Source organism: Desulfobaculum xiamenense (assembly GCF_011927665.1).
Lineage (GTDB): Bacteria > Desulfobacterota > Desulfovibrionia > Desulfovibrionales > Desulfovibrionaceae > Desulfobaculum > Desulfobaculum xiamenense.
In genome coordinates this window covers 1-57671 of sequence record NZ_JAATJA010000004.1, presented here as the reverse complement: position 1 = coordinate 57671, position 57671 = coordinate 1, and the positions used below count along the sequence as shown (strand labels likewise).

General features: G+C 64.4%; 41 protein-coding genes, 3 tRNA genes and 2 rRNA genes (1 of these 46 running past the window's edge). 23 read left to right on the top strand and 23 right to left on the bottom strand.

All coding sequences use genetic code 11. The annotated features are described in order from the left end of the window. The 5 genes in view from GGQ74_RS14280 to asnB are tightly spaced (at most 3 nt apart) and all read left to right on the top strand, a layout consistent with a single transcriptional unit that may run on beyond the window. Window positions 1-715, top strand: the 3' portion of a protein-coding gene (locus GGQ74_RS14280; RefSeq protein ID WP_167942272.1) for a glycosyltransferase family protein. Its footprint begins 539 nt before the window's first position; the window shows 715 of its 1254 coding nt (coding positions 540-1254); the start codon falls outside the window, past its left edge; its stop codon occupies window positions 713-715. Then, window positions 712-1476, top strand: a complete 765-nt coding sequence (locus GGQ74_RS14275; protein WP_167942271.1) for a TylF/MycF/NovP-related O-methyltransferase — start codon at window positions 712-714, stop codon at window positions 1474-1476. The genes GGQ74_RS14280 and GGQ74_RS14275 overlap by 4 nt, the downstream gene beginning before the upstream one ends. Next, window positions 1473-2465: a class I SAM-dependent methyltransferase gene (locus tag GGQ74_RS14270; protein WP_167942270.1), complete on the top strand. Its 993-nt coding sequence runs from the start codon at window positions 1473-1475 to the stop codon at window positions 2463-2465. The genes GGQ74_RS14275 and GGQ74_RS14270 overlap by 4 nt, the downstream gene beginning before the upstream one ends. Beyond that, window positions 2462-3532, top strand: a complete 1071-nt coding sequence (locus tag GGQ74_RS14265; RefSeq protein WP_167942269.1) for a glycosyltransferase family 2 protein — start codon at window positions 2462-2464, stop codon at window positions 3530-3532. Before GGQ74_RS14270 ends, GGQ74_RS14265 begins: the two co-directional genes overlap by 4 nt. Before the next feature lie 3 nt (window positions 3533-3535). Continuing rightward, window positions 3536-5461 (top strand): asparagine synthase (glutamine-hydrolyzing), encoded by a 1926-nt coding sequence (asnB, locus tag GGQ74_RS14260; RefSeq protein WP_167942268.1) that lies wholly within the window; start codon window positions 3536-3538, stop codon window positions 5459-5461. Between the two features lie 67 nt (window positions 5462-5528). Here asnB and GGQ74_RS14255 read toward each other — a convergent pair whose 3' ends face one another. Beyond that, window positions 5529-5786, bottom strand: coding sequence for a hypothetical protein (locus GGQ74_RS14255; protein WP_167942267.1), 258 nt, complete (start codon window positions 5784-5786; stop codon window positions 5529-5531). Window positions 5787-5914: 128 nt separating this feature from the next. Next, window positions 5915-7210 carry a M48 family metallopeptidase gene (locus GGQ74_RS14250; protein ID WP_167942266.1) on the bottom strand — a complete coding sequence of 432 codons (1296 nt, stop codon included), beginning with the start codon at window positions 7208-7210 and terminating at the stop codon, window positions 5915-5917. A 42-nt stretch (window positions 7211-7252) separates the two neighbouring features. Here GGQ74_RS14250 and GGQ74_RS14245 point away from each other — a divergent pair, with 42 nt between their 5' ends. Next, window positions 7253-8056 (top strand): Mut7-C RNAse domain-containing protein, encoded by an 804-nt coding sequence (locus GGQ74_RS14245; protein ID WP_167942265.1) that lies wholly within the window; start codon window positions 7253-7255, stop codon window positions 8054-8056. On the opposite strand, the gene GGQ74_RS14240 is transcribed toward GGQ74_RS14245, so the two are convergent. From GGQ74_RS14240 to GGQ74_RS14225, 4 genes are all read right to left on the bottom strand, one after another. Continuing rightward, window positions 8053-10194 carry a Tex family protein gene (locus tag GGQ74_RS14240; RefSeq protein ID WP_167942264.1) on the bottom strand — a complete coding sequence of 714 codons (2142 nt, stop codon included), beginning with the start codon at window positions 10192-10194 and terminating at the stop codon, window positions 8053-8055. The genes GGQ74_RS14245 and GGQ74_RS14240 overlap by 4 nt on opposite strands. A 115-nt stretch (window positions 10195-10309) precedes the next feature. Beyond that, entirely contained in the window at window positions 10310-11116 is an 807-nt protein-coding gene (locus GGQ74_RS14235) for a ZIP family metal transporter (RefSeq protein ID WP_167942263.1), read from the bottom strand. A 226-nt stretch (window positions 11117-11342) separates the two neighbouring features. Then, window positions 11343-11418: transfer RNA gene (locus GGQ74_RS14230), tRNA-Glu, on the bottom strand. A gap of 217 nt (window positions 11419-11635) precedes the next feature. Next, window positions 11636-12634 carry a hypothetical protein gene (locus GGQ74_RS14225; protein ID WP_167942262.1) on the bottom strand — a complete coding sequence of 333 codons (999 nt, stop codon included), beginning with the start codon at window positions 12632-12634 and terminating at the stop codon, window positions 11636-11638. A 604-nt stretch (window positions 12635-13238) separates the two neighbouring features. Here GGQ74_RS14225 and GGQ74_RS14220 point away from each other — a divergent pair. Beyond that, window positions 13239-14072, top strand: coding sequence for a cytidylate kinase-like family protein (locus GGQ74_RS14220; RefSeq protein ID WP_167942261.1), 834 nt, complete (start codon window positions 13239-13241; stop codon window positions 14070-14072). A gap of 97 nt (window positions 14073-14169) precedes the next feature. On the opposite strand, the gene GGQ74_RS14215 is transcribed toward GGQ74_RS14220, so the two are convergent. The 3 genes from GGQ74_RS14215 to serS all read right to left on the bottom strand — a co-directional run bounded on the left by GGQ74_RS14215 (window position 14170) and on the right by serS (window position 15726). Continuing rightward, window positions 14170-14245: transfer RNA gene (locus GGQ74_RS14215), tRNA-Glu, on the bottom strand. A gap of 6 nt (window positions 14246-14251) precedes the next feature. Next, window positions 14252-14327 (bottom strand) — tRNA-Lys (locus tag GGQ74_RS14210). 118 nt (window positions 14328-14445) lie between these two features. Further along, window positions 14446-15726: a serine--tRNA ligase gene (serS, locus tag GGQ74_RS14205; protein ID WP_167942260.1), complete on the bottom strand. Its 1281-nt coding sequence runs from the start codon at window positions 15724-15726 to the stop codon at window positions 14446-14448. 268 nt (window positions 15727-15994) lie between these two features. Here serS and glf point away from each other — a divergent pair, with 268 nt between their 5' ends. Continuing rightward, window positions 15995-17191 carry a UDP-galactopyranose mutase gene (gene glf / locus GGQ74_RS14200; protein WP_167942259.1) on the top strand — a complete coding sequence of 399 codons (1197 nt, stop codon included), beginning with the start codon at window positions 15995-15997 and terminating at the stop codon, window positions 17189-17191. A gap of 75 nt (window positions 17192-17266) precedes the next feature. On the opposite strand, the gene GGQ74_RS14195 is transcribed toward glf, so the two are convergent. After that, complete coding sequence (locus tag GGQ74_RS14195; RefSeq protein WP_167942258.1) at window positions 17267-18547, bottom strand: adenylosuccinate synthase; 1281 nt, start codon at window positions 18545-18547, stop codon at window positions 17267-17269. A gap of 162 nt (window positions 18548-18709) precedes the next feature. On the opposite strand from GGQ74_RS14195, the gene GGQ74_RS14190 reads away from it, so the two are divergent. Then, entirely contained in the window at window positions 18710-20131 is a 1422-nt protein-coding gene (locus tag GGQ74_RS14190) for an MltF family protein (RefSeq protein ID WP_167942257.1), read from the top strand. Here GGQ74_RS14190 and GGQ74_RS14185 read toward each other — a convergent pair. Beyond that, a complete protein-coding gene (locus GGQ74_RS14185) occupies window positions 20057-20398 on the bottom strand; it encodes a hypothetical protein (protein ID WP_167942256.1) in 342 nt (113 codons plus the stop codon). The genes GGQ74_RS14190 and GGQ74_RS14185 overlap by 75 nt on opposite strands. A 125-nt stretch (window positions 20399-20523) precedes the next feature. Between GGQ74_RS14185 and GGQ74_RS14180 the strand changes: the two genes are divergently transcribed. Together GGQ74_RS14180 and GGQ74_RS14175 are read left to right on the top strand one after the other, a co-directional pair. After that, window positions 20524-21798, top strand: coding sequence for an IMP cyclohydrolase (locus tag GGQ74_RS14180; protein ID WP_167942255.1), 1275 nt, complete (start codon window positions 20524-20526; stop codon window positions 21796-21798). A 201-nt stretch (window positions 21799-21999) separates the two neighbouring features. Continuing rightward, window positions 22000-24048, top strand: a complete 2049-nt coding sequence (locus GGQ74_RS14175; protein ID WP_167942254.1) for a ribonuclease catalytic domain-containing protein — start codon at window positions 22000-22002, stop codon at window positions 24046-24048. Window positions 24049-24359: 311 nt separating this feature from the next. Here the strand turns inward: GGQ74_RS14175 and sfsA are convergent, their stop codons facing one another. Next, window positions 24360-25079, bottom strand: a complete 720-nt coding sequence (gene sfsA / locus GGQ74_RS14170) for a DNA/RNA nuclease SfsA (protein ID WP_209280223.1) — start codon at window positions 25077-25079, stop codon at window positions 24360-24362. Window positions 25080-25290: 211 nt separating this feature from the next. Between sfsA and GGQ74_RS14165 the strand changes: the two genes are divergently transcribed. The 3 genes from GGQ74_RS14165 to GGQ74_RS14155 are packed head-to-tail and all read left to right on the top strand — an operon-like array spanning window position 25291 to window position 29311. Further along, the gene (locus tag GGQ74_RS14165) at window positions 25291-26466 is read left to right on the top strand and encodes a pyridoxal phosphate-dependent aminotransferase (RefSeq protein ID WP_167942253.1); all 1176 of its coding nucleotides are present in this window, start codon (window positions 25291-25293) and stop codon (window positions 26464-26466) included. Between the two features lie 19 nt (window positions 26467-26485). Then, window positions 26486-27922: an ATP-binding protein gene (locus tag GGQ74_RS14160; RefSeq protein WP_342448630.1), complete on the top strand. Its 1437-nt coding sequence runs from the start codon at window positions 26486-26488 to the stop codon at window positions 27920-27922. A gap of 18 nt (window positions 27923-27940) precedes the next feature. Further along, window positions 27941-29311, top strand: coding sequence for a sigma-54-dependent transcriptional regulator (locus GGQ74_RS14155; protein ID WP_167942252.1), 1371 nt, complete (start codon window positions 27941-27943; stop codon window positions 29309-29311). Window positions 29312-29611: 300 nt separating this feature from the next. Here GGQ74_RS14155 and GGQ74_RS14150 read toward each other — a convergent pair whose 3' ends face one another. Together GGQ74_RS14150 and GGQ74_RS14145 are read right to left on the bottom strand one after the other, a co-directional pair. Then, window positions 29612-33862, bottom strand: coding sequence for an acyl-CoA dehydratase activase (locus GGQ74_RS14150; protein ID WP_167942251.1), 4251 nt, complete (start codon window positions 33860-33862; stop codon window positions 29612-29614). A gap of 43 nt (window positions 33863-33905) precedes the next feature. Next, complete coding sequence (locus GGQ74_RS14145; protein WP_167942250.1) at window positions 33906-34865, bottom strand: helix-turn-helix domain-containing protein; 960 nt, start codon at window positions 34863-34865, stop codon at window positions 33906-33908. Between the two features lie 140 nt (window positions 34866-35005). On the opposite strand from GGQ74_RS14145, the gene GGQ74_RS14140 reads away from it, so the two are divergent. The 3 genes from GGQ74_RS14140 to GGQ74_RS14130 all read left to right on the top strand — a co-directional run bounded on the left by GGQ74_RS14140 (window position 35006) and on the right by GGQ74_RS14130 (window position 37861). Further along, window positions 35006-35896: an AraC family transcriptional regulator gene (locus GGQ74_RS14140; protein WP_167942249.1), complete on the top strand. Its 891-nt coding sequence runs from the start codon at window positions 35006-35008 to the stop codon at window positions 35894-35896. A 134-nt stretch (window positions 35897-36030) separates the two neighbouring features. Further along, window positions 36031-36522 carry an AraC family transcriptional regulator gene (locus GGQ74_RS14135; RefSeq protein WP_167942248.1) on the top strand — a complete coding sequence of 164 codons (492 nt, stop codon included), beginning with the start codon at window positions 36031-36033 and terminating at the stop codon, window positions 36520-36522. A gap of 325 nt (window positions 36523-36847) precedes the next feature. Next, entirely contained in the window at window positions 36848-37861 is a 1014-nt protein-coding gene (locus GGQ74_RS14130; RefSeq protein ID WP_167942247.1) for a methyltransferase, read from the top strand. Window positions 37862-38023: 162 nt separating this feature from the next. On the opposite strand, the gene GGQ74_RS14125 is transcribed toward GGQ74_RS14130, so the two are convergent. From GGQ74_RS14125 to GGQ74_RS14110, 4 genes are all read right to left on the bottom strand, one after another. After that, the gene (locus tag GGQ74_RS14125) at window positions 38024-38317 is read right to left on the bottom strand and encodes an ErpA-related iron-sulfur cluster insertion protein (protein WP_167942246.1); all 294 of its coding nucleotides are present in this window, start codon (window positions 38315-38317) and stop codon (window positions 38024-38026) included. A gap of 246 nt (window positions 38318-38563) precedes the next feature. Next, window positions 38564-38716 (bottom strand): hypothetical protein, encoded by a 153-nt coding sequence (locus tag GGQ74_RS16595; RefSeq protein WP_245168316.1) that lies wholly within the window; start codon window positions 38714-38716, stop codon window positions 38564-38566. Between the two features lie 166 nt (window positions 38717-38882). After that, complete coding sequence (locus GGQ74_RS14115; RefSeq protein ID WP_167942244.1) at window positions 38883-39776, bottom strand: glycyl-radical enzyme activating protein; 894 nt, start codon at window positions 39774-39776, stop codon at window positions 38883-38885. Window positions 39777-39915: 139 nt separating this feature from the next. Continuing rightward, window positions 39916-42375: a glycyl radical protein gene (locus GGQ74_RS14110; protein ID WP_167942243.1), complete on the bottom strand. Its 2460-nt coding sequence runs from the start codon at window positions 42373-42375 to the stop codon at window positions 39916-39918. Window positions 42376-42721: 346 nt separating this feature from the next. Here GGQ74_RS14110 and GGQ74_RS14105 point away from each other — a divergent pair, with 346 nt between their 5' ends. Then, window positions 42722-44182, top strand: a complete 1461-nt coding sequence (locus GGQ74_RS14105; protein WP_342448629.1) for a sigma-54 interaction domain-containing protein — start codon at window positions 42722-42724, stop codon at window positions 44180-44182. Between the two features lie 72 nt (window positions 44183-44254). Here GGQ74_RS14105 and GGQ74_RS14100 read toward each other — a convergent pair whose 3' ends face one another. Both GGQ74_RS14100 and GGQ74_RS14095 read right to left on the bottom strand, forming a co-directional pair. Further along, a complete protein-coding gene (locus GGQ74_RS14100) occupies window positions 44255-44989 on the bottom strand; it encodes a sulfite exporter TauE/SafE family protein (RefSeq protein ID WP_167942242.1) in 735 nt (244 codons plus the stop codon). A 24-nt stretch (window positions 44990-45013) separates the two neighbouring features. Beyond that, window positions 45014-45568 carry a DUF4125 family protein gene (locus tag GGQ74_RS14095; RefSeq protein ID WP_167942241.1) on the bottom strand — a complete coding sequence of 185 codons (555 nt, stop codon included), beginning with the start codon at window positions 45566-45568 and terminating at the stop codon, window positions 45014-45016. 739 nt (window positions 45569-46307) lie between these two features. On the opposite strand from GGQ74_RS14095, the gene GGQ74_RS14090 reads away from it, so the two are divergent. From GGQ74_RS14090 to GGQ74_RS14070, 5 genes are all read left to right on the top strand, one after another. Continuing rightward, window positions 46308-47822: an APC family permease gene (locus GGQ74_RS14090; protein WP_167942240.1), complete on the top strand. Its 1515-nt coding sequence runs from the start codon at window positions 46308-46310 to the stop codon at window positions 47820-47822. 105 nt (window positions 47823-47927) lie between these two features. Continuing rightward, window positions 47928-48833 carry a DMT family transporter gene (locus GGQ74_RS14085; protein ID WP_167942239.1) on the top strand — a complete coding sequence of 302 codons (906 nt, stop codon included), beginning with the start codon at window positions 47928-47930 and terminating at the stop codon, window positions 48831-48833. A gap of 153 nt (window positions 48834-48986) precedes the next feature. Beyond that, window positions 48987-51077 carry a methyl-accepting chemotaxis protein gene (locus tag GGQ74_RS14080; protein ID WP_167942238.1) on the top strand — a complete coding sequence of 697 codons (2091 nt, stop codon included), beginning with the start codon at window positions 48987-48989 and terminating at the stop codon, window positions 51075-51077. Window positions 51078-51245: 168 nt separating this feature from the next. Next, complete coding sequence (locus GGQ74_RS14075; protein WP_167942237.1) at window positions 51246-52493, top strand: NYN domain-containing protein; 1248 nt, start codon at window positions 51246-51248, stop codon at window positions 52491-52493. Window positions 52494-52770: 277 nt separating this feature from the next. Next, the gene (locus GGQ74_RS14070; protein WP_167942236.1) at window positions 52771-54852 is read left to right on the top strand and encodes an autotransporter family protein; all 2082 of its coding nucleotides are present in this window, start codon (window positions 52771-52773) and stop codon (window positions 54850-54852) included. A gap of 165 nt (window positions 54853-55017) precedes the next feature. Here GGQ74_RS14070 and GGQ74_RS14065 read toward each other — a convergent pair whose 3' ends face one another. From GGQ74_RS14065 to rrf (GGQ74_RS16590), 3 genes are all read right to left on the bottom strand, one after another. Further along, window positions 55018-56634, bottom strand: a complete 1617-nt coding sequence (locus tag GGQ74_RS14065) for an aldehyde dehydrogenase family protein (protein ID WP_245168315.1) — start codon at window positions 56632-56634, stop codon at window positions 55018-55020. 511 nt (window positions 56635-57145) lie between these two features. Then, window positions 57146-57260 (bottom strand): 5S ribosomal RNA (gene rrf / locus GGQ74_RS14060). Between the two features lie 330 nt (window positions 57261-57590). Next, window positions 57591-57671: ribosomal RNA gene (gene rrf / locus GGQ74_RS16590) — 5S ribosomal RNA — on the bottom strand; the annotation flags it as partial.

The window sequence follows — 57671 nt, the reverse complement described above, 5'->3', positions numbered from 1 at the left end:
CGACGCGCCGCTCGCCGCGCGCATCGAACGCGCCAAACGCATCGGCGCAAGTTTCCTCTACGCATGGCACGCGCCGCAGGCGCTGGAACAGCCGCAATACGACGCTCTACGCGAAACGGGCCTGCCGCTCGTCTCCGTGGAATTCGGCGCCAACGTCCTCGCCTACCATCCCGAGCCCGGCATCGCGCGGGACATCGACTTCGCGCTTCTGGCCTCGTCCAACCGCTCCAAGTGGGAGCGCTACGTGACGTGGCTCGCGCCCATCCTGCGCGGGCACGTCGGTTTCGTGGACGGCCCCGGCTGGCGGCATGCCCGGCGCTGCCTCATGACCGACGCGCCGCAGGCCGCGCAACGCCACGTCTACGCCCGCGCCCGCGTGGGCCTGAATTTGCACATTGAATCGCAACTGGCCGCACCCACAGAACTCAACGAGCGCACCTACATCCTCGCAGCCTGCGGCGTGCCGCAACTCGTGGACGCTCCAGCGCTCCTGCACAGCCGATTCGACCCGAACACCCTCTACGTGGCCACCTCCCCCGCCGAATACGAGGCCATGTTCAATCGCATCCTCAAACGGCCAGAGGAGGCCCGCGAACGTGCGCTAAACGCCATGCGCAACGTCTTCGCCCGCCACACCACACTGCACCGCGCCCTCGATTTCGCCCGCGCCCTCGAATCGCTCCGCGCCGTGGGGCCGAACGGAGGTCGAAAATGAGAGCGCTGCGACGTCTACGAAACGCCCTGCGCAAGCGCGCGGTCACAGCGCTCTTCACCGCCGTCAACCGCCCGGGCGGATTGAATCACCTCGTCAGCCGCCCAACCCGGCACTGGCTCATGCGCAACTTCGACGACCTGCACGGCACGATCCGACTGGACGATCCACGCGGCGCGGACCTCATGCGCCTGTATATGCTCGCCTTCAACGTGGAGCGTCTGCTTGCCGAGGCCATCCCCGGAGCCTTCGCGGAACTCGGCGTCTACAGGGGCGTCACGGCGCGGCTGCTGCGCCAGTTGGCCCCGCAGCGCACCCTGTATCTCTTCGACACCTTCGAAGGACTCCCCGCGCAGGACGCGCAGGGCGACCCTACAGGGCTCGGGGCCGGGGAATGCGCCAACACGTCCATGGACCTCGTGCTCGCGCGCGTTGGGCGCGAGGGGGTGGTCTGCTGCCCCGGCCACTTTCCCGAAACCGCAGCGGCCGTGCCGGACGGCGAGCGCTTCGCCCTCGTCCATCTGGATTGCGACCTGCTGCCGCCCACCCGTGCTGGCCTCGAATTCTTTTATCCGCGCATGTCGCCGGGGGGCCTGATCATCGTGCACGACTACGCGGGCACCCGCTGGCCCGGCGTCCGACAGGCGGTTGACGAATTCCTCGCCACCCGCCCCGAATCGCCCGTACTCATGCCGGATTCGTCCTGCTCCGCCATCATCGCCATCTGCGGGACGACGCGCGAGATTACGGAGGACCGGCCATGACCGCCCCGCTGGAAGAGGTCCGCACATGCGAGCTGTGCGGCGACACCCGCCAGCGCATCTTCGAGGTCTACGAGCGCTTCGGGGAGCACTTCCCCCTCGTGGAATGCGAGGGTTGCGGGCTGGGCTACCTGAACCGCCGACCGACCGAGGCGGCCATGCCCGAGTGGTACGACCGCGCCTACGGCACCCGCCACCGCGACTGGTGCCCAAACCCGCTTCGCGAGGTAAAATTCCGCATGGTCCGCGCCCTGTTGCGTCTGCGCCAGCGCGGCGGACCGGGGCGGCTCGCGGCCCTGCCGCTGGAGCGCAGATGGCAGCGCATGCTGGCGCGAAACCACATGCAGGGCACCGCACCATTCGCCCGCATCCTCGACGTGGGTTGCGGCCATGGGGCATGGCTGGCGGGCATGCGCCGCTTCGGCTTCGACTGCCACGGCGTGGACACCGCCGCCGAAAGCGCCGAGGCCGCCCGCACCGCCGGACTCGCCGCACACCATGGCAGCCTCGAATCCGCCGCCTATCCGGACGGGCACTTCGCCGTGGTGCGCTTCCATCATGTGCTGGAGCACCTGCACCACCCCGTGCGCGCGCTGACCGAGGCGGCCCGCATCCTCGCCCCCGGCGGGCGCTGCGTGGTCACGGTGCCCAACCACGCGGGCGTGGCGCGGCAGGTCTTCCGCCATAGCGAGGACGTGCCCTACCACCTCTACGCCTTCACGCCAGATACGCTCGGACAGGCCATGGACCGCGCAGGGTTGCGCAGGCTCACGCTGCACACCGAAACGCCGCATCCGCACAGCATCTATTCCTATCTCGCGCTGCGGGCGGTAGAGTGGCTCAACGACGCACCAGAGGCGACCAGACGCGCCGCCGAGGAGTTCTGGTCCGTCGCCAACGAGGATCGCGTCCGGGAATTTCGCGCCACCATGGAATTCTTCGACGCCATCGGCCGGGGAACGCAAATCGTGGCCGTGGGAGAACGCCCATGACGAAACGCCGAGACGACGACATCCGCCCCGCCCCGCAGGACCTGCACGACCGCATCGGGAGCATCGAACCCATGCGCATGGTCGGCGACCTCGACGAGACGACCGATGCCGCGCCGCCCACGCTGTCGGTCATCGTGCCCATCCTGAACGAGGCGGAAAACATCCCCATCCTGCATGCGGAACTGCGCGAGGTCCTCTCGGGCATCGACCAGTCCCACGAGATCATCTTTGTGGACGACGGCAGCACCGACGGCAGCGACCGCGCCCTCGCCGCCGCCGTGGATGCGGACCCACACGTGCGCGTCATCGAATTTCGCCGCAACTACGGGCAGACCGCCGCACTGAGCGCGGGCTTCAAGCTGTGCCGGGGCGAGATCGTCGTCACCCTCGATGGCGACCTCCAGAACGATCCGCGCGACATCCCGCGCCTGCTCGACACAATGGCCGAGGGGCACGACCTCGTGAACGGTTGGCGCGTCAACCGCTGCGATGCGGCCCTCTCCCGCCGCCTGCCCTCGTGGTTGGCCAACCGCATCATCAACAAGCTCATCGAGGGCACCGGTGTGCAGCTCCACGACTTTGGCTGCACGCTCAAGGCCTACAAGCGCGGCATCGTCAAAAACATCCGCCTCTATGGCGAGATGCACCGCTTCATCCCGGTGTTCGCGGCGTGGCTTGGGGTGTCCGTGGCCGAAATACCCGTCAACCACCGCCCCCGCACGCACGGCGAGGCGAAATACGGCCTCTCGCGCGTGATGCGCGTCATCCTCGACCTCATCGTGGTGCGTTTCTTCGCGGACTATTCCACGCGGCCCATCCAGTTCTTCGGGCGCATCGCCGCGCTGACCACCGGGGCGGGGCTTGCGGGAGTGGCCGGTCTATGGCTCCTTCGGGTCTTCGCAGGGCTTCCCGTCTCCCTCGGGGCGCTGTTCATCCTCGCCGCGCTGGCGTGCATCTCCGGGCTTCAGATCGTGTTCATGGGACTCACGGGCGAACTGCTCGTGCGCTCGTACTTCGAGGGCCAGCACAAGGACCAGTTCGTGGTCCGGCGGGTGATGGGGGGCTAGGGGATGTGCGGCATCGCCGGAATCATCCACGCCGACGGCCGACCGCCCGACACGGCGGCGCTGGACGCCATGACCGACGCACTGGCCCATCGCGGACCGGACGGACGCGGCGTGCGCGTCATGAACGGAAACGGACGCGGCGATGGCACCCGCGCCTCGGCGGGCCTAGGGCACCGTCGGCTGGCCATCGTGGACCTCTCCGAACGCGGGGCGCAGCCCATGCGTAACGAGGACGGCACGCTGTGGCTGGTCATGAACGGAGAAATCTACAACTTCCGCTCCCTTCGCGCCCAACTGGAGGACCAGGGGCACGCCTTCTCGTCGGACTCGGACTCCGAAGTCGCCCTGCATGCCTACGAGGAATGGGGACCGGCCTGCGCCGAGCGCCTCGACGGCATGTTCGCCTTCGCCCTCTTCGACACGCGCGACGGCACGGCCATGCTCTGCCGGGACCGCTTCGGCAAGAAGCCCCTGCACTACGCCCTCGTGGGGGACTCGCTCTATTTCGCCTCGGAACTCGGCTCGCTCCTGCGCCATCCGGAGGTTCCCCGCGCTGTGGACCCGCGCGGCCTCTCGCGCTTCCTGCTCCACGAATACGTTCCCGCGCCCCACTCCATCGTGGCCGGAGCAGCCAAGCTCCCGGCGGCGCACCGCCTCGTCTGGCAAGACGGTACGGCCAGCGTGGAACGCTACTGGGACATCCCGTTCCCTGAACACGGCGGCGCGGACATGCCGGAAGCCGAGGCGCTGGCCCGGCTGGAGGACCTGCTGCGCCGCGCGGTGGAAAAGCGCCTGATGAGCGACGTGCCCCTTGGCGTGTTTCTCTCCGGCGGGCTGGACTCCAGCGCCATCACCGCCATCATGGCCGACATCGTGCCCGCCGCCGACATCCGCACCTTCTCCATCGGCTTCCGCGAACGCAGCTTCGACGAAACGGACCACGCCCGCGCCGTGGCACGCCACCTCGGCACCACGCACCGCGAACGCGTCCTGACCCCGCAGGCCATGCTCGACATTCTGCCCGACGCGCTGGACGCCCTCTCGGAACCCATGGCCGATTCGAGCATCCTGCCCACCTTCCTGCTCTCGCGCTTCACGCGGGAACACGTGACCGTGGCGCTCGGCGGCGACGGCGGGGACGAACTGCTCCTCGGCTACGACCCCTTCCTCGCTCTCGGCCCGGCCCGTCTGGCGGACATGCTGCCGCCCACCCTCGTGCGGCTCGCCACCCGCGCGGCGTTCGCCATTCCGGCCTCGGAGCGCAACATGGGCCTCGTCTTCCGCGTCCAGCGCTTCCTAAAGGGACTGGCGCACTCGGGCTGCGCCCGTCAGCAGGCATGGCTCGCCGCGTTCACCCCGGCGGAGCAGCGCCCGCTCCTGCATCCGGACATCCTCGCCACCACGCGCGATCTCGACCCGCTGGCCGACGTGGACGCCGACTGCATGGCGCGACGTTTCGCCAACGACTACGACCGCGCCTCGTATTTCTACCTGCGCTACTACATGGCCGGGCACATCCTCGCCAAGGTCGATCAGGCCTCCATGTCCAACGCCCTCGAAGTGCGCGCGCCCTTTCTCGACACGGAACTGGCGACGTTCCTGTGCGCCCTGCCGCTACGTCTGCGCCTGCGCCGGGGGGTGCGCAAGTACCTGCTGCGGCGGCTCGTGGCCAAGCACCTGCCCGCCGCCATCGCCGGACGCGGCAAGAAGGGCTTCGGCATCCCGCTGGCCGCGTGGCTGCGCGGACCGCTACGCCCGCTGGTGGAGGACTGCCTCGACGCCTCGCGCATCCGAAGCGACGGATTCTTCGACGCCACAGAGGTCCGCCGCCTCGTCGACGCGCACATGAGTGGACGAAGCGACCACCGCAAGGAGCTGTGGACGCTGGTCTGCTTCCAATGGTGGCTGTCGCGCCACTTCAGGCCCTGAAACGCGAAACGGCCCCCGTTCCAAAGAACGGGGGCCGTTTCGCGTACAGCACGCAGGAGTGACGGGGCTATTCGTCCTCGCCGCGCCCGGAGCGGGTCTTGCCATAGGCCACGCGGGCCTCCCAGACCTTGAGGCCGATGCGGCGGCCGAGGTCGGCCTGCCGGGAACGGATGAGCGCCTCGGCGGCCTCGCGATTGCCCTCTATCTTGAGCATGGTCGCGGATTCGAGGTCGCGAAGATACTTCTCGCACTCGCGGACAAGACCGGAAAGATCGAGCGAGCCAAGCTCCTCGGGAACACGTACGGATCGAACCTTGCGCGTCATGACGACTTCCTCCACCTCCCATGAAATACGAAATGTATACGCCTTGTCAACGTCGCGATGCGCGGCAGGCGCGGGCACTTCGCGCCACACACCAAAAATGCGCCGCGATCATGGGGTGTTGGGGCAGATCAACCGGCCCGATGTTCCACCGCGGAGGCGAGGTCCGCGTCCCGCGCCGTGGCGTCGGCCGCGCCGAGGGCGCGCAAGGCGCGGATGCGGGCCAACACCGGCGGATGCGAATGGTTCAGGAACACATGGGCCGGATGGGGGGTCAGATTCGAAAGATTATCCACGGACAGGCAACGCAGGGCGCTCACCAACGCCTCGGGCCGTCCGGTGGTCTGCGCGGCGAAGCGGTCGGCCTCGTACTCGTGGCGGCGCGAGATGACATTTTGTCCCACGGAGAGGACCATGCTCACCGGCGCAAACAGCAGCAGGAAGAACACCAGCCCCGCATACGCGCTCACCCCGTCCATGCCGAAGGCGGCGTGCAGTCCCGGACTGGTCAGGAAGAAGGACATGACGAGGAACACCGCGCCCATGCGCGCCACGCCAAGCGCGAGGTGCCGCAGTACGTGGCCCTTGCGGTAGTGCCCCACCTCGTGCGCCACCACGGCCACGATCTCCTCCGGCGAATGCGCGGCCACCAGCGTGTCAAACAGCGCGATGCGCCTGCGCTTGCCAAAGCCGGTGAAAAAGGCGTTGGACCGCGCGGAGCGCCGCGAGCCGTCCATCACGTACAGCCCGGACAGCGCGAAGCCCACGCGCCTTGCGTAGTCCTCGATGGCGTCGCGCAGGGGGCCGGGTTCGAGAGGCGTGAACGTGTTGAACAGAGGCAGGATGAGCGACGGCGCGAGGTAGTGCATGACGGCCATGACCGTCACCGTGGCCAGCCACGCCCACACCCATGCCAGCGGCCCGGCGGCGTTGAAGAACCACAGTAGCGCCGCCAGAAGCGGCCCGCCGATGACCCCGGTCAGAAGCCACCCGCGCAACCGGTCCAGCACGAAAGTCCGCGCCGTGGTGCGGTTGAAGCCGTAGCGCTCCTCGATGACGAAGGTCCTATGGACCGAGAAAGGCAGATTCAGGACGTCGTTGATCAACAGCAGAATGGCCGCGAAGACGACGCCCGTGCCCACCGGACCGAAGCCCACGCTGCGGGCGAGGCCATCCACGAAGGGAAATCCTCCGCAGAGGATGAAGGCCACGCCCACGGCCAGCCCCACGGTTTCGGCCACCACGTCGAAACGCGCCACATCGCGCGTGTAGCGCTGCGACGCGGCGTAGGCCTGCGCGTCATACACGCCCGCGAACTCCTGCGGCAGGCGCGGATCGAGAGCCTTCACGTTGAGGACCGCGACCACGGTGTTCACCGCCCACGCGGCGATCATGGACCCGAGAACGATAGCGAGGTAGATATTCATAACATGCCCTGATCGGTTGAATGCTCAACAGGTGGAAATCCGGTGACCGACCACTGTGCGCTGCTGCGCTTCCACGGCGACATCCGCCGCCTGCTCGACCCCGGCTCGCGCCACGGTGTGCGCACGCCGCGCGCCGAACGTCTACGCGCGCGCGAGACCGGCCTTGTGCGCTATCCGGCCCTGCGCAGCGCGTCCCTCAAGGACGCCATCGAGGCCCTTGGCATCCCGCACACCGAGATAGGTTCCCTGCGCATCGACGGCGTCGAGGTGGACTTTCGCCACCCCCTGACCGCCGGGACGACCTGCGACGTCTTCGCGCAGCCCATGCCCGAGGACGTGACCGCGCCAAGCCTCTTGCGGCCCGAGCCGTTCTCAGGCGTGCTCTTCGTGGTGGACGTCAACGTCGCGCGACTTGGCACCCTGCTGCGGCTCCTCGGTCTCGACGCAGCTCCACCGCCAGACGGCGACGACGCGGCCATCGCCGCACTGGCCGCACGGGAGCGGCGCATCGTCCTCACGCGGGACACGGCACTCCTCAAGCGCAAGGCCGTCATCCGGGGCCGCCTGCTGCGCGCAGCCGCGCCAGAGGACCAGCTTGCGGAGGTGCTCGACCACTTCGGCATCCATGGTCCCTTCGCGCCCTTCTCGCGCTGCCTGCGCTGCAACGTGCCCCTCGCGCCCGTGCCCAAGGCCGACGTGCTCCACCGTCTGGAACCGCTCACGCGCATCCACTACGACAGCTTCCACATCTGCCCGCGCTGCGAACGCGTATACTGGCCCGGCTCGCACCACGAGGCCATGCTCGCCCGGCTTTCGCGCCTCGGGCTGCTCCGCTCCGAGGACTAGTTGGGCTGGGGCACACCCTTCATGCTCAAGGCGATGCGTTCGCGCTCGCGATCGACCTCGGTCACGCGCACGCGCACCCGCTGGCGCACGCGCACCACCTCGGCAGGGTCGCGCACAAAGCGGTCCGCCAACTGGCTCACGTGGACCAGACCATCGCGATGCACCCCCACGTCCACGAACGCGCCGAACTTGGTCACGTTGGTCACGATGCCGGGAAGCTCCATGCCCAACTCCAAATCGGCCACGCTATGCACGTCCGCGAAGGCAAAGGCCTCGAAGGTTCGCCGGGGGTCGCGTCCCGGCTTTTCCAGCTCGGCCATGATGTCCGTCAGCGTGGGCATGCCCACCTCGTCGGTCACGTAGGCCGAAAGATTCACCCGCGCCCGCGCGTTAGCCCCGTGGAGCAGGTCCGCCACGGCGCATCCGGCGTCCGTGGCCATGCGCCGCACCAGCGTATAGCGCTCGGGATGCACGGCGCTGGCGTCCAGCGGCTCCCTGCCGTCGGCGATACGCAGAAAGCCCGCGCACTGCTCGAAGGCCTTGGGGCCGAGGCGCGGCACCTTCTTCAGTTCCGCACGCGAGGCGAAGGGGCCGTTCTGCGCGCGCCAGTCCACGATATTGCGGGCCAGCGTGGGGCCGAGGCCAGACACGAAGGCCAGCAGTTCAGCGCTCGCCGTGTTGACCTCCACGCCCACCGCGTTCACGCAGTGCTCCACCACGTCGTCCAGCGCGGCGCGAAGGCGCTTCTGGTCCACGTCATGCTGATACTGCCCCACGCCGATGGCCTTGGGGTCGATCTTGACCAATTCGGCCAGCGGGTCCATGAGCCTTCGCCCGATGGACACCGCGCCGCGCACGGTGACGTCATGATCGGGAAATTCCGCCCGCGCCGTCTCGGACGCGGAGTAGACCGACGCCCCGGCCTCATCCACCATCACCACCTGCGGCGAGCCCGGCAAGTCCAAAGCGCGCACGAAGGTTTCGGTCTCGCGCCCGGCGGTGCCGTTGCCGATGGCCACGGCCTCGATGGCGTGTCGTGCGCACAGTTCGCGCACGGTGTGCGCCGCCTCGTCGGCCTTGCGGCCGCCATGGGTGGGGTAAATGGTGTCGTTGTGGACCAGCCCGCCCTGCGCGTCGAGGCACACGAGCTTGGCCCCGGTGCGAAAGCCCGGGTCCAGCGCCAGCACGCGCCTGCGCCCCAGCGGCGGGGCCAGCAGCAGTTCGCGCAGGTTGTCCGCGAACACGCGGATGGCCTCCTCGTCGGCGCGTTCCTTGAGCGCGGCGCGGGTCTCGGTCTCCATGGACGGTGCCAGCAGACGACGGTAGCCGTCCTCAACGGCCATGGCCACCTGCGCGCCGTCGTCGCCCTGCGTGCGCACGAAGCGCCGCTTCAGGCGCGACAGGGCGCGCTCCTCGTCCGGACGCAGGCCAACGCGCAGAAAGCCCTCGCGCTCGCCGCGCAAAATGGCCAGCACCCGGTGCCCCGGTGCCTTGGCCACCGGCTCGGACCAGTCGAAATAGTCGCGATAGGTCGCGGCCTCGGCCTCCTTGCCCTTGACCAACTGCGAATGCACAACGCCCTCGCGGGCAAAGACGAGACGCATGGACTCGCGGGTCTGCCGATCTTCGGCCACCAGTTCGGCGATGATGTCGCGCGCCCCGGCCAACGCGTCGTCCACGCTCTCCACGCCCTTTTCGGGATTCACGAAGCGCTCGGCGGCCTTGAGGGGATCAAGCCCCTTCTGGAGCAGGATGCCCTTGGCCAACGGAGCGAGGCCCTTCTCGCGGGCGGCCTCGGCACGCGTGCGGCGCTTGGGCCGATGGGGCAGGTACACGTCCTCCAACTCGGCGAGGGTGGCCGCCCCGTCCACGGAGCGGCGAAGCTCGTCGGTGAGCAGTTCGCGTTCGACGAGGGACTTGAGAATCGCCTCGCGGCGGCGGTCCAGTTCGGCCAGCCGGGTCAGCGCGTCGCGCACGGCGGCGATCTGCACCTCGTCCATGGAGCCGGTGACTTCCTTGCGGTAACGGGCAATGAAGGGAACCGTGGCCCCGCCGTCCAGCAGGTCCGCCGTCGCGCGCACGCGGGCTGTGGGCAGGCCGGTTTCCTTCGCTATCTGGTCGCAATGTCTTTCGTTCATGCGTGATCCTTGCATCGTAAAATGTCGGTCCACGCATTCAAGACGGAAGGCGGACCGTGGTCAAGCTGTCTGGGAAATTTCCCTGATTCGGGAAAGGATGGATGCTCGCTGCGCCCTAGCCCAGCGCCACGTCGAGGGTCATCATGACCGTGAATCCGAAGATGACGCCCATGGTGGCGAGGTCGCCGTTATCGGAATTCTGCGACTCGGGGATGACCTCCTCCACGGTGACGAAAATCATGGCTCCGGCGGCGAAGGCCAGCGCATAGGGCAGGATGGGCCGGGCATAGAACACCGCAGCCGCGCCGATGACACCGGCAATCGGCTCCACCATGCCCGAAAGCTGTCCGTACCAGAAGGACTTGAAGCGGGACATCCCCTCCCGGCGCAGCGGCACGGACACGGCCATGCCCTCCGGGAAATTCTGGATGCCGATGCCAAGCGCCAAGGCCATGGCCCCGGCCAGCGTGGCGGATTCGATATTGGCGGCCACGGCTCCGAAGGCCACGCCCACGGCCAGCCCCTCGGGGATGTTGTGCAGGGTGATGGCCACCACCAGAAGCGTGCTGCGCTTCCAGCTCACGGACACGCCCTCAGCCTCGCTCATGGGCGCATTGAGATGCAGATGCGGCAAGAACATGTCCACCAGCCGCAGAAACACGGCCCCGCCCACGAAACCCACGGCCGCGGGCACGAAGGACCACGTCCCCAGATGCTCGGACATGTCGATGGCCGGAGCCAAAAGCGACCAGTAGCTCGCCGCGATCATCACCCCGGCGGCGAAGCCGAGCATGGTATCCAGCACGCGCTTGGAGATGTCGCGCGCAAGGAAGACCACCGCCGCGCCAAGGGCCGTCACGCCCCAGGTGAACATGGTGCCCAGAAGGGCCTGCACCACGGGATTGAGCGTCTCGAACTGCATGCTTCGAACCTCGCAAAGGGTTGATCGCTTAAAGTCGAACCTACACCATCGCCACGGCGCACGTCCACAGGCCGCACGGGCCGAAAGGATGCGCCACGCGCCGCGCTATCCCGCATCAATGCGAAAGGGGCCGAAGCGACATGTCGCTTCGGCCCCTTTTGCGCCCTGCGGCGCAGAAATAGAAAAGGCTTCGAACCGTGAGGATTCGAAGCCCGTTGTGCTCGGATGGCGTCCCCAAGGGGATTTGAACCCCTGTTAACGGCGTGAGAGGCCGTCGTCCTAGGCCACTAGACGATGGGGACGTCCAGTAATGCGAGGTGTTCCCCCGCAGGCCGAGTGGTTATGTACGAAGAGCATTCCGAAGTCAAGCGCATTTTTTCGAGGTGGCCCTTTTTTTCATGATCTGCCGTGATTGCGGCGGGATAGGCGCCAGTCGCAGCCTGCGCCACGGTTCTCCACGGTGCAGGATGTGGGCGCGTCGGCCTTGGCGTCCTCGCGTGCGCCCATGCGGGCCTTCCGCTAGAAGGAATAGCCCAGCTTCAGCCCCAGACTGAAGGCCTTTGAATCATCCCCGCCCAGATGCGTCGGTTCTCCGTTCACGGCATCGCCCATGGTGCCCTTCGTACTGGCCACGATCTCGGGAACATAGGAAAGATAGCGCACCCCTCCCTGCACGCCAATGGTCCAGTCTCCCCACTGCCGGGACAGCTCGGCGGAGAGCTCCAGCCCGGTGGCGCAATCGTTCTCGCTAAGGGACAGGGCATCCGTATAATCACTCTCCACCCTCATGGTTCCATCGTATTCCGCACGGACGGTGTACCAGCCAACCAAACCGCGCACATCGGCCAGGAATGCTCCCTTGCGCGCCTGAAGCCGAAGTCCAACCAGCGCACCCCGGTATCCGGCATCAACCTCTTCCCGGAGCCACATCCGATTGCCGGTGCTCGACGCATAGTCCAGCGCATACTCCTGACCAATCTCCATGACCTCGAAACCGATGACCGGGCTGAGCACAAGGTCTTCCCCAAGATCGATGGCGTATCCGCCCAGAATCCGCCCCCCCGACTCCGAAAAGGAGCACTCCGTATTCACATGGGCAAAACCTATGGTCCCGTAGGCTCCCCGGGTTCCCGTCAAGGAATAATACCCCACGCGAGGCGCTCCGTATGCCGCTGGATACAGGTTGGCCTCCGTCTGCGTATCGTCAGAGAAAGTCCGTCCGGACAGCTCGAAGAATAGCGGCGTGGCTGTTCGCCATCCCATAGTCAGACTACCGAGTGCCCCTTCAGGATCGTCCCCACTGACGGCAATGCTGGACACAGCAGTGAGCGTGGGTGATCCATTACGTGCGGCCAGCGGCGCATAATCCGGCATGTCCAGATGATAGAGAAAAACGCCACCATCAACGTAGCCCTCTGCATCCCCAGACACAGATTGTGCCGCGCAAGGACTGGTGGCCAAGAAGGCAACCGTTTCTAACACAAGAATCAATATAGCGATACGCATCTTCAACATCATTCCTCCCTCCAGGTCACCCACAACCGACGCATACCATACGAATGTGCGAAACACTCACCAACCAGCGACACCACAATTAACAGTCTGCATTCACATGTATGCACACACTCACCGTGGCAGACAATTATTCGAAATATGCATTGATCATCAAAAAAAACACCTCATGTGCTAAGCATGTATTGTCTATGAGTCAAGACAACACATCCAAGTCAATCACACTCGGCATGAACGTTACTTAGTCTGAAAAGTCTTCAGAATCACCGACACGAGGCCATTTTCAGCCAATGCGCCTTACATAAGAGACGCCATCAGAGGAAACAGACTCACATCTCGCACCGCCAGCCGTCCACAACGTCGCTACCCCCGCCGCCTTGACAGCGAAACGACCGCGGGAATAGAAATGGAGACGATCGGAAATCCACCTTTCGCCGCCCTCCAGCCATGGTTCAGCGTGGGACTGGCCCAACCGGACCTGCTGCGGCACCCGTTCGAACGGACAGAGACCATATCTGGCCTCCCCCCTGCGCCATGCGCGCGAGGGGCATCACCAAGCCCGTTGCCAACGGCCCGACACGAAAGACAACATGACGCAGGGGAGGACAGCATGGCCATCGTCACCATTTCGCGAGGAACGTACAGCCGGGGCAAGGATGTCGCCGAAAAGGTTGCCGCTTGCATGGGGTACCAGTGTCTGTCCAAGGAGCGGCTGCTGGAAATCGCCACGGAGGGCAAAATCTCCGAAGCCAAGCTCGCCAAGGCCCTCCACGACTCGCCCTCGCTTCTGGATCGTTTCACGTCCGAAGTCGAACGCAACATGCACCGCATCCGCCGATGCTTCCTGCTGCATGCGATGCGGGACAACCTCGTGTACCACGGCCTGGCCGGACACTTCTTCCTCTGCGGACTTCCAAACGTGTTCAAGGTCCGCATCACTGCGAACATGGAACTGCGCATACACGAAGAGATCAAACGTCTGGACATCAGCGAGGCCGAGGCGCGCCGCAAACTGATCCAGGACGACGAGGAACGCCGCAAATGGGGCAAGCGGATTTACGGGTCTGACACATGGGACAGCCGGCTGTACGACATGACGATCCACATCGGCCAACTCTCCATCGACGATGCGGCGGGCATCATCTGCCATGCGGCCCAAAACGAGGCCTTCCAGACCACCCCTGACGTCATGCGCCAGATGAAAGACATGCTCCTTGCCACCGAAATCCAAATCGCCCTCGAAGAACTACTGCCGCATGCCGTGGTCACAGCCGCGGACGGTCACGTCACCGTGCAGGCAGAAAGGGAGCGTCCAGCGCTCAACGAATGCAAGGTCGAACAGATCGAGCAGTGCGTCAGATCAATCATGGGGGTCGAAGAGGTTTGCGTCCTGCCCGGAGACAGAAAGGAGGATGGCCGAATCAATCCCTTCCACAACATTTGATGGGCGCAACAGATCCGGCTTCAAAACTGCCCACGGCCCACACAGGCACAAACGAAAAAAGGCGGCCTGCGCAATGCGCAGGCCGCCTGAATGTCGGTGGCGTCCCCAAGGGGATTTGAACCCCTGTTAACGGCGTGAGAGGCCGTCGTCCTAGGCCACTAGACGATGGGGACACTATATGGTGGGCCGTACTGGGATCGAACCAGTGACTCTCTGCTTAAAAGGCAGATACTCTACCTACTGAGTTAACGGCCCACTTGAAGGAAGTGGTTCTTAAATTCCGAGTCCCTTCCTGTCAAGCAAATTTTGCGGCTTTCCCGGCCAGTGGTCAAGGGATTCATGGGAAAACCGCCATTATGGATTGGCGCGACAGCTACTTGCAGGGCCGCACGATCTCCAGACCGCCCATGTACGGACGAAGCGCCTCGGGGATGACCAGCGAGCCGTCGGCCTGCTGGTAGTTTTCCAGCACGGCGACGAAGGTACGGCCAACGGCAAGGCCGGAGCCATTGAGCGTATGCACGTACTCGGTGGCCTTGGCACCCTTGCGGCGGAAGCGCATGTTCATGCGCCGGGCCTGGAAGTCCTCACAGTTGGAGCAGGACGAAATCTCGCGGAACTTGTCCTGTCCGGGCAGCCAGACCTCAAGATCGTAGGTCTTGGCGGCGGAGAAGCCGATGTCCGCCGTGCACAGGGACACCACACGGTAGTGCAGGCCCAGCTTGCGCAGAATGGCCTCGGCGTGGCCGCGCATTTCCTCAAGGGCGGCGTAGGAATCCTCGGGCTTCTCGATGCGCACCATCTCCACCTTGTGGAACTGATGCTGGCGGATGAGGCCTCGGGTGTCCTTGCCGTAGGAACCGGCCTCGCTGCGGAAGCACGGTGTGAAGGCCGTGAAGCGCATGGGCAGATCGTCCTCGGAAAGCACCTCGCCCGCATAGAGGTTGGTCAACGGCACCTCGGCGGTGGGGATCATGAACGCCTCACGTCCCTCGATCTTGAAGAGATCTTCCTCGAACTTGGGCAGCTGGCCGGTGCCGGTCATGGTCTCGCGGTTGACCATGTAGGGAGTGATGCACTCCTCGTAGCCGTGCTCGCCGGTCTGCACGTCGAGCATGAACTGCGCGAGGGCGCGCTCCAGACGTGCGGCCCAGCCGCGATACACGGCAAAGCGGCTGCCCGCCAGACGCGCGGCGCGCTCGAAATCCAGCCCGCCAAGGCTCTGGCCGATGTCCCAGTGCTCGCGAGGGGTGAAGTCGAAGACCGGCTTCTCGCCCCAGATGGCGACCTGCGGATTGTCCTCCTCGCCGTCGCCCACGGGGGTGGACTCGTGCGGGATGTTCGGCACGGCCATAAGCCACTTGTTCACGCCCTCGTCGATGCCCACCAGTTCGGCGTCGAGAGCCTTGATGCGCTCGTTGACCTCGCCCATGCGTTCCATGAGCGCGGACGCGTCGCCGCCGGTGCGCTTGAGATCGCCGACCTCGCGAGACGTGGCGTTGCGCTCGGCCTTGAGGCCTTCCACCTCGGCGAGCAGCTCGCGCCGTCTGGCGTCGAGCGTCAGGAAAGCGTCAACGTCCACCTTGGCCTTGCGCTTGGCAAGGGCGTCCTTCACCACATCCAGATTCTTGCGGATGAACTTGATGTCGAGCATATGCGCCTCCGGCAGCCGGGGAAAGGGGACACTCCGCACATCGCGGGGGATCGCCTTTCCCCGGAACCAATCCTTTTCGCTGTACTATTGCATGAATATCCGTCCGGAGCCACACAAGGCACCCCCGCCGGACCTGAATCTATAGCGGTTCCCGCAACGTCCTGCAAGGTGCGGAGAAGTGGGACCGGGGCACGTTCCTTGCTCAATCCCACACAGACCGCGCACCACGCAAAACGGCGCGGCGGCGCATTCTGCGCAGGGAGGACGCATGGAACTGGCGGGACTCAAGTATCTCGTTGTCGGCGCTGGACTTTTCGGAGCCGTCATGGCCGAACGCATCGCCGCGGATATGGGCGAGCGCGTGCTCGTCATCGACCGCAGAGACCACACCGGCGGCAACTGCCACTCCACCATCGACACGGAAACCGGCATAGAGCGTCATGTCTACGGCACCCACATCTTCCACACAGCCCATGCCCGCGTCTGGAAATACATCAACCGATTCGCCACGTTCAATTCGTATCGGCACCGGGTGCTGGCCATGGTGGACGGCAGGGCCTACCACATGCCCGTCAATCTTCTCACGGTCAACGACTTCTACGGCACCAGCCTGCGCCCGTGGGAGCTGCACGCGTTCCTCGCCGCCGAGGCCGGCCGCGACGCCACGAAAACCCCGGCCAACCTCGAAGAGCAGGCCATCGCCCTCATCGGCCGCCCACTCTACGAAGCCTTCATCCGCGACTACACGCGCAAGCAGTGGGGCGTGGACCCGCGCCGCCTCCCGGCCGCCATCGTCACCCGCCTGCCCGTGCGCGCCACCTGCAAGACGGACTACTTCGACGACCCGTGGCAGGGCCTGCCCATGGACGGCTACGCCGCCACCTTCAGCCGCATGCTGGCCCACCCGCTCATCGACGTCGCCCTCGGCGTGGACCACGCCGACATCCGCGAGCGCATCCCCGAGGGCTGCACCGTCATCTACACCGGGCCGCTGGACCGCTACTTCGACCACCGCTACGGCCCCCTCGGCTGGCGCTCCCTTGAATTCCACGAGGAAATCCACCTCGTGCCCGACTTTCAGGGCGCGGCCGTGGTCAACCACCCCGCCCCCGACGTCCCGTGGACGCGCATCCACGAATTCCGTCACCTGCACGAGGAACGCGAGCACCCCGCCGCCGCCACGCTCATCGCACGCGAATACCCCCGCGAACTTTGCACAGCGCATCCAGAGCCCTACTATCCCATGCGCCTGCGCGAGGACCGCGAGCGCCTCGCCCTCTACCAGCGCGACGCCCACGCCGAAACGCGGACCATCTTCGGCGGCCGCCTCGGCACCTATGCCTATCTGGATATGGACACCACCATCCTCCAGGCCCTCGAAGCCTACGACCGCCTGTGCGAACGCCTCGGCACAGACTGGACCCCGCCCCACCACAGACCGGAGCGCCCCGTGGCGCGGGGGTAATCCCCCGTCACGCAAACAAAAAAACGCCCCGCACAGGGCGGGGCGTTTCGCTTTCGTCAATGGCGCGGCGCGCAATTAGCGCATGATAGTCTGATCGCGGTCCGGGCCCACCGAAATGATGGACACGGGCACTCCGAGGATCTCCTCGACGCGCTTCACGTAGGTGCGAGCGGCCTCGGGCAGGTCCTCCCAGGTGCGGGCGGTGGAGATGTCCTCGCTCCAGCCGGGCAGCACCTCGTAGAGCGGCTCCACGAGCGCGAGGCCGTTCTCCTCCTGCGGAGGATAGAGGATCTCGCCACCCTTGTAGCCATAGCGGGTGCACAGCTTGATCTTGGACAGGCCACCGAGCACGTCGAGCTTGGTCATGGCGATGCCCGTGGGGCCGTTGAGGCGCACGGACTCGCGCAGGACCACGAGGTCCAGCCAACCGCAGCGGCGCTTACGACCGGTGGTCGCGCCGAATTCCGCTCCGGTGCTCTGGAGGTGCTCGCCGTCGGCGTCGGTCAATTCCGTGGGGAAGGGACCGGCACCCACGCGGGTGGTGTAGGCCTTGACCACCGCCTGAATGGCGTTCAGACGGCTCGGGGCGCAACCGCTACCTGCGGCGGCGTTACCCGACACGGTGTTGGACGAGGTGACGAACGGATAGGTTCCGTGGTCAATGTCCAGATGCGTTCCCTGCGCGCCCTCGAAGAGCACGTTGCGTCCGGCATCCATGGCGTCGCCGATGAGGTTGGACACATCGCCCACGTAGGGGATCATGCGTTCGGCAACGGCCTTCATTTCCTGGAACACGGCCTCGGCGTCCATCGGTTCCATGCCGTACAGGGAGGTGAACAGGGCGTTCTTCTCCACGAGGGCACGTTCGATCTTAGCCCGGAACAATTCAGGATCGGCGAAGTCGCATGCGCGAATGCCGATGCGGGCCATCTTGTCCTCGTAGCAGGGACCGATGCCGCGACCGGTGGTGCCGATCTTGTGTTCCTTGGACTTGTACGACTCGCGTGCGACGTCGATGGCTTTATGGTAGGGCATGATGACCTGGGTCTTCTTGCTCACGACCAGCCGGCCGGGGCGTACGTCGATGCCCTTGGCTGCGAGTTTGTCTACTTCCTGAAGAAAAACGACGGGGTCGAGGACAACACCGTTGCCAATGACGCAGGTCTTGTCCTGATGCAGGATGCCGGAGGGGATGAGGTGGAGGATGTGCTGTTCTCCACCCACGACAAGGGTATGTCCGGCGTTGTTTCCGCCCTGAAAACGCACGATGATGTCGGCGTTCTCGGTGAGCAGGTCGACGATCTTTCCCTTCCCCTCGTCTCCCCACTGGGCGCCCATTACAACAACATTTGACATTTCTCTCTCCTTCTGTAAGAAGCGCTGCTTTCCGCGCGCTTTTTCGCCGTGCCAGACGGCAAAAGGCATTCCTACCTAAAAAACGCTGTCGATAAAGTCAATAATACAATCTCGTATCTGCTTGGTAGGCGTCCCGGTACTCCCAACGTGAGGATATGAGCAATGGATGTTCACATACGACTTTTCAAACGTCCTGGCGAACTTGTCGCGGCCATCATCGGCCTCGTCGTCGTCATTGAACTTGCCCTGACCATCGGCTGGCAGGGCATGATCGGCCAGCCCGTTCTGCGCGTCGCCGCACCCGCCACCCAGTGGGTCGAAGGCGGCCTGTCCCCCTACGGTCCCGGATTCGAACAGGAACTTTTGGACCGCTTCTGCGCCGACAACGGCATGTCGTGGGTCTGGATGAAGGCCCGCTCGTGGGATGACGCATGGGAAATGCTGCGCGACGGCCGCGCCGACGTGGTGCTGGGCCTCGGCTCCAACCCGCCGGACTCCCTCGCCGTACCCATCGCGGCAGGCCCCGCCTACGCCCGTTTCGAACCGCTCCTCATCAAGGCGCAGGACGCGCCGGACCCGGCCAAGACCTGCGGCAGCGTATTCGTGGCGGCAGGCCCCGCCCTCGACGCGGTGGCCCTCAACATGCCCCCCCGCGAAGGCTGCGCCCCCACCCCTGTGGCGGCCAACCAGTCCTCCCTGCGCCCCATCCTCGAAGCGCTCGACTCCGAAGACAGCGACGGCCCTTCCGCCGCGCTGGTGGACTCCGGCCGCTTCCAGTTGCTTCAGCCCTTCTATCACACGGTCAAGGCAGACAGACGCCTGCCCGGAGACATCGAATATCGGTGGTTCTGGAGCGAACGCTCGCCCGAACTGGCCCGCGCCCTCGACGATTTCTGGGGACGCACCATCGAGAGCGACACCTTCGCCAGCATGCGCGAGCGCTACTTCGGCTTCCTGCCAGAAGAAACTGACTACTACGAACTGTACCACCTGTTGAAGACGCTGCGCAACAAGCTGCCACGCTACGAGGAACAGATTCTGTCCGCCGCGCGCGAGAACGGCATCGACCCGCTGCTACTGGTCGCGCTCATCTATCAGGAGTCGCGCTTCAACCCGCGTGCGGAAAGCAAGACCGGCGTGCGCGGCCTCATGCAGCTCACGCAGGCCACGGCCGCCGACCTCGGCGTGAACCGCAACGACCCCTTCCAGAGCATCGACGGCGGAGCGCGCTACCTCAAGGAACTCTACCGTTCCTTCGAGGACACGGGCCTCTCGCCCTACCAGCGGTGGTTCTTCACCCTCGCCGCCTACAACCGCGGCCGCGGACACGTGGAGGACGCCATGGAACTTGCCCGCTCCCTCGGGGGAACGGGCACGTCATGGCTGGAACTGAAGGAATCGTTCCCGAAGCTGTCCTACGAGAAGTATTACAGAAATGCGCGCTACGGATACACGCGCGGGCGGGAAGTGGTCCACTACGTGGACAATGTGCGGTACTACTACTACGTCCTACACGGTCTCGTCGTCCTGTCGCGGCCGGAAGCGCAACAGCTTGCCGCCTTTACCGCCATGTCCCCCCTCTGAGGCCGCCGCGCCCACGGGGCGCACCACCTCGGGAGCCACGGGAGCCGGTCCGTCGCCGGGATCGGACATCTCGCGGGTATGATGATTGATGAGCTGATTGCGGAAGCGCACGGACTGGATCATCCCGAGGACGACCACAGCCTCCTCCCAACGCGCCGTCGGCTCGTAGCTCTCCACGATTTCGGCGTATTTTTCCCAAAGGTTCACCAGCGAGGCCTCATCGTAGGCCAGAAGCTGACGGGCAAGCTTGCACAGAGCCTTGTCCACTGTTTGTCTCCAAGTCTTCGTATTGTATGGAATCCTGCGCCGGGCAGGGGCTGTTGCCGAAATTGCCCCGCGCGCGGCGGTATGCTAACAGCACTTCTTCACCACGTAAATCTGAGGAGACCAGCATGAGCGATCTGAAAAAGATGTACCGCACACTCGCCCAGGACCCGTTTCCGGGCGAGATGACCATTCGTCTGGGTGATCAGGAATTCACGTTCACCAAGCGCACGTGGACCATCGACGGCGAGGAGAAGGGACTGCGCTACGGCGAGAACCCGGACCAGCCCGCCGCGCTCTTCGAGCTGACCGGCGGCGGCATCGCCCTCGACGGCGTGGCCCTGCGCGGACCCGGCGAAGGTCTGGTCTCCGCCCTCACCGAGGAGCACATGCTTCAGGCGGGCAAGCACCCCGGCAAGATCAACCTCACCGACGTGGACAACGGCATCAACATTCTCCAGTACCTCACGGCCAAGCCCGCTGCCGTCATCCTCAAGCACAACAATCCCAGCGGCGCGGCATGGACCGACGAGGGCATCGCCGTGGCCGTGGAACGCGCCTTCCGCTCGGACCGCATCGCAGCCTTCGGCGGAGCCGTGGTGGTCAACCGTCCCGTTGACGAAACAACCGCCGAGCTCATCAACTCCTCGTACTTCGAAGTCGTGGCCGCCCCGGCATACGAGGGCAACAGCCTCGAAATCCTCAAGAAGCGCAAGAACCTGCGCATTCTGCAGATTCCCGGCCTCGCCAACCTCGAAAAGCTGGTCGGCGTGCCCTTCCTCGATCTCAAGTCCCTGAACGATGGCGGCATCGTGGCGCAGGTTTCCTTCCGCAACCGCATCCTCTGCGCCGACGACTTCATTCCCGCCGAGGCGGAAAAGGACGGCGCGACCTACATCGCCCGCAAGCCGAACGAGAGCGAGACCGAAGACCTCATCTTCGCGTGGGCCGTCGAGGCAGGCGTGACCTCCAACTCCGTCATCTTCGCCAAGGACGGCGTGACCACCGCCATCGGCACCGGCGAGCAGGACCGCGTGGGCTGCGTGGAGCTCACCATCCACAAGGCCTACACCAAGTACGCCGACCTGCTGTGCTTCGACGAGGAAGGCTGCTCCCTCTACGAATTCAAGCTGCGCGCCCGCACCGACGAGGACGCCGCCAAACGGCTGGCCGACATCGAGGCGCGCACCAGCGAGGCCCGCGGCGGCCTTGCCGGTTCCGTGCTCGTCTCCGACGGCTTCTTCCCCTTCCGCGACGGCGTGGACGTCGCGCTGGCGCAGGGCGTCACCGCCATTGCCCAGCCCGGCGGCTCCATCCGCGACTGGGAGATCATCGGCGCCGTGAACGAGGCGACGCCGCAGGTGGCGATGGTCTTCACCGGCCAGCGCTCCTTCAAGCACTAGGGCATGTTGCGCCCCGGCCACGCCGGGGCGCATTCACCATATCAGCCGGACGCGTCCGGCCTGCACTCCCGCCACGGCACCCCGTGGCGCTCCGTCCGGAAAAATCCGCACGGAGAAGGAGCCGCAAGAGGGGAAGCCCCCCTTTCTCACCGCGAGAAATGGGGATTCCCCTCTCGTGGCTCAAAAGGTATGAAGGAATCCATGAGTTCACCCATCGTTCGATACCCCGCTCCCGGCTGCATCGTGGAATTCATGCAGGCCAACCGCCCGCTTCTCGCCTGGGTGCTCGAAGAGCAGTCCGGGCGCTATCGGCTTCTGACCATCAACAGCCGCGAGACCAAACTTCCGGCCGCGCGCCTTCTGCCGTGGTCCGGTCCGGCGTACGACGCCGCCCAGACCCGCGAGGCCATCATGGACAAGCTGCGCCAGCACCACGAGCGACGCGACGCCCTCATGACCGAGGTCGACCCCGCCGCCATCTGGGACTTCGCGCAGGGCGAGCTGGATCACGCCTCCACCGAATGGTTCGCCGGTCTCGTCTGGGACACCCCGGACATCGACCAGATCGCCGCCATGGGCCGCATGCTCCTCGACCACAAAAGCCATTTCAAATTTTCGCCTCCGGATTTCGAGATATACCCCGAGGAGACCGTGCAGAAGCGCCTCGCCGAGGAAGCCGCCCGCAAGGAGCGCGAGCTCGTCGTGGCCGAGGGCCAGTCCTTCTTCCACGCCCTCTGGGACGCCCGCACCAAGGGCACGAAGGCCCCGAAGCAGCCGGACGCCGACATGGCCGCCCGCCTGCGCGATGTGCTCTTCGCCGCCATGGCCGACACCTCCGGCTCCTCGGAACTGACCATCTGGAACGCCGTGCGCAAGGGCCTGCCGGAAGATCCCTTCCTGCCGCTCTTCCTGGCGCAGACCTGGGGCATCGTGCCCGAGCACTTCAACCAGTTGCTCCTGCAGGAAGGCTACGACTGGGGTGACGGCTGGTCCGCCGCGTACGACGCGGAAATCGACGCGCTGGGCGAGGCGCTCGCCGCGCAGGCCCGCGAACCCGAGGACGTGCCCTTCGTCAGCATCGACTCCGCCACCACCCGCGACATCGACGACGCATTCCACGTCCGCCGCCTCGCCGACGGCACCCTGCGCCTGCAAATCGCGCTGGCCTGCCCGTCCCTGACGTGGGAGTTCGACTCCCCCCTCGACCGCGCCGTGCGCGACCGCGCCTCCAGCCTCTACCTGCCCGAGGGCACCAGCCACATGCTGCCCGAGCGCTACGGTCTGGGCATGTACAGCCTCGCCGCCGGAGAGCCGCGCCCCGCCCTTGTGGTGGACTGCCTCCTCTCCCCCGAGGGACGCCTCGTGCGCGCCACCCCGCGTCACGCGTGGGTGCGCCTTGCCGAAAACACCACCTACGAAACCGTCGAGACCGCCCTCGAAGCCGGAACCGCCGACGAAAACATCACCCTCGCCGCAGAACTCGGCGAGCGCCTGCGCGACCTGCGCATCGCCGACGGCGCGGTCATCGTGGATCGCCCGGACCCGGACATCGCGCTCGAAGGCGAAGGCGCGGCCACCAAGGTCACCATCAGCCAGCGCCCCGAAACGCCCCGCGCACAGCTCCTCGTCAGCGAATTCATGATCCTCGCCAACTCGGCGCTGGGCAACTGGGCACGCGAAAAGGGCATTCCCCTGCTCTATCGCACGCAGGACATCACCCTCCCCGGCGACGCCGCGGGCGTGTGGTCCACGCCGGAAGACTCCTACCGCGTGGTGCGCCTCATGGCCCCCACCTATCTCGAACTGGTCCCCAAGCGCCACGCGACCCTCGCGGTGACGGCCTACAGCCCCATCACCTCGCCGCTTCGGCGCTACCCGGACCTGCTCAACATGGCGCAGGTGCTAAGCTACCTCCTCGACGGCGAACCCTGCCTCGACGCGGACCGCATTACGCGCATGATGCCGCTCATCAACGCCCGCAACGAAGCCGCCGCGCGCATCCAGCGCTACCGTCCGCGCTATTGGAAGCTCGTCTACTTCAGCCAGCACAAGCACGACTACTTCTCCGCCGTGGCCGTGGACGACGGCCCGCTCGTCTCCGTGGCCCTGCCCGAGCAGCAACTCTACCTGCGCGCGCCGCAGAAAATGTTCGGCGAAAAGATCTACCCCGGCCAGCGCTTCGCCGTCCGACTCAACAAGATCAATCCGCTGCTCAACGAAATCCGCATCGTCGAGGCTCTGGAGGAATAACCCCCTCCCCCCTCGCCGCACGCACCGAAAAGGCGCGGGAGCATCGCTCCCGCGCCTTTTTCGCGTCGCAGTCGCGTAGCCCGAGCGTATCGTTCGTTTACAGGTGCAAGACGTAGGCTCCGCCGGCCAAGGGGCCGCTGGCCCCTTGGAACCCCGATTTGCGATAGGCCGTCTGCCCTTGGCGGGACGTACGGCTTTGCACGACGAAGCCCTAGTGAGGATTGTCAAGGGGGTCACCCCCTTGACTGGGGTCCGGGGCAAAGCCCCGGCCGCCGGAGGCCTCTCTTCGCCCCCACTCCATCGCGAGAGGGCTACCCTCTGCGCACCAGCGGCAGGGCCGGGCCGAGGTCGATGCCGTGGGCGGTGACGTCGGCCATATACGGCCAGATTTCGACGCCGCACTCGGCGGCCTGCCAGAGCAGGCGTGCGAATTCCGGGTCGATGAAGTCGGCGGGGCCGAAGCAGGAGGCGTCGCAACGCTGGATGAGGTAGAAGGAGGCCACGCGCACACCCTGTGCCGCGAGGCTCATGAGCTCGCGCAGGTGCTTCTGCCCGCGTTCGGTGACAGCATCGGGGAAGACGGCGATGTCGTCCTCGACGAGGGTGACATTCTTGGCCTCGATGTAGAGGGTTCCCTGCGGCCCGTCGAGGCGTGCGTCGAGCCGCGAGTCGCCGATGACGGCCTCGGCGCGAAAAGTGGAATAGCCCGCCATGCCGGGGATGCGCCCGGCGTGGAACGCGGCCTTGAGCATGCGATTCGGGGTGAGGGTGTTCACGCCCACGCGCACGCCGTGAAAATCTATGGTTTCGAGGGTGTAGGGAAGCTTTCTGGCGGGGTTGGCCGCCGGGGACAGGAGCACCGGCGCGCCGGGCCGGGTGAGGCCAAGCATGCTGCCGGAATTGTTTGTGTGCGCCCAGACGGTGCCGCCGTCCATTGCGACCTCGACGCTGAAGCGCTTGACCCTGCGCAGAAACCGCCCCTCGACGCAACCGGAGGGAAAGGGCAGGAGCATGTTCGTTACGTTGTTCATGGGCATGGTTGTGCGTGCCAGCCGGGCGGACGTCAACCTCAAGATGTCCGGCTCCCGACGGGAAAGGTTGCGCTTGGGGGGCGTCAGTTGGCCCCACGCCTTGTCCCTCGGCCATCCCGCTTTCATTTCGTGGCGATTTCCACTACAACCGGGGTGACGTAACGAGGCTGGGGTGAATTTCTATTGCCTTCTGTCGTGATAAAGGTGGGTTATGAGAATTTCCCGGAAGATTTCGCAGGTCAAGCCGTCGGCCACGCTGGCCGTCAGCGCCAAGGCCATGGAACTGCGCGCAAAGGGGCGCGAGATCATCTCTCTGTCCGTGGGTGAGCCGGACTTCGACACCCCCGCGCACATCTGCGAGGCCGCCAAGGCAGCTCTGGACAGCGGCTTCACCCGCTACACGCAGGTCCCCGGCGTCCCGGAGCTGCGCGACGCCGTGGCCGGATATTTCAATTCGTATTACGGAACGAATGCCAAAGCTGAAAGCACCATCGTGACCAACGGCGGCAAGCAGGCGCTCTACAATCTTTTTCTGGCCATCCTCGATCCCGGTGACGAGGTGCTCATCCCGGCACCGTACTGGGTGAGCTACCCGGCCATGGTCGAGCTGGCCGACGGCGTACCGGTGACGGTGGCCGCCCGCGCATCGCGCGGCTTCAAGATCACGCCCGAGGATCTCGAACGCGCGCGCACTCCGCGCACGAGGGCGCTCATTCTCAATTCGCCCTCCAATCCCACTGGCGTGCAGTACTCCGAGGCCGAGCTTCTCGCCCTTGCGCAGTGGGCCGTGGACAACGACATCTTTGTGGTTTCCGACGAAATCTACGACAGGCTCGTCTACGCCCCGGCGGAGCCGGTGAGCCTTGCACCCTTCTGGGAGCGCCACCCCGAGCATGTGGCCGTGGTCAACGGACTATCCAAGAGCTTCGCCATGACCGGCTGGCGCGTGGGCTTCGCCCTTGCGCATCCCGATCTGGTGAAGGCCATGTCCAAAATTCAGAGCCAGAGCACGTCCAACGTCTGCTCCATCGCCCAGCGCGCCGCGCTGGCCGCGCTGACCGGACCGCGCGACATGCTGGCCCGGATGTGCGACGCATTCGCAGGCAGGCGCGACAAGGCCATGGAGATCGTCTCCTCGTGGCCGGGCGTGGTGTGCCCGCGGCCCGACGGCGCGTTCTACATTTTCCCCGATGTGAGCGCCCTCTACGGCGAGCGCTTCGCGGACTCCACCGCCCTGTGCACCCTGCTGCTGGAGCAGGCGGGTGTAGCGGCCGTGCCCGGCGCGGCCTTTGGCGACGACAACTGCGTGCGCTTCTCATACGCCCTTGCCGACGAGACCGTCGTCACGGCGCTGACCCGCGTCGGCGACGTGCTCTTCGGAAAATGATGCGGAAACGGAGGAGACATTGACCGCTCTGCGAACCTCCATGCCTGAAGGCGCACCCTTCAAGCTGGCGAAATTCATGTCCTGGGGGTCACTGGCGCTCATTCTGGCGTCTGGTCTCTTCCTGTCCGTGGTCATGGCCAACTACGCGCGGCAGACCCTGCTCACCAAGCAGCAGGAGTTTGCCATGCTTCTGGCCGAAAACATCAACCATCAGGTCTTCCAGCGCTTCACCGTGCCCACCCTGCTCCGCTTCCGCCACATCGAGTTGCAGAATCCGGAGCAGTTCCAGCAGTTGGAGCGCGTGATCAAGGAGACCATCCACGGCCAGCACGTCTTCGAATTCCGCATCTACGACAACGAGGAGGTCGTATCCTTCTCGCTGAACAAGGATGTGGTGGGACGGCGAGACCTTGCGGGGACGGCCGTACGGCAGGCCGTGGCGGAGCTGCGCCACAGCTTCGAGGTCATAAGCCGCGTGCCCGCGTGGCGGGCCATGTTCGACTTCGACATGCAGCCCAAGAGCGTGGTCCTGCGCACGGTGTACCCGCTGCGCACGGAGCGCAGCCTGTTCCCCGGCGGCCCCACCGGCCAAATCATGGGCATCCTCGAATTCACGCAGGACATCACCGACGACTACAAGACCGTCATCAGCTTCCAGTGGCTCATCATCTTCACGGCCTTCACCTCGTCGCTGATCCTGTTCCTCGTGCTCATGGCTATGATCCACAAGGCCGACGAGGTGAACACCCAGCGCGTGGCCGAGCGCGAACGCCTCGAACGCGAGCTGCATCAGGCAGAAAAACTCGCCAGCATGGGCCGTGTGGTGGCGGGCATCGCCCACGAGATCAGAAACCCTCTCGGCATCATCCAGTCCAGCGCGGAGTTCCTACTCAAGAAGGCCCGCGACGAGGGCAGTTCCTCGCGCATCCGCATGCTTGAGGTCATGAACGACGAGATCAGGCGTCTGGGCCAGACGGTCAACGACTTCCTCGACTACGCCCGGCCCAAAAAGCCCGGCGTGGACAGCGTGGACGTGGGCCGCATACTCGATCAGGCCGTGGCCTTCCTCGAACACGAGTGCCGGGGCCGCAGCGTGGCCATCGTCAAGGACTATCCCGCAGGCCTCACCGTGCGCGGCGACAAGGACCTGCTCTACCGCGCCATGTACAACATCATCGCCAACGCCATGCAGGCCGTGCCCGACGGCGGACGCATCACCATCTCCGCACGTCCCGGCGAGAAATGCGTGCGGGTGAGCTTCACGGACAACGGCCCCGGCTTCACCCCGGAGACGCTTTCCAAGGCCACGGACCCGTTCTTCACGACCAAGCACAACGGTACAGGACTCGGGCTGGCCATCGTTGCCAACATCATCGCGAGCCACAACGCCCGGATGGAACTGGCCAACGCCGAGCAGGGCGGCGCACAGATCAACATCGTCTTCCCGACGAATTAGCAGGGAGTTCGCATTTCCATGGCACACAACATCCTCGTGCTCGACGACGAGCGGAACTACCTCGTGGTGCTCGAAGCCATGCTCGACGAGGCCGGATACAACGTCACGGCCCTCTCGGACCCGGAACTGGCGCTGGCCTACCTCGAAGAGTCCGAAGTGGACGTGCTCGTCACGGACATGAAGATGCCCAAGCTCTCCGGACGCGAGGTTCTGGAGCGCGTGCAGCGCAACTATCCCCACATCCCCGTGCTCATCATGACCGCCTTCGGCAGCATCGAGTCCGCCGTGGAGGCCATGCGCCTCGGCGCGTTCGACTACATCACCAAGCCGTTCTCCAACGAACAGCTCATGCTCTCCATCGCCAAGGCCACCCAGCTCGCCGACATGCATCGCAGCAACCGCCTGCTGCGCGAAAACCTCGAAGAGCGCTACGGCCTGCACAACATCATCGGCAAGTCCAAGGTGATGCGCCAAGTGCTCGAAATGGTCGACAAGGCCGCCCCCAGCCGCAGCACCGTGCTCATCGAGGGCGACTCCGGCACCGGCAAGGAGCTCGTGGCCCGCGCCATCCATTTCGCCTCACCGCGAAAGGACGCGCCCTTCGTCTCCGTGAACTGCATGGCCCTCGCCCCCGGCGTGCTCGAAAGCGAACTCTTCGGCCACGAGAAAGGCTCCTTCACCGGTGCCGTCGCCAGCCGACGCGGACGCTTCGAACTCGCCAACGGCGGCACCCTCTTCCTCGACGAAATCGGCGAACTGACCCCGGAGTTGCAGGTCAAGCTCCTTCGCGTGCTTCAGGAACGCAAGTTCGAGCGCGTGGGCGGCGCCCGCGAGATCGAGGTGGACATCCGCGTGGTCACCGCCACCAACGTCGATCTCGCACAGGCCGTGCAGGCCGGCTCCTTCCGCGAAGACCTCTACTATCGCCTCAATGTGGTGCGCATCCACATGCCGCCCCTGCGCGAACGCCGCGAGGACATCCCCCTTCTGGCCGCGCACTTTCTCGCCAAGTACGCCACGGAAAACGCCAAGGACATCCACGGCTTCTCCTCCGAGGCCCTCAACTACATCACCGGCTACGAATGGCCCGGCAACGTCCGCCAGCTTCAGAACGTCATAGAACGCTGCGTGGTGCTCGCCTCCGGGACCTCCATCACCGTCGACGACCTGCCCGCCGAGGTCCGCGACGAGGAATCCCAGTTCAAGAGCGCCGTGGACCTCCTGCCCGCACGCCTCAACCTCGGCGACACCCTCGAAAAGATCGAGGGCGCTCTCGTGCGCCGCGCCCTGGCCCGCAACGACTTCGTCAAGGTCAAGGCCGCCGAGGCCCTCGGCATCTCCAAGTCCCTCCTCCAGTACAAGCTCAAGAAATACAACATCACTGGCTAAGCTCGACGCGATAGACGGCCGCCCGAGAGGAAGAGAGGCCTCCGGCGGCCGGGGCTCTGCCCCGGACCCCGCTCAAGGGAATAATTCCCTTGAGAATCCTTATATATTGGAATTGTTGAATAAAAGCCGAAAGGGCAGCCACGTCCATCGCATGTCGGGGGTCCAGGGGGCCAGCGGCCCCTTGGCCGGCGGAGCCTACGTCTTGCATCCCTCAACGAACGATACGCTCGGGCTACGCGCAGCCGAGCCTACGGCTTGCATGCGGCCGTGACCGATACGGCCTCGCCACAGCGACGGCCGCTACGCTCGGGCCTCCCCCTCCCCCTGCGCCATGGCGCGTTGGCGTGCCTGATCCATGAACGCTTCGAGTTGGAGACGGTTGGACGACGAGCGCGTGCCGTCGAAGGGCAGGCTGATGCAGGGCACGCCGTGGTGGCGGGTCACGCCGCGCATGAGCGCCGTGACCACGGTTCCGGGCATACAGCCGAAGGGCATGGCGTTGATGATGCCGTGGCATCCGCTGCGGATCATGTGCACAGCGGTTCCGACGCTGAGCACGGCCTCGCCACGCAGGCAGTCGCCCAGATAGGGAGCGGCGGCGCGTAGCGTAGCCGAGGTCGCGGGTTCGCCGGTGGTCCGTAGCATGCCGTCGAAGACGCTTTCGCAGCGGTGGTGAATGGCGGTCTGCACCATCCGAGTGAGGCGCAGGGCGAGGTAGCGTCCGGGCCTGCGCAGGCGTGCGGCGTCGCGCAGGGACATGGCGTTGACGTAGGCGATCCACTCGCCGATGGGCGCAAGCCACGCCTCGCCGCCAAGGGCTTCCACGGATCGACACAGGCGCTCGTTGCAGAACTCGTTGGAACGCACGAAGATTTCACCGACGATGCCGATGCGCGGCACGCCGGGCTGCGGACCGTTGCGCAGGGAGCGGAAGTCGTCACGGATGCGGGCAAGGGCGCGGTCCACGTCGTCCGCGGAACCGAGTAGCGCGCGGCGCAGGCGCTCCATGGATTCGGCGTGACATGCGGCGACCTGCGCGGAATCAAAGGCATGGGGACCGACCTCGTTTCGGCACTTGGCAAGCAGGTCGAAGGCGACGATGGCGCGCCATGCGCGACGCGCGAGATCACGCCCAACGATGCCCATGTCGTCGTAGAGTCGCACGGACTGCTCCGGGGAATACACGGGCACGTCGCCATAGCCAAGGTCGTCGAGCACCATGCGCTGGGCAGGTCCGTACTGGCCGAAGCGACAGGGACCGGTGCCGCCGGGCATGAAGAAGGCCGCACGGTCCGAACGGAATTCCGGAGCGGCGCAGGCGCTAAGCATGTCGCCGAGGGTGACGGTGAAGGGGTAGCATTCCTTGCCGGAACTCTGCGCGCGGGCCATGGCCACGGCCTCGGGCGTGGTCTCGGGCAGAACGCGCGCTTCGGCCCCGCAGGCCCGAAACGCGGATTCGAGACCGTACGCCCCATCGGACATGCGCGGCAGAAGGAGTGTGCGCCCGCGTCCGGTGAATGCCGCCGGAGCACGCCGCGACAGCGAGGACGCCCGCTCCTCGCGGCGCGTCGCGCGCCGGGCGTCGATGCTATCCAGAAAGGCCTCCACCCGCGTGACGAGTCCGGCATCCGCCCCATGCTCGTCCACTTCAAGGAACAGGGCGGGGGTTCCGCCCAACTCGCGCTCCACGAGCTTGTGGATGAACGTGTCCGGCCCGCAGGAAAAACTCCCCATGTACACGGGATACAGACGCGAATCGCGGCGGATGGCGCGGGTCGCCGCGAGCATGCGTTGCCCGGACCGCCAATACATGCCCCGCCAGCGCTCGGGGAGCGGCTCAAGCGGCAGGAAGTCCATAGGAATGGCCCGCACGCCGAGAGCCGCGATGCGGTCCGGCAGGCCGAGGTTCATGCCGGGGTCGAAGGCGTTATAAGGCCGACCGACCACGACCAGCGCACGCCCATCAAGAGCATCGAGCACCTCGCGCCCCCGCTGGCGCAACCGAGCCTCGAAGGCGTCCTGCGCCTCGCTGGCGATGGACTCAGCCCGGCCAAGCTCCAGCAGGGACACCCGCCACGGCGTGAAGGCCCGGCGCAATGCGCGCAGTACCGCATCCCGCCCATGCCGCCATTGGATGGCCGGAACGACGACCGTACACGTCGGCGCGGCCTGACGCACCTGAAACGGATAGCTTTGCGTCAGCGGACAGGCCAAGCCGTCGCCCTGCGCATCGTCCGGAGCGTTCATGTTCACGAAGGACGGGATGAACAGCGTCTCGCACCCCTCGCCGCCCCGCTCGACGGGCAGCGCGAGATGCAGGGCGTGCCCGATGGCCGCGCGCAGGGGATGGCAGACATCGGCCAGCACGGCCTCGCTCCCCAGCCGGACCACCCCCGCCCCGGTGCGCGGGGACAGGACGGGTTCGAAGCCCAGTTCCCACAACAGCGTGGACCAGTAGGGCAATTGATCATGCATGAAAAAGGCGTACGGCAGCCCGATGCGCCCCCGACGGGCCGCGACACCGCGCCGGACGTGAGCCGCCGCGCGGTGGTCATGCTCCTCGCGCAGGGCGCGCTCACGCATGCGGAACAGGTCCTCGCCCTCGGGCAACGTTGGCCGGCGCATGTCGTACTTTTCGCAGCGCCCTCCGTAATACATTTTGTCATCAACGCCCTCGATGCGTACCGCGTTGATCTCGCAGCGGTTGTCGCAGCCCTTGCAGGTAAAGGACTCCTGCTCGTAGCCGCGCAGGGCGAGGTCGAACCCGCGAAACGCGCTGGCCGTACCAGCCGCACGCATGTGGTCGCGGGCAATGAGGGCCATGCCGATGGCCCCGGTGACGTCGTGGTTCGGGGGCACGGTGACCCTGCGCCCGAGGTGGCGCTCGAAGGCGGCCACGACAGCGCGGTTCGAAGCCGTGCCGCCCTGAAAGAAAACGTTGTGCCCCACGCGTCCGGAGCCGACCACCCGCCCGAGGTAGTTCTCGACGATGGAATAGGCCAGCCCGGCCAGTAGGTCATCCACCTGCGCCCCGCGCGACAGCCCAGCCATGAGGCTGTTCTCCATAAACACCGTGCACCGCTCGCCAAGGCGGCACGGAGCGGGGGCCTCCAGCGCACGGTCCTCGAATTCGCCGATGACGGACACGTCGAGCCGCTCGGCCTGCTCCTCAAGAAACGACCCCGTCCCGGCGGCGCAGGCCCGGTTCATCTCGAAGCCGGTAATGACGCCGTCGTCGATGCGTATGTACTTGGAATCCTGCCCGCCTATCTCGAAAATGGTGTCCACCTGCGGATCGATGAACGCAGCGGCGCGGGCCTGCGCGGTGATCTCGTTTCGCACCACGTCCGCGCCCGTGAAGTCGGCGATCATGTAGCGCCCGGAACCGGTGGTGCCCACGCCGAGAATGTCCGCCCGCCCGCCAAGCTCCTCGCCTATCTCGCGAAGCCCGGTGCGCACGGCCTCGATGGGACGGCTGGCCGTACGCAGATAGCGCCGGGCCAGCAGGCGGCCCTCGACGTCGATGACGGCGAGATTGGTGCTGATGGAGCCGACGTCGATGCCCATGTAGGCAGGGATGCGCTCCGTCGCGGCAGGGGCGGTGCCCTCGTCGGACACGGCGCACGGATGCCGCAGGTCGAAATCACCCCCCTCCTCACGAAGCGGGCCGCGACGGTCGGCACCGGCATCGGCCGCGTCGAGGGAACGCTCCAGCGCCTCGCACGCGGCATCGGTCAGGGGCACGCCTGCGCCATCGCGCAGCACGGCCAGCGCCGCGCCCAGTGCTCCCACTGTGGTCGGCGGGTCCGGCACCATGAGTTCGGACAGGGAAAAGACCTCGGCAAAGGCCCGACGCATGGCCGGATTGAGGGCCACGCCGCCGATGAAGGCCACGGGCGGGCACAGGGTGCGCCCACGGGCAATGGCTCCCCGGAAATTACGCGCCACAGCCATGCACAGCCCGCCCACGATGTCCTGTACCGGGCAGGCGATCTGCTGAAGGTGAATCATGTCCGACTTGGCGAACACGCTGCACCGCCCGGCGATGTGCGGCGGCCGCGCACAGGCCAGACCGAGTCTGCCGAAGTCCTCGATGGACAGACGCATGCGCTCGGCCTGCTGGTCGAGAAAGGCCCCGGTTCCGGCGGCGCACACGGAATTGAGCGCGAAATCCGCCACGCGGCCGTCTTCGAGCAGGATGAGCTTGGAGTCCTCTCCGCCCATCTCGATGATGGAGCGCACCTCGGGATGCAGCCGGGCCATGCCAAGGGCGTGGGCGGTCAGTTCGGTGATGTGCGAAACGCCCATGGCGTCGGCGATGCGTCGCCCCGCCGTCCCGGTGGCCAGCAGTGGCAGGCCGGGGAAACGCTGTGCGGCCTCGCGCAGGATGACCAGCGCCACGCGCCCGGGCTGACCGCGATGCCGTTCGTAGCGCTGTAGAAGCGCCACGCCATCGCCATCGCACACCACGAGCTTCACGCTCACCGAGCCGACATCAAGCCCGCCCGCGCATGCGCGCCCACCGCGCGCCCCACGGTCCAAAGCATTCATGGCTTTGCCCCCGTCGTCCCGAACAATTCGCCTCCCGCCATGATCACGCCCCACCCGCCTCGGCCCCGCCGCGCAGCGTCCGCAGGAAGGACCGCAGCAGACCGGCATCCGCCGGACGCCCCGCAACGCGCATCCCGCACAATAGCGCCACCCGATTCCCGCGAGGCGTGGTCACCGGTCGCAAATCAAATTCCCGCCCGGCCGCTACCCCTTCGCCTAGGAGCAGCGTCCAGCCTCCGGCGCTGCGGGTCCAGTCCGCCGCGGCGGACCGCGCGCCAAGCCTCGCCAGCATGGCCGACACGTCCAGGTGCCCGCCACCGGGCAGGGTCACGCCCAGATACTCGCCACCCGGAGAGCGAATCACCAGCGGCAGCCCCAGAATGTCGGCCACCACGTCGTCCGCCACGCGCTCCCGTGCGCGGGGGGTCTCTCCCTTCGTGACGGACGGCCCATCGGCAACGCCCTGCGACTCTTGCGGCGACGCCGGCCCGTCCACCTGCGGTGTCGTGCGTTCGGCAACAGCGCTGCCGGTCTCGATGGCGCGGCGCAACCGCCCCACCTCGTCGCGCAGGCGAAGCACCTCGTCACGCAGGGGGCCGTCGCCATCCGTCGGAGCGACGGTCGTGCGCCCCTCAAGCTCGTTCATGCGCGAGATAACCGCCGCGTACACGTCCTCCATCCGCGCGAGGGAGCGCTCCAGCGCAGGCTCCCCCACACGCTCGCGCCGATTGTCCCGCGAGGCCGCGCGGGCTCGCCGCGCCTTGGCATACTGCGGAAAGCGCTCGTAGAGCGTCTCGCGGATGCGTTCCGTGGACAGTCCCTCGCCGAAGCCCTCGTGCACCGTCCGGCACACGGCAAGGGACACGGCAGCGAAGCGCAGGGGCTTCCCGCGCCGGGCCACTGGCAGACACTCCGGAAACTTGCTGCGGTAGTTTTTGATGGTCGAGACCGAAACGCCGAGCTGGCGGGCAATTTCGGCGTGGGTAAGCAGATCGTCAGCCATGGCAACCTCCGACCTTCGGAATTTTCTCCATTAACTGCTGACGATACGTCATCGACGACGTCCGATCAAGCGGGGGCGACGAAAAAGGCCACTCCCTCCCCGAGGCTTTTCCTCGTCTTGAAAGCCGGGTAGAAGATGCCATGCACGACGCCGCACACATCCTCGAACAGCGCATCCTCAAGGCCCGGCTCTTCATGGAGGAGCATCTGGACGACGCGCCGTCCCTCGACGCCATCGCCGCGCAGGCGCACTTCTCGCCCTACCACTTCCACCGCGTGTTCACGGGCATGGTGGGCGAATCGGTCAAGGCGCACATGCGCAGGCTACGCCTCGAACGCGCCGCAGTGCGCCTCTTGTACTCGGACCGCCCCCTCGCGGACATCGCCTTCGAGGCGGGCTACGAGGCGCAGGAGGCCTTTTCCCGCGCGTTCAAGGCCCTGTTCGGCGAAGGCCCGGCCCTCTACCGCAAGCAGGGCAATCCGGAGTTCCTCGCCCGTGGCGGCACCCTGCGCCACGACCAGAAACCGAGCTCCGGACGCACGCTTGAGTCCTACGGCGTCACCTTGGAAATACGCCACCTTGCGCCGCAACGCGTGGCCTTCATCCGCCACGTCGGTGCCTACTTCGAGTGCGGCAGGGCATGGGACACGCTGTGCGCATGGGCGGGCCAGAAGGGTCTGTTCACCCCGCACACGCAGTTCATGGGCGTGAGCCACGACGACCCCGCCGTAACCCCGTCGGAGCGCATCCGCTACGACGCATGCATCACCGTCGGTCCGGACGTATGCGCCGACGGCCCGGCGTCCATCACCACCATCGAGGGCGGCGACTACGTCTGCGCCCTGTATCGCGGGCCCTACACCGATCTGCAAGACGTCTATGCCCTGCTGTGCGGTCAGGGCATCCCAGCCCTCGGCAAGGACTTCGCCAACGCCCCGGCCGTGGAGGTCTACCACAACACGCCAGAACACACGGCCCCCGAGGATCTGCTGACGGAAATCCGCATTCCGGTGGTGGATATCGCCTACTAGGCCCCCCAGCACACGAAAAGCAAAAACGGTCATGAAGCCTCCAGCCAAACCCTGTAGACCGGACGCATGAACAGCGGCGACCCATCCCCGCCGCGAGCGCCGAACGTCAACAGCCTTCACAAGGAGCACAGAGCATGACCACCACGCAGCATAGCGCCACCCCATCCTTCGAAGTCCGCACCATCGCCCCCATCCGCGTCGCCGCCGTCCGCCACGTCGGCCCCTATGAGGCATGCGAAACTGCCTGGCAGACCCTGTGCGGATGGGCCGGTCCCAAGGGCCTGCTCGGCCCCAAGGCCGTCTTCATGGGCTTGTCGCACGACGACCCGTCGCGGACACCGACGTTCCAGCTCCGCTACGATGCCTGCATCGCCATCGCCGACGACGTCGCCATCGAGGCCGACGCCCCAGTGCACGAGATAACCATCGCGGGCGGGGACTTCCTCTGCGCCATCCACCACGGTCCCTACAGTGAGCTGTTCGAAACCTACGTCGGGCTGTTCGCCTACGTCCTGCCGCGTCTCGGCCGTGAATGCTCGTGCCCGAGCGTCGAGGTCTACCTCGAAGACTGCACCGTCACCCCCGCCGACAAACTGCGCACAGAAATCCGCATTCCGCTGAAGTAGCCACCGCGGCCCCCTCTGGCGGGCGCGGCCATGCCGCGCCCGCCAGACCGTGCCGCAATGCTCACCATTTCCATGAAAAGCGGACACGACGCACCCAGTCGTATCCCTTGAGTTCTCAGCCACCATCCCGTTCAGCTATGCGTCTCCCTGACCGATTCTGGATCATGATCGAGCGGATCGAGAGAGAAACGCCACATCCGCCTCGCCTCTTTTGCGGCGATATTGATTTTCATTTTCAAAACAGATAGGCATAACCCTACACGCTAAACGATCCCGACCCACCACGTCCAAGGCGGATCACCGGACCGCAAACAGGAGAAATGCCATGAACACGCCGCAAAGCGATTTCAGCCCGTTGTCACGCTTGATGTCGCAAGAAGTGATCTTTCACGCCGTCGTGCAATGCGTGCGACTGAAACTTTTCGACGCCTTATCCGAACAGCCCGCGACACCCGAGGAAATCGCACGAAAATTCGGCTTTCAGCTAGGCCCCACACAAGCGCTGCTGGAACTGCTCGCCGTCAACGACCTGCTGACGCTTGGAGAGCATGGGTATGAAAACACCGCCACCGCCGCCGAATTTCTTGTGTCGGACTCGTATTTTTATCAGGGCGCTGCTCTGGAACACAACAGCCGATTCACCGCAGCCATCAAGACGCAATTCATCCCCCTTCTCAAGGGCGAAGCCAACCCCATCGCGCACGCCCCAGACGACGCCTGGAGCGACACCGACACGATGCGGGCCACGCTGCAGCATTCCCGCATGGGCGCGCTACAGGACACGGTGAAGGTCATTTCCGGGTTGCCGAATTTTACCGAGATGCGCTTCATGGCGGACATCGGGGGCAATCATGGCGAATACAGCATGGCGCTCATCGAGCGAAATCCTCAGCTCCACGGGGTCATCCTCGACCTTCCCGGCGTGGTGGAAAAGGCCAACGAGCGCATCGCACGCCACGAGCTGACACAAAGCCTGAAGGCACAGGTTCTGGATTTGCGCAGCGACACGCTCCCGAGCGACTCGTACGATCTGGTGATTGCGTCGCACATTCTTTATGCGTTCATGGACGACCTCGCAGGGTTCGCCAGACAGGTGCATGATTCCCTGAAACCCGGAGGGTGGTTCGTGTCCCAGCATATGAACCGCCACTCGGACACGGCCCTTCAGGAAAAGGCTTCGCTGGAATTCGTCACGCGCATGTCGGGCTACCCGACGCACTTCATCGCGCGAGAACAACTGGAATCCGCCTTTGCGGTAGCGGGTTTCGCCGATATCCGCTGCGCATTTTCCGGCCCTGGCGCACAAGGGCTCATCGTGGCGGGACAACGGGATAGCTGACGCAGGAAGGCCCTTTCGCACGAAGACCCGCCACCCGTATGGCAGACCCGCCTGCGATGGGCTTCGTCACACACGCCTTCACGTGCCGCAAACAAAAAAGCGCCCCGCGCCGAACCGGCACGGGGCGCTTGGATGCGCATGCCCCAGGCACGTCGAGAGGGATCAGGCCTCCACGGCGTGCATCACGACTTCGCCATTCTCATTGAATTCGAGGGTGAAGGTCGTTCCGTACTTCACCAGGAAATCCTTGTCCGCGATGAAGGGCACGCCCTGCACCTCGACGCTCACGTCTTCGTCCTCATCACGTTCCTCCATGCCAAGACCGAGGATGATCTTCGAGCTGCACCCGGAGCCGTGCTTGTACTCGCGCAGGCGCACACAGGTGCCCTCGTCCTCGTCCTCCAACATGGAACGCAACTTCTCCAGCATCTCTTCGGGAATGGTCACTTCAAACATGCGGGTTCTCCTTTATTCGTTATGATTGCGGATGAATGCATCCGTTCGACAACATGATGGACGGATGCGCAGCGGTGTAACCGCTCACGCGTCCTGTCGATGGGAACCAGCGACCACTGCGGGCGCTTCGCGCTCCGGGTCTCGCACGCGCATGTGACTTTCCTGCGGCGAAAAACGAAAACGCCCCCTGTCGTTTCCGACAAGGGGCGCACGAGAATGCATGGGGCGTGGTGCCCTGCGCGGAGACTAGGCCTCCACGGGGCTCAACACGACTTCATTGTTCTCGCCGAAGGAAAGCGCGAAAGCGGTTCCGTACTTCTCAAGGTAGTCCTTCTCCGCGATGAACGGCATGCCGTCCACCTCAATGCGCGCGTCCTCGTCCTCATCGAATTCGTCCATGCCCAGACCGAGCACGATTTTGGCGTGTCAACCGCCGCCGACTTTGTACTCGCGCAGGCGGACGCAGGTGTCCTCGTCCTCGTCCTCGAGCATGGTGCGGAGCTTCTCCAGCATCTCTTCGGGGATGGTAAGGGTAAACATGATCAAACCTCTAGACTGGTTATTGTTACACCAAGACGGGAGTGAGCCCGTGCTTGGCAAATCGGTCCCAAACGACCTTCAACTCTTCGGGCGCATACTGGGAGACGGCCGGAAGCGGCTTGCCCAGCGCCACGTACTTGTTCCGCCCGAAGGCGTGGCACGGCATGACTTCGATCTCGTTGCGACCGAACTCAGCGAAAAATGCGGCCATGGCGGCGATATTCTCATCGGAGTCGTTCATGCCGGGCATGAGCGGCATGCGAATACGCACTTCCTTTCCGGAATTCAAGGCCGCGCGCATGTTGCGCAAAATTATGGTGTTGTCCTGCCCGGTGAGCAGCTTGTGCGCCTCGGGATCCATGTGCTTGCAATCGAACAGGAAAAGGTCCGCGAGCTCGAGGGTCTTGTCGAAGCGCTCCTCGGGGCAGAAGCCGCAGGTGTCCACGGTCACATGGAGGCCAGCGTCGTGCGCGGCCTGAAGCATGTCGAGGAAGAACTGGCCGCCGGAGGTGGGCTCGCCGCCGCCGAAGGTCACGCCGCCGCCCGAATTCTCGTAGAACAGCATGTCCTTGCGCACGATCTCCATCACCTCGTCCACGGTCATGATCCGACCGGACATCTCACGGGCCTTGGAGGGGCAGGACTTGGCGCACAGGCCGCAATCGGTACACTTCTCGATGTCGCGGCCGAACTTTCCGTCCACGGGCACCACTGCGCCGTTGGGGCACACGTCCATACAGGTGCCGCAGCCGGTGCACATGTTCTCGAAATACATCATCTGCGGCGTGGTCTTCTGGGATTCCGGATTGCTGCACCACAGACAGCGCAGGGGACAGCCCTTGAGGAACACCGTGGTCCGCAGACCCGGGCCGTCATGGATGGACATGCGCTGGATATTGTAGATCATTCCCTGACTCATCGTTTGCTCCGCAGATATGTCTTTTTGAGGGGTGCTCCCGCGGGGACCATGGGCGTCCCCGCGGGAAGCGAGGGATATGAGGAGGTGCGGGACGGGAGGGGCACGTGATACGTTTCCCGCCCCGCGGCCTGTTCAATCGCTAGTTCTTGTACTCGGTACGCTTGATGATCTCGTTCTGCACGCCCTTGTCGAGGCGGGTGAAGTAGGCGCTGAAGCCTGCCACGCGGACGACCAGATCGGGGTATTCCTGCGGGTTGGCCTGCGCGTCCTTCAGAGTCTCGGAGCTGACGCAGTTGAACTGGATGTGGGAGCCGCCGAAGTCGCAGTAGGTCTTGATCAGGGAGATCAGGGTACGTGCGCCGGCCGGGCCTTCCAGCACCTGCGGGTTCACCTTCACGTTGAAGTGGTTCGCGCCGTAGCGGACGGTGTCGATGGCTTCCGCACCGGACTTGATGAGGGCGGTGATGCCTTCATGGTCGGAACCGGGCATGGCGGAGACGCTACCGTCGGTCAGTGCCGTGCCAGCCTTGCGGCCGGTGGGCAGCGCGCCCATGAGCGAACCGAAGTAGTTGTGGTACGACAGGGAGTACGCATCCAGCGGGGTGCGGTAGCCGAAGCAGTCCGGGCCCTGAGCGTGATGGATGGCGTCCACGTCGCGGTAGAACTGCTGCACGAGTCCTTCCACTTCGGGGTAATCGTTGCCGTGCTTGGGAGCCTCGAAGCACATCTTGCGGATGTCCTCGTAGCCCTCGAAGTTGGCCTTGAGGGCCTCAAGCAGCTGCTCCATGGTCAGCTTCTTGGTGTCGAACACCAGATGCTTGATGGCCAGCAGGGAGTTGGCGGCGTCGATACCGGCGGTCATGATGGGGTTGACCTGCGGGTAGCGGGTACCACCGGCCTCCTCGCAGATGCCCTTCTCGATGCAGCCGTCGTACATGGCGGAGCGGAAGATGCTCGGAACCACCTGGACGCGGGCCATCTGGCTCAGGTCGGAGTGCTTGCGGGACATGCTGAAGAGGTGGTCCAGCTGCTTCTTGGTGGCCTCGTAGAGCTCGTCAAAGGTCTTGAACTCGCGCGGGTCGCCGGTCTCCACACCCACCTGCTTCTTGGTCACGGGGCACTTGCCGTTGTTGAGCATCAGCTCAATGACCTTGGCGAGGCAGGGCTGGTCTTCCTGCGTGATGAAGCTACCCTTGCCGCAGACGCCGGTGGACACGCAGCCGTAGTTGCCGCAGTTGCGGGCGTCTTCGAGGGTGATGCCATCCTCGTACTGGGCAAAGCGGGCGAGCGTACGCTGGATGACCACGTTGTTGTTGAGGATCTGGGGCTGGCCGGAGCCGCCGCGGACGCACTCCACAACCTTCTGAAGGTAGGAATCCTTCATCTTGGGATGATAGAGCAGGGTCAGCGTGGGCTGAATGTTCTTCATCGTGGTCTGGGTCTCGAGCAGCAGCTCTTCCAGTTCGGTGCTGGCGTCGTTGCCGTTGGCGTCCACGCCGCCGATGGTGATGGTCTGGCCGGTGTGGCCGGACAGGGTCATGGCGTAGGAAGCGCCCTGGTACTCGCCAAGCTCAAGGTGCTTGATCCACTGGAACTTGAGCAGCGTGAGCACCTGCTCGCGGGTCAGATTGCCTTCCTCGATGTCCTTCTTGTAGAAGGGGTACATGTACTGGCCGTAGCGGCCGGGCGAGGTGGCGCAGGCCATCTGCTCGACCTCGATGGCGAGGTGGATGAACCAGAAGGACTGAATGGCCTCGCGGAAGTTGCGGGCCGGAAATTCAGGTACGCGGCGGCAGATCTCGGCGATCTCGAGCAGCTCGGCCTTGGCCTTGGGATCGGTCTCCTCGGCGGCGGTCTTCTCGGCCAGCTCTGCGTAGCGGTGAGAATGGGTGATGACGGCTTCCATCGCGACGATCATGGCGCGGTAGAGGTCATGCTTTTCCTTGTTGGCCAGCGTGGTGGGGCAGTTGCGGAAGCGCTCCTTCACGTCGTCGATGAGCCAGCGCAGGCCCTTGTTCAGGACGAGCGGGTAGTCGGCGATGCCGGAGCCGCTGGCCACGCTGACGTTCTCGTAGTACATGCCGGCCTTGGCAAACGGCTTGGGATTGAAGCCGTACTTGTCCTTGAACATCTTGTCGTTCAGGTCGATGCAGGTGCAGCCCTTCCAGCGCTTGTAGGTCTTCTCCAGAAGATCCTGAGTCTCCTGAGGAATCTTCATCTCGCCGAGGGAGGCCATCTTGGCCATCTGCATCTCTTCCTTGATCCAGGCGACGTTCCACTCGGGGTAGGCGTACACGCCGGCGCGCACGCCGGTCAGGGTACCCACGAGGGGGTTGCCGTCGAGGAAGATCTTCTTCTTGGTCAGAACGCGCTCGAAAAGCTTGGCGCGGATGTAGAAGACGGGTTCGCCCGCGAACTCGTCATAAACCTCTTCCATGCACTGCAGGCGCTCAGGATCCATGATCTGCGGAGCAGACATGAGGAAGTCCTTGAGCTCCTTGACGCGCGCTTCGGCGGTATCCCAGTTGATGCCGTAGCCCTTGGGGGTCGCGGCGGCGTTGTCGCAGCAGCAGGTGTTTTCGCAAGAAGTATTGGTCATCTCGGTCTCCTGTTCGTTCGAAATTTTCCCAGAAGAAGTTTTAAACGATGTTCGCTCGCTTGTTATTTTTATAACTTGCACGGGCCATGCCAGACCAAAAATCACGATCGAAAAATGAACCAACACCATGGAATTACGCCACTTTCTTGCGAACATGCCCTACTCGTGGCGCCCTGGAAAAAATTTTGATTTCGAAAAATTTCTTTCCTTTTCCAAAATATTTTTTATTTTGCGGTTCGCCAGGCAGGAACGCACTCGGCCATTCACCTTGCCAGCACCCATTTCCCAGAGGTTGTGAAAATTGCGTTTTGACAGAAAGAAATTTTTGAACGTCAACAGGGAGAGCGTGTTAACGCCCTCCATGACCGCCATCTGGGACGACATGTGCATCGGCGTGGCCGTGGTGGATGCCGACGGCATCTGCGAGTACATGAACGACATCCAACGCCGCGTGGACGGCTTCCACCGCGTGCCCGTGGTGGGCCAGCACATCACCAGCCTCTATGTCCCCCACGAGCTGGAGTGCATCCCCACCATCGAGTGCCTCCAGAAGAGCGAGCCGCTTCTCAAGAAGTCCTATTTCTACAAGACGACCAACAATTATCTGGCCAGCACCGTCACCGACTTCTTCCCCCTCTTCGACCACGGAAAGAAGGACGGCGTCATCGCCTTCACCATCTGGACAGGCACCACGTCGCTGGTGGCGCGCAAGCGCCGCCAGCCCAAGGCCGCACCGCCCAAGGGCAAGACCAGCTACGAGTTCTACACCTTCGACAGCCTCATCGGAGAAGACCCGACCCTGCTCGACGTCATCCGCGAGGCCCGCACCGCAGCGCAGACCTCGTCGCCGGTCATGATCTGGGGCGAGAGCGGCACGGGCAAGGAGCTCTTCGCGCAGGCCATCCATGCGGGCGGCGAACGCCGCGATCAGCCGCTCATCCCAGTGAACTGCGCGGCCATCCCAGAAAACCTGCTGGAGGGCATCCTCTTCGGTACGGCCAAGGGCGCATACACCGACGCGGGAGACAAGCCCGGCCTCTTCGAGGAGGCCGACGGCGGCACCATGCTGCTGGACGAACTGAACTCCATGCCGATGGGCCTTCAGGCCAAGCTTCTGCGCGTGCTTCAGGAAAAGCGTGTACGACGCATCGGCTCCCACACGGAAATCCCGGTGGACGTGCGCATCATCAGCATCCTCAACGAGGACCCACTGAAGGCCGTGGAAGAAGGCCTCCTACGCCGCGACCTGTTCTACCGCCTCGCCGTGGTCGGCATCTCCGTGCCCGCGCTGCGAAGCCGCAGGCAGGACATCCCCCTGCTCACGCGCACCTTCATCGACCGCTCGCAGTTGCGCCCCCTCGCATCGAGCATCGACATCGAGGCCGACGTCATGCAGATGTTTCAGGACTACGACTGGCCGGGAAACATCCGCGAACTGCTCCATGTGGTCGAAGGCAGCCTCGCCCTGCTCGGCGGACGCTTGTCCATCGAAATGGAGGGACTACCCCGCCACTTCCGCGAGGCGTGCGCTTCCATGGAGATGCGCAGCGACACCCACCCCTCCCTGCCCACGCCAACCAGACCGAACGAGGACACCCTCCAGCGCGACTACTACGACTACGCCGACGTCAAACGCAGCAGCGTGGTGCCGCTCAAGACCTGCCTTCAGGAATACGAGGCACAGTGCATCCGCAACGTGCTGCGCGTCACCGGCGGCAACGTGGCCAAGGCGGCGCGCATCATGGAAATCACCGGCGCGGGCCTGCGCTACAAGATGAAACAGCTCGACATCAAGGACGAAGATTAGGCAGGGGCGACGCGCCCCCGGATGATCGCGCCGCGCCGCCCCATCGGGACGGCACGGCGCGCGTGGGAACTCTTACAGGAAGGAGCGTCCGAGGCACACCAGACCGGCCATGACGATGACCGCCATGAGCACACGCCTGAACGTGGCGACGTTGATGTGGCGGACGACCGGAAACGCGCAGAGCGTTCCGATCATGGTGGCGGGCACGCCGTAGAGCGCGTAGTGCAGGACGTCCGGCGTGTACAGCCCGGCCCCGGCCTGCAGCACGCAGGTCATGGTTCCGCGGATGATGAAGAACACACCAAGCGTCCCCAGAAACACGCGGGGATTCCAGCCCATGTACAGGCCGTAGGCCCCAACGGGGGGACCGTCAAAAGAAATGGCCGTTCCGAGGAGCCCGGCACCAAAGCCCGCGGCTCCACCCTTGCCCCACGACTCCGCATGGACCTGCGTGACGCGGAAGGTATGCTGCCAGTAGACATAGTACAGGAGCAGCGCGCCAACCGCCCCCTGCAGCACGGCTCCGGACACGAACTTGAGGATGAACAGGCCGATGACGGCTCCGGGCAGGGAGCCGACCAGCATGGGCCACAGGGCGGAGACCTTGCAATGCCTGAAATGCATGCAAGCGATGCAGCCGTCCATGACCACGTTGAGAATGCAGCTCAACGGAATCAGTTCGTGCATCGGAATGACCGTGGCGGCCACGGGCACGGCGACCATCGCGCCGCCAATGCCGCTGACGCCGGAGACGAAGCCACCGACGAGCCACGCACAGAAAACCAGTATGGATACGGAATCGGGCATGTGAAGGGCTCCCCGCCTTGGCGGCTAGTGCGCCGCCAACTGCGCTTCGCAGGCTTCGAGGGAGCCGTAGCCGAGCTTGCGCATGAGAATTTCATAACGTTCACGCACGAGGTTTCGTCCCTCGTTCCGCGCGGCATCAACAAGGGCGGCGTACGCCGTGAGCGTCGCCGGGGAATAGGTCTGCAATTCGCAGCGCAGATACAGGCAGAAGCTCTCGCGGCCATCGCGCTGGACCGTTCTCGGGAACTGCGCGGACACCTCGTCGCGCCAGTCGGCCTCGGCCTCGACAATCACGCGGATGCGCGGGTCGGTGTTGATGGCGGGAATGAGGTCGTCCATGAGCGCGTACTTCTCAGTCATGAAGTTGCGCCCGGCCTCCTCGGCACGCACGAGATCGCCGAGATAGGACTCCAGAACGGCCTCGGACAGCACGCCGTGCGTCATCTCCCGCATGATACGGAAGGACTCGGGCCGCTCCTGGCACAGCGACTTTCCGCCGCGAGTTTTCACGGCCAGAAACATGCGCAGTTCACGTTCAATAATGTCCTCAACAAGAGCCTCGCGGCGTTCTTCAGTCATAGCGTCTTCCTCTCCGATAGCGTTTGCACGATCAGGGCGTCCGCTCGTTGCTCGTCCGAATCCCAGATGACAACCATCCGCAATCGCTAACGAATGCCATCCTCTGGACCGCGCCGACGAAACCGGCACCCTTTATGAAAAGAATAACGAGCGGCGCCCGTGCAAGGCCGGTGCCGTTTCCGGGAGATTGCCCCTCGGGAATGTTCGTCCCGTCACAATCGGCATATGTCATTGATAGATCACGAGAAGTGTAGCATGCCCGCATCCCGCTCCATTCCACGGAAACTTGGCCACGCCCGCGCTGACAGGTAAAAAATTTTACCTAAAAGAAAAATTTCCTACGAAAACGATATTTCCTTTGCGCACCACCGTGAGCCTCGCGCAAAGTGCAATTTTTTTCACCAATACTTTCGGGCATATGCAAACATGGTGAAGATTTTCACGTATTGGCATCCTCTTTGCTCTTTCTGTCACGATTCGCGAATACGCTTTCCCCAGAAGAGATTTCGCATGCGGAGACAACCGTTCGCTCCTCTCCGCACCAGCCTAAGGACAGCCATGTGACCGCTGGAAGACCATGGCAGACCCAAGGCAAGACGTACGAATTCATGTTCCACGGCAGGGCGCCGAGGACACGGCCCGACACCGGTCCCGGCACCGTACCCGCAACGACTGCGTATGCCCTGCCCCGATGACAAAGGCATATCGCCCCGAACGCCCTACACTGAAGAGGTTTGTCATGGCTCAAGTTGAACAGGTACAGTTGGAGAAATCCCTTTCGCCCGCGCAGGTCTGGGCGCTGGCTCTCGGTTCTATCGTCGGCTGGGGCTGCTTCGTCCTCCCCGGCGACATGTTCCTGCCCCAGGCCGGCCCCCTCGGCACCCTGACCGGCTTCATTATCGGCGCATTCCTGCTGTGCTTCGTGGCCGTGTGCTACAGCTACATGATCAAATACGCCCCCGTCGCCGGTGGCGCATTCGCCTATGCCTACGTCGGCTTCGGCCCCACGGCGGCATTCATCTGCGGCTGGGCGCTCGTTCTGGGTTACATCGCCATCGTCTGTATCGACATTGCGGCGCTGGCGCTCATCTTCCGCTTCCTGTTCCCGGGCGTCTTCGAGTTCGGACCGCTGTATTCCATAGCGGGCTGGCAGGTCTACATGGGTGAAGTGCTGCTCATGACCGCCGGCACCGTCGGCTTTGGCTGGATGAACTACCGCGGCATCAGCTTCGCTGGCAAGCTGCAGGTGGTCCTGGCCTACATGCTGACCATCGGCATCGTGGCCCTGTTCTCCGGCACCGCCGCCCTCGACACCGCCAGCTTCGGCAACCTCGTTCCCGCGTTCGCAGAGCATCGCTCCGCCCTGTCCTGCGTGCTCCTGATCTTCGCCATCTCGCCCTTCCTCTTCGTGGGCTTCGACACCGTGCCCCAGGCCGCCGAGGAATTCTCCTTCGACCCGGCCCGCGCACGCAATATCATGATCATCGCCATCCTGTGCGGCGTCGTGCTCTACAGCCTCGTGACGCTGGCCGTTGGCATCGTGATCCCCTACCCCGAAATGCTCGCCAAGATGGACGCCCTGCGCAACAGCGGCGGCACCGCCTGGGCGACCGGCACCGTCGCCACCATGGCCTTTGGCAAGTTCGGCGCTGTGGTTCTGTCCTGCGCGGTTCTGGGCGCAGTGTGCACCGGCATCAACGGCTTCTACATCGCCACCTCCCGCCTGCTCCTGAGCATGGCCCGTGGCCGCATCCTGCCCGCATGGTTCGGTGACATCCATCCCAAGTACCGCACCCCCTACAAGGCCATTCTGTTCACCGTCGCCATCGTGCTGCTGACCCCCTTTGCCGGTCGCTCCGTGGTCGTGTGGATCGTGGACATGAGCTCCGTGGGTACCGGCATCGGCTACCTGTTCACCTGCCTCGCCGCCCGCCGCGTTCTGCTCGGCAGCGAAGACGTGACCAACAAGGCCAACCGCCTGTTCTGCTGCATCGTCGGTGCGCTGACCGCCATCATGTGCATCGTTCTGCTGCTCATCCCCGGCTCCCCGGCCTACATCAGCGTGGCCTCCCGCTGGTGCCTCGTGGCCTGGGTCGTGATGGGCTTCTTCTTCTACTTCTCCAACAAGACCGTGTGGTCCAAGCTGCCCGAAGAAGAGCTGCGCGCCAGCATCCTCGGCCGCCGCGACATCCCGGTGTTCTTCAAGGGCAACGGCTCCAAGGGCCGCGCCACCGCCGAGAGCACCGCGCGCTAACGACTACGACCGTCCGGCTCACTCCATCCTCGCCGGATATCTCTTGAAGCCCCTGCCTGCCTCTGCGGGCAGGGGCCTTTTTTTGAAAGGTGGGCTGTAAACGCCATGAATCACGATTTCTCAATCAAGGGTGCCCTGCTCGTTCTCGGCGGGGCATTGTGTTTCAGCACCTCCGGCTTCGCACAGGCGCTGGTCGCCGGGGACGGCGCGTCCCCGCTACTCATCGGCGCGGTGCGCATGCTCATCGGCGGCCTTGCCCTCACGCTGTGGTGCGCATGGCGCGGCATACTCCCAAAACCCCACGACTGGCCCGTGAAGAACGTGGCGCTCTCCGCGCTGGGACTCCTGCTCTTCCAAATTTTCTTCTTCACCGGCGCACGCGCGGTCGGTGTGGCCGTAGGCACCGTGGTCAGCATCGGCTTCTCCCCCATCTGCGTCGCGGTGCTGGCGCTGGTGCTCCTCAAGGAGCGCCCCGTGGCTGCGTGGTATCCGGCCACCGCACTGGCCATCGCCGGGCTGGTGCTCCTCAACTGGACCGGCGCCGAGACCATGCAGCCCATGAAGATCGTGCCCTCACTGGCCGCCGGAGCGTCCTATTCGCTCTACATCATCTTCTGCAAGCCGCTGGCGAGGCACCACGCCCCCGAGACGATCATGATGGTCCTGCTGCTGATCTGCGGACTGTGCCTTCTGCCCCTGTTCCACTTCCACCCGACGGACTGGCTGTGGACCGTGAAAGGCTCGCTGGTGGCGCTGGACCTCGGCGTCGTCACCTCGGCGCTGGCCTTCTGTCTGATGCTGGCTGGCCTGAAGCGCACACCCGCGTCCACGGCCTCCACCCTCGGCCTCGCCGAGCCGTTGAGCGCCGCAGCGCTCGGTTTTCTGTGCCTGCACGAGCCGATGACGACCTATTCCCTCGTCGGGATGGCCTGCATCCTCGGCAGCGCACTGCTGCTCATCCTTGCCCCGCAGCTTCCGCTTCCGGCAGCGAAAGCGCAGGCGCAACGCTGATGGCACACCCCTCGCGGCCGTGCGGTTGTGCGTTACGCGCGCCGCACGGCCGCGGTCTTCCTTGGGCGTAGCGACCATGCGCCCAACTGCCCGATATACCACATATCCCCCACCTGTCGCAGAGACAGGACTTCCGCCGTGGAGGACGGAACCATGAGACTGACCATCAAGACGCGCATACTTCTCAGCTTCATCTCCGCAATCATTCTCGCCACAGTCTGCATCACCGGCGTCGTCGCGTGGAAGATGCACACCGACGCCGAGCAGTCCTACTGGGACAAGGCCAAGGTCCAGTTGGACATGGTGGACCGCTATCTGACCCTGTACTTCGAAATCAACCAGCACAACGCGGCATACCTCGCGAAGATGCCGGAGCTTGCGACCACGGAGCCGCTCTTCCCGAACTTCAAGGACACCACGTCCTCCTCGGCCTACGATCCCGCCACCTTCGGTGAGACCGCGCAGGAGATCATTCGCACGTGGCGGCGCATGCAGGACAACAACCCGTTCTACTGCGAAATTTTCACCGGCCATCCGGACGGCAGCTTCGGCACCAGCCTGACCGTGGACGTGCCCGCCCGGTTCACCACCGCGCAGCGCCCGTGGTACAAGGACGCCATGGCCGCGCGGACCGAAACGCTCATCGGCAACGCCTACAAGGCCAACTCCGGCGCAAGCGTGACCACCGTGTTGAGCAAGATCCGGACGCCCTCGGGCGAGCTGGCTGGCGTGCTGGGCATCGACACCAACCTCGACACCCTCGAAGAGCTCATCCGCAGCCTGAACTTCGGCAAGACCGGGCACTTCGTGCTCATCGAAGCCAGCGGCCGCGTGCTGTGCGATCCCAAGGATTCCGCCGCCAACTTCAAGATGGTCAACGAACTGCGCGAACCAGCATGGCGCACCATCTTCGCCTCCGACGAGCCGACCATGGTCATCGACATGAACGGTCAGGAGATGCTGGTCTCCAGCATCAAAAGCGCCACGGGCTTCCGCGTCTTCTCCCTCGCCTCGGCGGACGAGGTCCACGCCGTCATGCGCCACACCCTATGGACCATCGCCATGCTCGCCGCAGGCATCATCGTCGCGGTCAGCCTCTTCGCGCTGTGGCTCACCAGCACCATTTCCCGCCCCCTCGGCATGCTCGTGAGCGGAGCGGACCGGCTGGCACAGGGCGACTTCAACGGCATTCCCGACGGCACGCACTTCTACGGCGAGATTCTCGCCCTGCGCGACAGCCTCGCCGTCATGGCCCAGCAGCTCGGCGACCTGTTTAAGCAGTCCGCAATCAAGACCCGCGAAGCCGAAGAGGAAACCGCCAAGGCCATGAAGGCCATGCAAGAGGCCGAGGAGGCCAAGCACGCCGCCGAACGCGCCCGCCGCGAAGGCATGCTCACCGCCGCCGACCAGTTGGCGGACATCGTGGCCATCGTGGCCTCGGCGTCCGAGGAGCTGTCCGCGCAGATTGAGCAATCCTCGCGCGGAGCCAACGAACAGGTCGGCCGCGTGTCCGAGACCACCAAGTCCATGCGCGAAATGAACGAAACCGTTCTGTCCATCGCCCGCAACGCCGGAACCACCGCCGAAGTCTCCACCGACACCAAGCAGAAGGCGCTGGACGGCGAGACCGCCACCAAGCGCTGCATCGACGGCATCGGCGAAGTGCGCGACGTGACCGAACGCCTCAAGGGCGGCATCTCCGAACTCGCCAATCAGGCGCAGGCCATTGATGAAATCATGGGCGTCATCTCCGACATCGCGGACCAGACGAACCTCTTGGCGCTCAACGCCGCCATCGAGGCCGCCCGCGCAGGAGACGCCGGACGCGGATTCGCCGTGGTCGCCGACGAGGTGCGCAAGCTGGCCGAGAAGACCATGGCCTCCACAAGCGACGTGGAGAAAGTCATCCGCGCCATCCAGCACAGTTCCTCTGCCAGCGTCCGCCAGATGGACGAGGCTGCGGAAAAGGTCGGAAACGTGACCGCCATGGCCGCCCAGTGCGGCGAGGCCCTGCGCGAGATCGTGTCCATGGCCGACACCACGGCCGATCAGGTGCAGTCCATCGCAGCGGCAAGCGAGGAACAGTCCGCCGCGTCGGAGGAAATCTCAAACTCCATCACGCAGGTGAACACCATCGCCGACGAAACCTCGCAGGCCATGGGCGAAGCCTCCCGCGCCGTAGCCCAGTTGGCCGAACAGGCCCAGAAGATGGCCACCATGATCGAGGGCATGAAACAGGCCTAGCCCGGACCATCACCCACATACGCAAAACAAAAGAGGGCGTCGGACCGAACGGTCCGACGCCCTCGTGCGTGTGTTTTTCCACCCACGCCCCCTCCCCCCAATCTTGCCCGCCGCCCCCAGCCGTGATACCCGAGGGAATCATCGGTTCATCCCAACAGGCAGTCAGGCATGACAAGCATCAAAAGCGCCCTCTACATCGACTTCGACAACATATACACCCGCCTCGGCCAGTTGAAGCCCAGCCTCGCGGAAAACTTCGCCACCTCGCCGGACCTCTGGCTGGCGTGGCTGGAAAGCCAGCTCCCCGTCCCGGACGGCGAGGCCTCGCGCAGGCGCATTCTGGTCCGCAAGTGCTACCTCAACCCCAACGCGTACAACCGGTTTCGCCCGTTCTTCGTCAAGTCGGCCTTCAACGTGGTCGACTGTCCGCCGCTGACCACGCAAGGCAAGAACAGCGCCGACATCCACATGGTGCTCGACATCGTCGAGGCCCTCGAAGCAAATCCGGGCTATGACGAATTCATCATCTTCTCCGGCGACGCGGACTTCACCCCCGTGCTCATCAAGCTGCGCGAGAAGGACAAGATGACCAGCATCCTTTCCGTTGGCGCATCGTCCCCGGCCTACCGCGCAGCAGCCACGCAAGTCATAAGCGAACATGACTTCACCGAATCTGCCCTGTCCTACTGCGAATTCTCCAGAAACGGACAGGATGGCGAACTCAACGACGAGTCGCGACAGGATGTATCTCAATTCGTAATACAAATGGTTCGCAATTCCGCAACCCCCATCGTCATGGCCAATCTGGCCCACAACATCCGCAAGAAATACTCGGATGCCGTGTTCGAGGACTGGTGCGGCGGCGGCAAATTCATCGACTTCCTAAAACTCCTTGATCTCAACGGGCTAAAGCTGTCCGAGGTCGTACCGGGCTACGTGTACGATCCAGAAATCCACACCCCGCCCAAGGAGCGCACCGAGATCGACCTCGGCTTTGGCGAGGACCGCGAACTCCTCGAATTCGCGCGACTGGTGAGCAAGCTCACCGGCGCACCTCTTCTCGGGCGCGACACCTACCGCCAGCTCTACGAGATCATGAGCGACGAAATCCGGCGCAACGGCTACCAGCTCAGCTCCACCTCGCGAAACATCCGCGACACCTGCAAGGACAAGAAGCTCTCCGTCTCGCGCCAGCAGATCAACTTCGTCCTCATCGGGCTTGGCAAGGTGGGATGCCGACTCGGCTTCGGCGAATGCACCGCGCCCGCCGAGATCTCGCGCAAATTCTGCGAGAACATCTTCAACCTGTGCACCTCCTCGCAGATGAACATGGGCGAGAACGCCAACAAGCTCTTCAAGTGGCTCCTCATCGACGAGGCGCTCCACCAGCGTGAGCTTGCGACCCGCGAGCGCTAGAGACGACGCGCAAAACACCAGCCCACGAACGACTACGACCGGCACCAACGCAAAAGCGCCCCGCTCCTCATTGATGCGGGGCGCTTTTGCGTTGGCGGCACATACACGTTGTCTCAAATACAGACCAACGGCATGCACAGCGCCACCCCGCCGCACGCTGTGGATGCTCGCCACAAAAACACCACTACAGCACAAATTCAAATCTATTTACAAAAAAAATTCCATCACATAACGAAGCACAAAAGCGCACACCACATGCAACGCGGAGGCTACCCCAATGCGACAGATACCGACACGAAATGCATGCGCTGCCGCCACGATTCTTCTTTTTCTGACGCTTCCCCTCGCTCTGCACCACCACTCCGCCCACGCCGCGGACAACTACGACGATATCACCACCACCCTAATCGGAGACTGGGCCAACTACGGCGCGGTCACGACCTACGCCACAGACACCAGCGCCATGGCCTCCTACGGACTCACAACGAGCACCAATGCGGCTTCCGGAACGCTGACCACCTCCGGAAAAGCCGGCCATGGCATGTCCATCCACAACTATTCAGAGGGACAGAACCATGGCACCATCACAACATCGGGGGAGTTCGCCTCGGGAATCATGACGGGGATTTACTCCACCGTGTCCAATCACGGCACCATCTCCACCACCGGACAACGCGCCCACGGCATCAACGTCTATGGCGCCTGCACCGTCACCAATTCCGGACACATCACCACGACTGGCGAAAATGCCCACGGCGTCTTTCTCAATGGCCCGACAGACACCGTCCTCAACTCAGGGAGCATCGCGGCCTCGGGCAACGGCGCACACGCCATCCTCGCCTATTCCAGCACCGTGCACCTGCTTACGGGGACCCGCATTCTGGCAGGCGACGTGTGGGGCACCAGCAGCACACTCACCCTTGATGGTTTGGGAACTGTCGATTTCGACATCGGCGGGACGTGGAATGCGCTGACAAAGACCGGAGCGGGCACGTGGAGCTTTACCCGCGACATCAGCGCCACGCCGCAATCCCTGCGCCTTGAGGGCGGAACCCTCGCCATCGCGCGCGGGGTGGGGCTACGCGGCGACAGCTACACCCAAAACGCCGGGACCACACTCCTCGTCGCACCGGACGGAACAACCACGCCGCTCACGGTGACGAACGCGGCGAATCTGGACGGCGCCCTACTGGTGCAGGCCGTCTCCACAGCCATCGGCACCACCGCCACGGTGCTTCACGCGGGGTCGGGCGTGAGCGGCACCTTCGACTCCGTACGCAGTATGGATACGAACCCGAACTTCACCCTGCGCGTGGACTACGGGAGCAACGACGTCACCGTAACGCAGAACTACACCCCGCAATGGGATTCGTCCGCACTCGGCCTAGCATCCACCCTTACCACCGCACGCGGCTTCGCCACCATCGCCGCCACACGCGGGGCCATGATGCTGTCGCAGGCCCCAGCGCCCGAGCGCGAAATTCTCATCGCGGGACTCGGCTCCACGGATGGGCTCCTCCTCCCGCGCGACGACGACAGCCGCCTAGGCATGTACCTGCAACCTGTCTTCGCCTCGGGGTCGCGAGACGAAGGGGCGGGCGGAATAGGCTACGACTGGGACACGATGGGCTTCGAAATCGGGCTGGACTACCTGCTGACGCCGGAATTGCTCCTCGGCATCATGGGCGGATACGCGACCACGGACATCGACTTCACCGGCTCCGCCTTCGTGGCGAACGACACCGAGGAGCAGGAAACGTGCACCCTCGGCGTCTACGGCGCGTGGGGACCGGGCAACTGGCGCATCACCGACGTATTGAGCGTCGCGCGGGTGGAGCACGATTCCAGACGCAACGCCGGGCTGGGCCAAACCGCCGAGGGCGACTCCACAAGCTGGATACTGGGGAATCAGTTCCGGCTCGCCCATGTCTGGACTCCGCAAAAATGGGAGATAACGCCGCATGTGGGCCTCAATACGACTCACCTTTCGCGCGAGGGCTTCTCCGAAACCGGAGCGCTCAACGCCGTACGTTACGACGATTTCGACAAGACGTTTTGGGAGGGCGTGGTGGGCGCACAGATCCGCCATGCCTTCCACACCGATTCCGGCGCAGTCATCACGCCCTTCGTAGGGCTCGACTACGGCTTCGCACTCAACGACAACGACATCACCATGCGCCAATACCTGCCGACGGATTCGGCGCTGGTAACGACCGAAAACGACGACGAGCACATAAGCGTGGAGCTTGGGCTCTCACTGGCCAGAGGCCCCCTCGGCCTGACCGTGGCCTTCACCGAGGACCACGCCAGCAACAGCGAAACCCGCGCCGCGCGCGCGACATTGCGGGTGGAATTTTAGGGGACGGACGAGCGATGATGCCGCCCAAGCGCTCCTTCAACGAAGCACAGTCCAACGCCACACGTTGGGGCAACGCAAGCCCGAACGCTCAATGTGTTCTCGTCACGACAAAAAAGGGCTGCCGACACGCGTCGACAGCCCTTGGTCCTGAAATCTCACGTTCAGCTACAGAATATGATCCGTCGTCAGAAAATTCGAACTGCCTTGGCGCAGAATGCTGCCAATCAGATCCTTGTTGGCCTCGGTGCCCTTGGCCGCAACGACACTACGAATGGAGAAACAACGCAGGCCATCCCCTACGGAAAGCGTTCCCTCGGCCGAATCCTTGCGACCGGTGAAAGGGAAGGAATCCGGACCGCGCTGGCACTTGCTGTTGATGTTCACACGGCAGACCTGATTGACCATCGGGTCGATGAATCTGGCCACCTGTTCGGGATCGCTGCCGAAAATGCTCATCTGCTGGCCGTAGTTGGACTGCACCTGATACGCCAGCGGGGTGCGTTCATCATCAAAGGGGACGACAGGCACCACGGGCCCAAACTGTTCCTCCTGATAGACACGCATGGACGGCGTTACGCCATAGAGCAACGCGGGCTGGAAGAGCGTCCGCACGGAAAAACCGCCGCCGGCATTGACCACCCGAGCGCCCTTCGCCACGGCGTCGTCCACCAGCGCGCGCAGGTAGGCAATTTTACCCAAGCCCGGCATGGGCGTGATATTCACTCCGGGATCGAAGGGCATGCCCACGTTCAGCCCGGCGATGCCCTCGCACAGCCGAGCGAGCAGCTCTTCGGCTCGGCTGCGGTGCACGAAGATGATCTTGAGCGCGGTGCACCGCTGACCGCTAAACCCGAGGCTCCCCGACAAAATCTCGCGGGCGGTGACGTCCATGTCCGCGCTTTCCAGAACGAACGCGGGGTTCTTGGCGTCAAGGCCAAGCACGCAGCGCAACCGATGCGGATGAGGATGCAGCCGCCGAAGCGCGTCGGCCGCGCTGGACGAGCCGATGAACGCCAGAACACTTACCTTCCCGGATTCGAGGATTGGCCTGACCACGCGCCGGTCGCCGAAAAGCACGTTGACTACGCCACGAGGAAAACACTCACACAGGAGCTCCATGACCGGAGCAAGCAGGAGTTTGCCCATGCGCGGGGTCTTCACGATGGCTGTGTTGCCCATGAGCAGGGCGGGAATCAGCGTGGCGAGCGTCTCGTTTAACGGGAAATTGTATGGCCCCATGCACAGGACCGGCCCGAGCGGCGCACGACGGATCTGCGCATAGATGCCGCCCTCGATGGCAATGCGCGAACTGTCCCGATCCAAATCCTTGAGCGCGCGAATGGTATCGTGAATATAGTCGAGCGTGCGGTCGAACTCGACCTCGGACTCGCTACGCGGCTTGCAGATTTCAAGCGTCATCAGATGGACGACCTCGTCCCGCACCCCGGCCAGCCGATCAACGAACGTCTCGACATGGCGGATACGGTCGGCAACAGCCATGGTCGGCCAGAGCCCCATCCCGTTGTCATACGCACGAACGGCAGCCTCAAGGGCCAACGTCCCCACCGACTCGTCCACCACCGGGCAACGACCGATGAGCAGCGGAGAGAACACCTCGCCATCACGCGTCTCGATGGGGGAGTAAATGTCCTGCATTTTCCCTTTCCATTCCAACAGTTCGCCGCCGATCAGGGAGTAGGGATACACCTTGGGTATGAAACGTCGGTATTCTTCCGGAATGTCATGGGTGGCGGGAAAGGCGGAAAGTAAGGTTCGTTCCATATTCATAATGTCTCCCGACCTGAAATCAGGCTATATGCGTGCACAATCGACCACTTGGGTAGGTTTTTCACCGCATGATGTCAATGAATTGGGGGAAGAGCTGGAGTGAAGTAGCCCCTTTTTGACCGGACACCCCAGCCAACCTAGGAGGTAGTGCTGGAGGTCTTGCCAGAGATAGTGCTAACGAATACCCCAAGACCAAGGTGTACAGGCAATCCTGCGTCGGCGTGGTCCTGCTACGAAGTTCTGGACACGAAGTTAAGCCACTATCCTGACGAGCAAACAGAGGATGTGGATGAGCCGGAATCGCAGGACATACGATGCACAGTTCAAGCGGAATGCCGTTCGGATGGTCGAGGAATCGGGACGGGCAGCGTCCGGGGTGCGCAGAGCCCCGGGATTGGGGAGAATATCTTCTACCGCTGGCAACGTAGATGGCTCAAAACGCAAAAGCGCCCCGGATTCGTAAGAATCCGGGGCGCTCTGGTTTCGCCTTCAGGCGAATATGTGAACCCGGCGGCGGGCTACTTTCCCACGGACAACTCCGCAGTATCATCGCCGATGAGGTGCTTGACTTCCGTGTTCGGAATGGGAACGGGTATGACCACCTCTCCATGGCCGCCGGGAAATTCGGGCCGTATGCGGAACGACCGACCGGGCTTTCGCCGAATTGAACCGCAGTAGCGGTTCACATGCCTCACGCGGGGCGACCGATGTTGCGGCCGACATCCCGAATCCGGGGCAACGGCGTTGTGCGCCGCACAGGCCGTTTTAAGGCCTTCAGAAGCCAAAGACGCAGGACAGACTGCTTAAAGCCGTCAAACCGCGTCTTGCGGCCGTTTTGCCAACCATCCGTCACGGTGGCAATTCGACCCGGCTTCACTGCCCGCCTCAGCACCGCACAACCGCCGATATGGCTAGAGTGGCAGCACCGACATGGCGAGGCGAAAAAAAAGTCCTGGCGACGGGCTACTTTCCCACAGACAACTCTGCAGTATCATCGCCGATGAGGTGCTTAACTTCCGTGTTCGGAATGG

Coding starts and splice junctions, on each gene's coding strand:
- GGQ74_RS14275 (WP_167942271.1), top strand. CDS start 712: ATGAGAGCGCTGCGACGTCTACGAAACGCCCTGCGCAAGCGCGCGGTC.
- GGQ74_RS14270 (WP_167942270.1), top strand. CDS start 1,473: ATGACCGCCCCGCTGGAAGAGGTCCGCACATGCGAGCTGTGCGGCGAC.
- GGQ74_RS14265 (WP_167942269.1), top strand. CDS start 2,462: ATGACGAAACGCCGAGACGACGACATCCGCCCCGCCCCGCAGGACCTG.
- asnB (WP_167942268.1), top strand. CDS start 3,536: ATGTGCGGCATCGCCGGAATCATCCACGCCGACGGCCGACCGCCCGAC.
- GGQ74_RS14255 (WP_167942267.1), bottom strand. CDS start 5,786: ATGACGCGCAAGGTTCGATCCGTACGTGTTCCCGAGGAGCTTGGCTCG.
- GGQ74_RS14250 (WP_167942266.1), bottom strand. CDS start 7,210: ATGAATATCTACCTCGCTATCGTTCTCGGGTCCATGATCGCCGCGTGG.
- GGQ74_RS14240 (WP_167942264.1), bottom strand. CDS start 10,194: ATGAACGAAAGACATTGCGACCAGATAGCGAAGGAAACCGGCCTGCCC.
- GGQ74_RS14235 (WP_167942263.1), bottom strand. CDS start 11,116: ATGCAGTTCGAGACGCTCAATCCCGTGGTGCAGGCCCTTCTGGGCACC.
- GGQ74_RS14225 (WP_167942262.1), bottom strand. CDS start 12,634: ATGATGTTGAAGATGCGTATCGCTATATTGATTCTTGTGTTAGAAACG.
- GGQ74_RS14220 (WP_167942261.1), top strand. CDS start 13,239: ATGGCCATCGTCACCATTTCGCGAGGAACGTACAGCCGGGGCAAGGAT.
- serS (WP_167942260.1), bottom strand. CDS start 15,726: ATGCTCGACATCAAGTTCATCCGCAAGAATCTGGATGTGGTGAAGGAC.
- glf (WP_167942259.1), top strand. CDS start 15,995: ATGGAACTGGCGGGACTCAAGTATCTCGTTGTCGGCGCTGGACTTTTC.
- GGQ74_RS14195 (WP_167942258.1), bottom strand. CDS start 18,547: ATGTCAAATGTTGTTGTAATGGGCGCCCAGTGGGGAGACGAGGGGAAG.
- GGQ74_RS14190 (WP_167942257.1), top strand. CDS start 18,710: ATGGATGTTCACATACGACTTTTCAAACGTCCTGGCGAACTTGTCGCG.
- GGQ74_RS14180 (WP_167942255.1), top strand. CDS start 20,524: ATGAGCGATCTGAAAAAGATGTACCGCACACTCGCCCAGGACCCGTTT.
- GGQ74_RS14175 (WP_167942254.1), top strand. CDS start 22,000: ATGAGTTCACCCATCGTTCGATACCCCGCTCCCGGCTGCATCGTGGAA.
- sfsA (WP_209280223.1), bottom strand. CDS start 25,079: ATGAACAACGTAACGAACATGCTCCTGCCCTTTCCCTCCGGTTGCGTC.
- GGQ74_RS14165 (WP_167942253.1), top strand. CDS start 25,291: ATGAGAATTTCCCGGAAGATTTCGCAGGTCAAGCCGTCGGCCACGCTG.
- GGQ74_RS14155 (WP_167942252.1), top strand. CDS start 27,941: ATGGCACACAACATCCTCGTGCTCGACGACGAGCGGAACTACCTCGTG.
- GGQ74_RS14150 (WP_167942251.1), bottom strand. CDS start 33,862: ATGAATGCTTTGGACCGTGGGGCGCGCGGTGGGCGCGCATGCGCGGGC.
- GGQ74_RS14145 (WP_167942250.1), bottom strand. CDS start 34,865: ATGGCTGACGATCTGCTTACCCACGCCGAAATTGCCCGCCAGCTCGGC.
- GGQ74_RS14140 (WP_167942249.1), top strand. CDS start 35,006: ATGCACGACGCCGCACACATCCTCGAACAGCGCATCCTCAAGGCCCGG.
- GGQ74_RS14135 (WP_167942248.1), top strand. CDS start 36,031: ATGACCACCACGCAGCATAGCGCCACCCCATCCTTCGAAGTCCGCACC.
- GGQ74_RS14130 (WP_167942247.1), top strand. CDS start 36,848: ATGAACACGCCGCAAAGCGATTTCAGCCCGTTGTCACGCTTGATGTCG.
- GGQ74_RS14125 (WP_167942246.1), bottom strand. CDS start 38,317: ATGTTTGAAGTGACCATTCCCGAAGAGATGCTGGAGAAGTTGCGTTCC.
- GGQ74_RS16595 (WP_245168316.1), bottom strand. CDS start 38,716: ATGGACGAATTCGATGAGGACGAGGACGCGCGCATTGAGGTGGACGGC.
- GGQ74_RS14115 (WP_167942244.1), bottom strand. CDS start 39,776: ATGAGTCAGGGAATGATCTACAATATCCAGCGCATGTCCATCCATGAC.
- GGQ74_RS14110 (WP_167942243.1), bottom strand. CDS start 42,375: ATGACCAATACTTCTTGCGAAAACACCTGCTGCTGCGACAACGCCGCC.
- GGQ74_RS14100 (WP_167942242.1), bottom strand. CDS start 44,989: ATGCCCGATTCCGTATCCATACTGGTTTTCTGTGCGTGGCTCGTCGGT.
- GGQ74_RS14095 (WP_167942241.1), bottom strand. CDS start 45,568: ATGACTGAAGAACGCCGCGAGGCTCTTGTTGAGGACATTATTGAACGT.
- GGQ74_RS14090 (WP_167942240.1), top strand. CDS start 46,308: ATGGCTCAAGTTGAACAGGTACAGTTGGAGAAATCCCTTTCGCCCGCG.
- GGQ74_RS14085 (WP_167942239.1), top strand. CDS start 47,928: ATGAATCACGATTTCTCAATCAAGGGTGCCCTGCTCGTTCTCGGCGGG.
- GGQ74_RS14080 (WP_167942238.1), top strand. CDS start 48,987: ATGAGACTGACCATCAAGACGCGCATACTTCTCAGCTTCATCTCCGCA.
- GGQ74_RS14075 (WP_167942237.1), top strand. CDS start 51,246: ATGACAAGCATCAAAAGCGCCCTCTACATCGACTTCGACAACATATAC.
- GGQ74_RS14070 (WP_167942236.1), top strand. CDS start 52,771: ATGCGACAGATACCGACACGAAATGCATGCGCTGCCGCCACGATTCTT.
- GGQ74_RS14065 (WP_245168315.1), bottom strand. CDS start 56,634: ATGGAACGAACCTTACTTTCCGCCTTTCCCGCCACCCATGACATTCCG.